The sequence below is a fragment of the Pseudomonas viridiflava genome (genome assembly GCF_900184295.1).
GTDB lineage: Bacteria > Pseudomonadota > Gammaproteobacteria > Pseudomonadales > Pseudomonadaceae > Aquipseudomonas > Aquipseudomonas viridiflava.
The window spans coordinates 5,200,496-5,255,758 of record NZ_LT855380.1 but is presented as its reverse complement, the minus strand read 5'-3'; the positions used below and the strand labels follow the sequence as shown (position 1 = coordinate 5,255,758).

Below are 55,263 nucleotides of genomic sequence, written 5' to 3'. Positions count from 1 at the left end.
TTCGCTGACCAGCACCAGACCCAACTGGTCCATGTCTTCGAAGTGACGATAGAAACCGGTCGGCACAATGCCTGCCGTACGGGCGACTTCCCGCAGGCTGAGGCTGCCGAAACCGCGTCCGCTCTCCATCAACTGGTGGGCGGCGTCCAGCAGGGCTCTTCGGGTCTGTTGTTTCTGTTCGGCGCGGGGCAGCATGGCTCAAACGATTCTGGATAAACACTGCGTCGCACTTTAACAAATGCGCTTTGCCTGCGTCGAAAGGCTTTTTTCAAATGGCCGGCGTGATCAGACTCGCTGATATTGCTGCACCAGACGATCAGGACCGTTTTCAGCCAGACGCTGCTCACGATCCTGCTCCGGGGCGGCGAAGGCATTGGCGGCGAAGATGGACAGAAACAGGCTGAGTAATAGATGGGGTTTCATGGCTGTGCTCCTCGAAAGAGCGGAAGATGGTGTAGGCGTGCACTATGACGCCGGGCCTGTGTGTAAAGAAGTTCATAAAGATGATGGTGGGAATCAACCAAAATGATTGAGTCCTGCCGGTGGTCTTTTAAAGGCTGTTGGCTTATTTGCCCAAGCCGATCAAACCCTCGACGTTTTTGTCAGTCGAACGGGCATGTCGTATTCAGTGCACCAAGGCAGGGGCGCTGTTTTCTGGAGAGTCATGCATGACGCGCAGCCGTAGGATTTTCGCGTGGACAGGTGCCACTTTGCTGGTGGTGCTGGCCGTGTTGGTCATTGTGATTGTCACTTTCGACTGGAACCGCATCAAACCCACCCTCAATGAAAAAGTCAGCGAAGCGCTGCATCGCCCGTTCGCCATCAACGGCAACCTGGACGTGCGCTGGTCACGCGAGCCTGAATTGGGTGGCTGGCGCGCGTGGGTGCCTTCACCGCATTTCGTGGCCGAAGACCTGACGCTGGGCAACCCGGAGTGGTCGAAACAGCCGCAGATGGTCACGCTCAAGCAGGTGGAATTTCGCCTGTCGCTGCTGCCACTGCTGGCGCAGCACGTGGTCATTCCGCGCATTGACCTGACCGGACCTGAAGCGAAGCTGGAGCGTCTGGCCGACGGTCGTGCCAACTGGGTGTTCGACCTGCCCAAATCCGACCCCAATGCCGAGCCGACCAAATGGGAAGTGGACATCGGTGCCATCAAGTTCGACAAGGGCCTGGTGGGCTTCAACGATCAGACCCTGAACACCCAGTTGGACGTGGTGATCGACATGCTCGGCAAGCCGATTCCGTTTGGTGAAATCGTCGGCAGCAAGGAAGCGAAGAAGGCTCAGGACAAGGGCGCCGTGCCTCAGGACTACGCGTTTGGTCTGGCCGTCAAAGGTCAGTACCACGGCCAGCAACTCAACGGCACCGGCAAGATCGGTGGCCTGCTGGCGTTGAAAGACGCCAACCAGCCATTTCCGGTGCAGGCCGATTTGAAGGTGGGCGATACCCATGTGGTGATCGCCGGCACGGTGACCGACCCGCAGAACCTCGGTGCGCTGGACCTGCGCCTGAAACTGTCGGGTGCCAGCCTGAGCAATCTTTACCCGCTCACAGGTGTCACGCTGCCAGACTCGCCCGCCTATTCAACGGATGGTCGCCTGATCGCCAAATTGCATGACCCGGCGGGCGCCAGTTTCAGTTACGAGAAATTCAACGGCAAGATCGGTAAAAGCGATATCCATGGTGATCTGGGCTATGTCGCCAGCCAGCCACGGCCCAAGCTGACGGGTGTTTTGGTGTCCGATCAACTGTTGTTCAGTGATCTGGCGCCGCTCATCGGTGCCGACTCCAACGCGGCGCAGAAAAAGCGTGGCGGTGAGAGCAAGCAGCCTTCGGGCAAGGTGCTGCCGGTCGAGGAGTTCCAGACCGACCGTTGGCGCGCGATGGATGCGGACGTCGAGTTCACTGGCAAGCGCATCGTCCAGAGTCCGGACCTGCCGTTCACCGACCTTTATACGCATCTGATTCTGAACGACGGCCAGCTCAGTCTGGAGCCACTGCGCTTCGGCGTGGCAGGCGGCAAGCTGGACGCGGACATTCGTCTTGATGGACGTGACAAACCGCTGCTGGGCCGGGCGAAGCTGTCGGCACGTAACTTCAAACTCAAGCAATTGTTCCCGACGTTCGAGCCGATGAAGACCAGCTTTGGTGAGCTGAACGGCGATGCGGATATCACCGGGCGCGGCAACTCGATTGCGGCGCTGCTCGGCACGGCCAATGGCGAAATGAAGATGCTGGTCAACGACGGCGCGATCAGCCGTGGCCTGATGGAAATCGCCGGGCTCAACGTGGGCAACTACGTGGTCGGCAAACTGTTCGGCGACAAGGACGTGAAGATCAACTGCGCTGCGTCCGATTTCGGCATCAAGGACGGTCTGGCGACCAGTCGGCTGTTCGTCTTCGATACCGAGAATGCGATCATCTACATCAGCGGCACGGCCAACATGAAGACCGAGCAACTGGACCTGCAGATCAACCCAGAGTCCAAAGGCTTTCGCGTGTTCTCCCTGCGCTCGCCGCTGTACGTCAACGGCCCGTTCGCCCGGCCCAACGCGGGCGTGCAGTCCGGTCCGCTGCTGCTGCGTGGCGCAGGGATGGTCCTGCTGGGCGCAACGATCGGGCCAGCGGCAGGGCTGCTGGCGCTGGTCGCGACGGGCGACAGTGAGCCGAACCAGTGTGGTCCGTTGCTCGAGCAGATGCGCTCAGGTAAAGCGCCGAAGACCGTCAAGTAAGCGTCTGCACCAGGCTTTATCGTTAACCCTGTGCTGATCATTCTCACGCTCTGCGTGATAACGCCTCTCAGGACGCTCGGCGTCCGACCGTGATGTGACGCAGAGCGTCAAGGGCTGCATACCCATGCGGAGCATGGGCACGATCGTCAACCCTGCGATGATCGTTCCCACGCTCCAGCGTGGTAACGCCTCTCAGGACGCTCCGCGTCCGGCCGTGAGGTGACGCAGAGCGTCACGGACTGCATACCCACGCGGCATGGGTACGATCAGTGATCGGTCCTCACGCTCCGCAGCGAACAAACAAACGCCCATAAAAAAGCCAGGATAACTATCCTGGCTTTTGCTTTCAGTCCCGAATCACAGGTCGTTCAGGATGTCCGCCATGTCGTCGGCGTGCTCTTCTTCCTGCGCGAGGATTTCTTCGAAGATGCGACGGGTAGTCGGGTCGGTGTCACCGATGTACTGGATGATTTCACGGTAGCTATCGACCGCAATGCGCTCGGCAACCAGGTCTTCGTAAACCATTTCCTTGAGCGTGTTGCCTGCCACGTACTGTGCGTGGGAGTTCTTCGACAAGGTGTCGGGGTTGAACTCAGGCTCTCCGCCGAGTTGCACGATACGCTCGGCCAGCTTGTCGGCGTGCTCGGCTTCCTGCTGCGCGTGCTCCAGGAACTCGGAAGCCGCAACGCTGGCCTTCAGGCCGGTCGCCATGTAGTAGTGACGCTTGTAGCGCAGTACGCAGACCAGTTCAGTGGCCAGCGACTCATTGAGCAGGCGCAGGACCGTCTCACGGTCAGCGTTGTAGCCTTCAGTGACCGCACCATTCTCAACGTTCTGGCGCGCACGCTGGCGCAAGCTGCTTACATCGGATAGCTGTGGTGCAGAAATCATGGGTTATCTCCAGGTTCATCAGGTTTTGTGTGTCTCGCTCTGTGTGTTGCCCGGCAAGATCATCAAGGGTTGTGAGTGATGAACGGCGAGAAAGTTTTATCGGATTTTTCAGGTTTCACGCTTTGCTGAACGCGTAAAAAATATAAGAAACGAGCGCGCGCCCCTGCGGTCCCAATCTTGAGACCTATTCAATCGTGGAGATTCACATGCTCAAGTTTCTGGGAAGCACCGTCGGCATCATTTTCCTGATCGGCCTGATCGTGGTGATTGCGTTGTTCAAGCTGGTGTTCTGACGTTTGTACAAATAACGTCCATAAAAAAGCCCGATGCATCACGCATCGGGCTTTTTCGTTTCAGATCGGTATTACATCGCGCGTTCGTTCGCTTCGCGCTGTTCGCACGTCATGAAACCTTTGTTGGTTACGCGACCGTCGCTGTTGAAGCTGACGTGGTAGACCTGTTTGTGGCCGTCTTTGGCCATCACGTAGTTGTTGCAAGTGCCGGTATTGACCTTGCGATCAATGGTCGACGACGGCTCACCGCCGATGGTCAGGACCTGCTGGCGGGTCATGCCGTTCTCGACCTGCTTGACCAGTGGTTCGTTGCGGTAGGTGACGTAGTCCACCGGGTTCTGCACGGTTGTGCTGCTGCAGCCAGCCAATGCCGCCAGTGCAAAGGTTGCTGCGAGGATTTTGTTGTACATCTTTATTGCTCCACATGTCAGAGCCGGTCTTGGCCCGTTGCAGCTTGGAGCAAGGGAAGGGCGCAAGAGTTCGAAAAAAAGATGGCGATTAGGCAGTACCTCTGGTGGTCATGTTGTTCTGCCTTCTCAAAAAAACACCGCTAAGGTTGAAAAGGCTTAATCAACTCGTTTCAGCACAAGGAGATCAACATGGCGCAAGAACAGGCGACGCGTTATCCATTGTTGCTGGTACCAGGCTTGTTAGGGTTTGTGCGGTTAGTGGTGTATCCCTACTGGTTCGGCATCGTGAAAGCGCTTGAACGCGGCGGAGCGACAGTCATACCGGTCATGGTGTCCGGGGTCAATTCGACCGAGATACGCGGTGAGCAGTTGCTCAAGGTCATCGAGCAGACGGTTCGGGAGACCGGAGTGGCCAAGGTCAACCTGATCGGCCACAGCCAGGGAGCGCTGACCGTACGTTACGTGGCAGCCAGGCGCCCCGATCTGGTCGCCTCGGTCACCTCCGTGGCCGGTCCCAACTATGGGTCGGAGCTGGCGGATTATCTGGAACGGCACTTTCCGCCTGGGACGTTGGGCGGGCGCGTCGTCAATGCGGTGATCGGCCTGCTGGCCTGGACGATTGTTGCGTTCGAAACCGGCTATCGCGGGCCAAAGCTGCCGATGGACATCACCGCCTCGCATCAGTCCCTCACCACCACCGGCGTTGCGCTGTTCAACAGGCAGTATCCCCAGGGTTTGCCCGAAGTATGGGGCGAGAACGGCGAAGAACTGGTCGATGGCGTGCGCTATTACTCCTGGTCAGGGATCCTCAAGCCGGGCGTGACCAATCGCGGACGCAACCTGATTGATGGCACCAACGTGACCTGTCGAATATTCGCTCGCACGTTCAGGAAAGAGCGAGGTCAATCTGATGGCATGGTCGGGCGTTTCAGTTCGCACCTGGGCACGGTCATCGGGGATGACTTTCCGCTCGACCATTTTGACATCGTCAACCAGACCTTCGGGCTGGTGGGCAAAGGCGCAGATCCTGTACGCCTGTTCATGGAACACGCCGCGCGCCTCAAGGCTGCCGGCCTTTAACTCAATCAGGCAGTAATTCGTAATCAGCCGCTCGAAGATGACGGCCAGGAAGTGATGCGATGGGCGATAAAGAACTGTATGAAATCGAGTACACCCTGCTGGGTGAGCACCATGTGGATGTCATCGAGAACCTGGACGTGCCGATCATTGAAATCGTGCATGAACTGGCGCTGAAACACGACGTAGAGCTGGATGACCTTCCGGAAGGCGGCATGCCCCACGCTGCTGGTATCACGGACGTGTCGATCCACAGTGTGGAGGGCGGTGAGGGCAGCGCGACGGCCTAGCCTTTTCTGAGTTGTAGCGGGGTCTTCCAACGTTCCGCGAGGATCACTCCGCACAGGGTCAGCGCGCCGCCGTACAGGTGATAAAGCGCCAGCTGTTCGTCAAGCGCCACGGCGGCAATCAATGCCGTGGCGATTGGCATCAGGTTGAAGAACAGCGTGGTGCGGCTCGGCCCCAGGCGCATGATCGAGGTCATCCACAACCAGGGTGCCAACATCGAGGTGGGAATGGCGGCGTATAGCACCAGCGCACTATTGCTCGCATTCAGGCCGGTTCTAGGCGACAGGATGAACAGCGGAAACAGCACCACGATCGCCACCAGAATCTGCATGTACAACAAGTGCAGCGGAGGCAGGCGCAACTGCCATTTTTTCAACAGCATGCTGTACAGCGCGTAGGCTGCAGCGGCGAACAGCACGATGGCATCGCCCCGATTCATCCCTTGCTCGATGAGCCCTGTGAGGTTGCCAGCGGCGACCACCACTATCACACCCGCGAAAGAAATGACTGCGCCGAGCAGCGCGCCCCAGGTCAGTCGTGTGCCCAGGCAGGCGATGGACAGCCCCAGCGCCATCACCGGTACAAGTGACTGAATGATCCCCATGTTGGTGGCCGTGGTCATGCCTGCGGCAAAGTACGCGAGGCTTTGATAAACCGCCATGCCCAGCGCACCCAGAACGACGATCTTGCCCAGCAACGGCCTGATCGCCACACGATTTCTCCACACCGGCAGGAGCATGAATGGTGTGAACAGCAGCCCCGCTAGCAGCCAGCGGTAGAACCCGATTTCGGACGGGAAGATGACTTCGGACGCCGCCTTGGTGATGACGGTGTTGACGGACCAGATGAAGATGGTCAGAAGTGGAAACGCGTATTGCATGGGAAAGCCGACAGGTGAACGAGGCGCAACTATCCACCTGTTTCAAATGAATGCCAATCGGTGCGCCTGATGATTGCTCATATTTTGCAACATCTTGGCTACACTGACTTCAGTCTGTGCCGACCGGTACAGCGGATCTGGAGAGTCGAACGATGAAGATACCCGGTATTGCTTTGTTGCTCGTTGGCCTGATGTGTTCCGCCCAGGGTTTTGCCGCGACGGCGCAGCAGAACAAGATGACCACCTGCAACGCCGACGCCAGTGCCAAGTCACTCAAGGGTGATGAGCGCAAGGCGTTCATGAGCACGTGCCTGAAAGCCACGCCTGCTCCGGCGGCCACTCAGCAGGAAAAGATGAAGACCTGCAACGCGACGGCTTCCACTCAGGCGCTCAAGGGCGACGCCCGCAAGACGTTCATGAGCGATTGTCTCAAGAAGAAATAATTTTTCAGCCCCTCGCCTCGCCTGGGGTAGGCAGCGTAAGTGCAGTAAACGCTGCACTTGCGCGTCGTTGTCAGTCCGGTCATCGAATAGATGTTCGCGCCGTCCTGTTTCCCGCTTGCGGATGACTGGTTCTCGGCTGCGAACGCTGGCAGACTGCCCACCTCTTCGTGCTGCCCTTTGAGGGTCTATGCCAACGTTTTCTGCGCGTCAGGTATTAATAGCCAGCTGGATTCTCGTGTTCGGCGGTCTGCTGTTGGTATTGCCCTTCAAACTGCTGCCGAGTCTGCTGGCGGGGCTGCTGGTCTTCGAACTGGTCAACATGCTGACCCCCAAACTGCAAAAGCTCATCTCTGGCGAACGTGCCAGGTGGCTGGCTGTTGCGCTGTTGGGGACCATCATTGTCAGTCTGCTGACCCTGATCTTCGCCGGCGCCATCAGCTTCGTGCTGCATGAGGCCGAGAACCCTGGCGCATCGCTGGACAAGTTCATGATCCTGGTGGATCGCGCCCGTGGTCAGCTTCCGCCGTTCATTGATTCCTACCTGCCCGCCAGTGCGGCCGAGTTTCAGGTTTCGCTGTTCCAGTGGTTGCAGAAACATATCGGCGAGCTGCAACTGATCGGCAAGGGCGCTGCACACATGTTCGTGACCATGCTCATCGGCATGGTGCTAGGCGCGATCATTGCCCTGCAGCGGATTTCCGATGTTCACACCCGCAAGCCGCTGGCCTCGGCACTGTTCGACCGGCTTTATCTGGTCAGCCGCGCGTTTCGCAATATCGTTTTTGCCCAGATCAAGATTTCACTGCTCAACACGGCGTTCACCTCGGTGTTCCTGGCTGTCGTTCTGCCGTTGTGCGGGATTCACCTGCCGCTGACCAAGACCCTGATCATCATGACCTTCCTGCTCGGGCTGTTGCCTGTCGTGGGTAACCTGATGTCCAACACGCTGATCTTCATCGTCGGCATGTCGATCTCGATCTGGGTCGCACTGGCGGCGTTGGGTTACCTGATCGTGATCCACAAGGTGGAATACTTCCTGAACGCGCGGATCGTGGGCGGGCAGATCAACGCCAAATCGTGGGAGCTGCTGCTGGCGATGCTGTTGTTCGAAGCCGCGTTCGGCCTGCCGGGCGTGGTGGCAGGACCTATTTACTACGCGTACCTGAAGAGTGAGTTGCAGAAGGAAGGGCTGGTTTAAGGGCGGTCCAGGATCATCCGCACACTCTGCGTCCGCTCTTGAATGTGACGCAGAGCGTCACGGGCTGCATACGCACGCGGAGCATGGGCACGATCGTCAACCTCACGCTGATCGTTCCCACGCTCCAGCGTGGTAACGCCTCTCAGGACGCTCCGCGTCCGCTTGAAGACGTGACGCGGAGCGTGGGCATGATCATCGGCCCGCTTCAGCCGTAACGCTTCTTCGCTTCAATCGCCAGCCCGCTGCCGATGCTGCCGAAGATGTTGCCTTCCACGTGACGTGCATTCGGCAGCATCGCCGATACGCTGTTACGCAGCGCAGGAATGCCGCTTGAGCCGCCGGTAAAGAACACCGTGTTGACCTGCTCGACGCCCACGCCTGCCTGACTCAGCAGTTGAGTCACGCTGTTGCGGACCCGCTCAAGCTGCGCATCGATTACCGCCTCGAACATCGCCCGACCCAGGTCCACGCTCAATCCCGGTTCGATACGGTCCATCAGCAAGTGACGGGTATCGGTCTGGGTCAGCTGGATCTTGGTCTCTTCCACTTCCATGGCCAGCCAGTGCCCGGCGCGTTGTTCGATCAGCTTGAACAGCCGGTCGATGCCGCCGGTGTCTTCGATGTCGTAACGCATGCTGCCCAGTGCGAGCTGGGACTTCTGCGAGTACACGGCGTTGATGGTGTGCCAGGTCGCCAGGTTGATGTGGTGACTGGTGGGCATGTACGCGCCGCTTTTCATGCGGCTGCCGTAGCCGAACAGCGGCATCACGCCCTGCAGGCTCAACTGCTTGTCGAAGTCGGTACCGCCAATGTGCACGCCGCCGGTGGCCAGGATGTCGTCCTGACGATCTTCATGTTCACGCCGCTCGGGAGACAGGCGTACCAGCGAGAAGTCGGAGGTACCACCACCGATGTCGACGATCAGTACCAGTTCTTCCTGGGTGATGGTGGACTCGTAGTCGAACGCTGCAGCAATGGGTTCGAACTGGAACGACACGTCCTTGAAGCCAATCTTGCGGGCGACTTCGGCCAGTGTGTCTTCGGCTTCCTGATCGGCCATGGCGTCGTCATCAACAAAGTGCACCGGGCGGCCCAGCACCACCTGTTCGAACTCGCGTCCGGCGGTCTTTTCAGCGCGTTTTTTCAGCTCGCCGATAAACAGGGCCAGCAGGTCCTTGAACGGCATCGCCGTGCCGAGCACGCTGGTGTCGTGCTTGATCAGCTTGGAACCCAGCAGGCTCTTGAGCGAGCGCATCAGGCGGCCTTCGTAGCCTTCCAGGTATTCGTGAAGCGCCAGGCGGCCATAGACCGGGCGACGCTCTTCCATGTTGAAGAACACCACCGAGGGCAGGGTGATCTTGTCGTCCTCCAGCGCGATCAACGATTCCACACCTGGCCGTTGCCAGCCGACAGTGGAATTGGACGTGCCGAAATCGATGCCGCAGGCACGGGCCGGGGATTGGTCATTCATGTCTTTTACGTTCCAGTCAAAAAACGGCCGCGCAGTTTATGTCAGTGCGCAGCAATTGCGTAGGGCGATGCGTCGCTTATTCCGGGTTATCGGTATTTGCGCCCGGGGCTTGAACTCGGGACCATCACCCCCAATCTTGATGGGATTCTCGGTAGACCAGGTTGTCGAACACCTGACGGCCAGAAGACAGGGCGTGCTACCGGGCTGTTTTTTCGATGTGAAGTCTTTCAGGTGCCTCGAACACGAGGAGGCTGGGCGTGTTATACCAGCGCATCTGGCTGCGCTGGATAATTGGATGGGTGATTGTTAGATGGATTTCAAAGACTACTACAAGATACTGGATGTCGAACCGACTGCAGACGACAAGGCGATCAAGACGGCCTATCGCAAGTTGGCGCGCAAGTATCACCCCGACGTCAGTAAAGAGGCCGGGGCTGAGGACAAATTCAAGGAAGCGTCCGAGGCTTACGAAGTTCTCAGCAGCCCCGACAAGCGCGCCGAGTATGACGAGCTGCGCAAGTATGGGCGTCAGGGTCGGCCGTTCCAGACCCCGCCGGGCTGGCAGAGCCGAGCCGGTGCGGGCGGATTTGGCGAGGAGACGGCGGATTTTTCCGAGTTCTTCAGTTCCATTTTCGGCGGGCGTGCCCAGCCGGGCGGCCGCAGCCGCAATCCGGGTCGCAAGGGGCAGGATGTGGAAATGGAACTGGCCGTCTTTCTGGAAGAGACGCTGTCGGCCGAATCCAAGCAGGTCAGTTTCAAGGTGCCGCAGCACAGCCCCAACGGGCAGCGCATGAGCGACATCACCAAGACCCTGAACGTGAAGATTCCCGCAGGCGTCGTGGACGGCGAGCGCATTCGTCTCAAGGGCCAGGGTGCGCCGGGAATAGCCGGTGGTGCGAATGGTGACATGTACCTGATCATCCGCCTGGCGCCGCACCCGATGTTCGAGGTGGAAGGTCATGATCTGGTCATTACCGTTCCACTCGCACCCTGGGAAGCTGCGCTGGGCGCCAAGGTCGCCGTTCCCACGCTGACAGGCCGGATCAACCTGACCATCCGCCCCGACAGCCAGAACGGTCAACGCCTGCGTATCAAGGGCAACGGCCTGATGAGCAAGGCGGGCGAGCGCGGCGACCTGTATGCCCAGATCAAGATCGTGATGCCAAAGCACATCGACGATGCCAGTCGGGCGCTGTGGCAGAAGCTGGCGGACAGCTCGTCATTTGACCCAAGGGCTCAGTGGGGTAATTGATCGAGTCATGATCGTGCCTCCGCGTGGGCACGATCATCAGCCAGTCTTCGCAACCCTCAGTTCCTGGGCAGCACCACGGTGAAGGTGGTGCCGTCGCCGATGGTCGAGGTTACGGTAATGCTGCCGCTGTGGGCGTTGACCACTTCCTTGACGATGAACAGACCCAGCCCCAGGCTGGTCGAGGTGGTGCGGCTTTCGCTGTTTTCTTCGGAACTGCGTACCAGCGGGTCGAAAATCGTGCCGATGGCGTCTTCGGCAATCGGCTTGCCCTCGTTGTGAACCACCAGCTCTACCGTATCCGGCCCGCCGATGACCCGCACCGTGATTTCATGGCTGGCGGCGCCGTGCTGCAAGGCGTTGCCGATCAGGTTCTGCAACATCTGACTGATCCGTCCGCTGTCCCAGTGTCCCTGCGTCTCACCTTCAATCGTAAGCACGGGCGCCGAATTCGGGTGTCCGGCGCACGCTTCTTCGATAGCTTCACGACAGGCGCCCGCCAGGTCCATGAACTTGCGCTCTACCGGCAGGCTGGCGCCCAGGCGGCTGCGAACGAACTCGAGGAGGTCGCCGACCATCGTGCCCATATGCCGCGTGCTGGTTTTGATACGCGAGATGTAGCCCTGGGTCTTTTCGTCCATGACCAGTTTGCGGGCCAGCAGCTCGGTGGACATGCTGACTGCCTGAAGCGGTGCGCGCAGGTCATGGCCGAGAATTGCCAGAAAGATGTCCCGCGAGCGCGCCACACGTTCGGCATAAGCCGCAGTGGATTCGGCCAATGCTTCGTCGATGGCTTCGTTGAAGCGGATCACGTCGCGAAAATCAGCCAGTTGCGGCGTGGTCAGGCTGTCCACCCACAGGCGAATGACACTGGCGCGTAGATGCCTGAACTCCGAAGTCATCTGCACCAGATCAAACCCGACTTCATGGCGCAGTTCACCATGACTGGTCGCTGCTTCATCCAGGCTCGGCGTCTTGTTCAACTCCTTACCACGGGCCTTGGCGATCTCTTCGCTCTTGCTCTGGGCGGTCTTCATATCCCGCGCAGCCGCCAGCAGAATCGACTGGGCATGATCACGCAGCTCTGCGGTGTTCATGGTGTCTGCAGCGGGTTTCAGTGTTCTGGCGAAGTTTTCCCATTCATCGACGATGCGATCCACGTGGAGAACGATGAATTCGGAAAGGCGCATGGCCGGTTACCTTGCTGGGGGAGCGTGACGGAGATGGCGCATCTTACCGCCTTTACAGTGCGCAACAAACAGAGCGTTGACTGACATTTCTGTCAGTAGACGCTGTTTTTGTGACGCCCTAAGGTGGTGCGACGGATTACGTGGATGGAGGTCCGGAGCATGAGCGTAGAAATGGTTTCAGATTCAACCTTTCAGAAGAGCGTTATCGACGCTAGTCAGGAGAAGTTGGTGGTGGTCGAGTTTTCGACCGTAGACAAGACAACCAAGCGAGATCCTTCCGTTCTCAATGCCAGTGGCAAGATGGATGCGGTGATTGACGAGCTGGACACGAAGTACGCAGGTAAAGTCGTATTTTGCAGAGTCGAGATCAAACTGAATTCGGATCTGAAGGATACGCAGAACCCCACTACCTCAAACGCCTACGCCATTAATCATGGTCCGACGATGGTGTTTATCAGCAAAGGCCAGAAGAGCAGGGATCTTGTGGGGTTGCAGACCCAAGAGAGAATGATGCAGGTGATTGACGAGCTGTTGACCTGAATTTGCCCTTGAGAACATAGGGAGCATTGTGATGAAAGAAGCAGATTTTCTTGATCTGGTTAACCAACGGATCAATGCCGCCGCACAAAATATCATCGACAAGAAAAATACACAGCTTGACGATATTTCCTATGGAAAGCTTGATGTATTGCTGGCGTTGCGCAGAGCCCTGATGGGCAACGCGACCCCAGAGGATATAGGCATGCTGGACGCTATCAATGACGCGCTACAGGCACTTGGAATACTCCAGGCAAAAGAAACTTTCTTTGGCCGAATAGAGCGCTAGAGCCACTCTTGAGTAGCCGCTGTGCCATGGATTGCAGCGCATGAAAGGAATAATGCCATGAGCGTCATCATCGTCAGCGATAACAGCTTTCAGAATGAACTCTCCAAGAAACCACCCCTGTTGCTGGCTGAATTCAGCAGGCCCGGCAAGGATGAGGGTGGCTACGATAATCAGAGTGCCCGTATGGGGCTGATCATCGACAAGCTTGCTACACCTGAAGAGTTCGGAGGAAGCGTTGTAATGGTTCGTGTCCCGATGGACGACTGCAGTAAAACCGTCAAGGAATATAGCGTTAAGCGGCGCCGACCGTGATCTTCTTCGGGGATGGTAAGGAACTGAGCAGAGAGAGCAAACTTTCATCTGATCACGTGGTGCAGAAACACGCGGAACAATCTGCTTAAGCCTGAACAAGGAGCCTGAGTGGTTCAGGCTTGATAAGAGAGCCTTCCAGCAGGAAGGCTCTCTTGTTTCTCTGGCAGCGTTTCTAGAACAGAAAATACCGCTGCGCCATCGGCAGCACATCCGCAGGCTCACACCACAGCAGCACGCCGTCGGCCTTGACCTGATAGGTCTGCGGGTCGACTTCGATGTCGGGCAAGTAGTCGTTGTGGATCAGGTCTTTCTTCTGCACGGTGCGGCAGCCTTTGACCACGCCTATCTGCTTCTTCAAACCCAGTGATTCCGGCACGCCTGCGTCGAACGCGGCCTGGCTGATGAAGGTCATGCTGGTGGCGTGCAGGGAGCTGCCGTAGCTGGCGAACATCGGGCGGTAGTGGACGGGTTGCGGTGTCGGGATCGAGGCGTTGGCGTCGCCCATCAGGCTGGCGGCAATGGCGCCGCCCTTGAGGATCAGTGTCGGTTTGACGCCGAAGAACGCCGGGCGCCACAGCACCAGATCTGCCCATTTACCCACTTCAATGGAGCCCACTTCATGGCTGATACCGTGGGTGATGGCCGGGTTGATGGTGTATTTGGCGATGTAGCGCTTGGCGCGGAAGTTGTCGTTTCCCGGACCGTCCTGAGGCAGCGGACCGCGCTGCTTCTTCATCTTGTCGGCAGTCTGCCAGGTGCGCATGATCACCTCGCCGACGCGACCCATGGCCTGGCTGTCGGAGCTGAGCATCGAAAATGCGCCCAGGTCGTGGAGGATGTCTTCGGCGGCAATGGTCTCGCGACGGATGCGGCTTTCCGCGAAAGCGACGTCTTCAGCGATGCTCGGGTCCAGGTGATGGCAGACCATGAGCATGTCCAGGTGCTCGTCGATGGTGTTGCGGGTGAACGGCCGGGTCGGGTTGGTCGAACTGGGCAGCACGTTCGGCGAGCCGCAGGCCTTGATGATGTCGGGCGCGTGGCCGCCACCAGCACCTTCGGTGTGATAGGTGTGGATCGTACGGTTCTTGAACGCAGCGAGCGTGGTCTCGACAAAGCCCGACTCGTTCAGCGTGTCAGTGTGAATCGCCACCTGCACGTCGTATTCATCGGCCACGCTCAGGCAGTTGTCGATGGCGGCAGGCGTGGTGCCCCAGTCTTCGTGCAGCTTGAGGCCGATTGCGCCCGCCTTGACCTGCTCGATCAACGGGCCGGGCAGACTGACGTTGCCCTTGCCGGTCAGGCCGATGTTCATCGGGAAGGCGTCAGCGGCCTGCAGCATGCGCGCCATGTGCCAGGGGCCGGGTGTGACGGTCGTGGCGTTGGTGCCGGTTGCCGGGCCGGTGCCGCCGCCGATCATGGTGGTCACGCCGCTCATCAACGCTTCTTCGATCTGCTGCGGGCAGATGAAGTGGATGTGCGTATCGACGCCGCCTGCGGTGAGGATCATGCCTTCGCCTGCAATCACTTCAGTGGCTGCGCCCACCGCGATGGTTACGTCGGGCTGGATGTCCGGGTTGCCTGCCTTGCCGATGGCGGCGATGCGACCGTTCTTGAGGCCGACGTCGGCTTTTACGATGCCCCAGTGATCGATGATCAGCGCATTGGTGATCAACGTGTCGACCACCTCGGCCGCCAGCAACTGGCCTTGGCCCATGCCGTCTCGAATGACTTTGCCGCCGCCGAATTTCACTTCTTCACCGTAGGTGGTGAAGTCTTTCTCGACTTCGATCCACAGCTCAGTGTCGGCCAGGCGAACCTTGTCGCCCACCGTAGGGCCGAACATGTCGGCGTAGGCTTGTCTGGAAATCTTCATGGTGATTCCTTGAGTACTTTATGGACTTCACACTGATCGCTCCCGCGCTCTGAGCAGGAACGATCTGAGCCTGCGCCTTGATTCAATCCAACTCGCCCATCACTCGACCGGCAAACCCGTACACCTTGCGCAAGCCTGCAAGGTCCACGAGTTCAACCTCGCGTGCCTGCCCAGGCTCGAAGCGTACGGCGGTGCCAGCCGGAATATTCAGGCGCATGCCGCGGCTGGCGGCTCGGTCGAAGGTCAGCGCATCGTTGGTTTCGAAAAAGTGAAAGTGCGAGCCCACCTGAATCGGACGATCGCCACTGTTGGCAACGGTCAGGCTCAGGGTACGGCGGCCGGCGTTGAGTTCGATCTCGCCGGGCTGGATCTGGTATTGGCCAGGGATCATGTCGGTTGCCCCAAGGTTTTGAAATAAATGGCGGTCGGTCGGTAGCGACCGTCCGGTGTGGCGCAGTAGTCAGGCAGTTCGCCCACGCGGGTGTAAGCCATCGAGCGATAGAAGGCTTCCGCCGTCGAGCCTGCTTCGGTGTCCAGGTGCAGCAGGCCGCGCTTGAGTTTCACGGCGGCCTGTTCGACCGCCTCCATCAGTTGCCTGCCCAGACCGTGGCCGCGTGCGGCAGGCGACACCATCAGCTTCTGCACCTCGGCACGGTTGAGTCCGTTGGGCTTCTGGCACAGCGCAAGCTGTGCGCTGGCCTGCAGGCGTTCATTGTCCACCACGACCCACAGCAACAGATCGCCTGACGCAACGTCAGCTCTTAAACCATCACACCAGCGGAGCGCCTGCTCCAGCGTCAGGTCAGCCATGAACCCTACCGATGCGCCGTCATGGACGGTGTCGAACAGCAGTTGCGCCAGACCCTGACGGTAATGCGCGAAGCTTTCAGCGGTGACGCGACGCAACTGTGCTGGGTTCATGGAAGGCTCTCGGTTATACGGATTTGGGGGCTTGCGAGGCTGGTGCCTGAGCGCCGGGCGACAAGTCCAATTGCATGAAGGTCAGGTCCAGCCAGCGACCGAACTTGGTGCCCACCTGCGGCATCTGGCCGGTGGTCGTGAAGCCCAGGCGTTCGTGCAGGGCAATCGAGGCCGCGTTACCGCTTTCAATGGCCGCGACCATCATGTGTTTGTCGCAGGTGCGGGCGCGCTCGATCAAGGCCGACATCAGTTTTGGCCCCAGGCCCTTGCCACGCTGATCGGCGCGTACGTACACCGAGTGCTCGACCGTATGACGGAAGCCCTCGAAAGGACGCCAGTCGCCGAACGATGAGTACCCCAGCACTTCGCCTGCCGCATCCAGGGCGACCAGAATCGGGTAGGCCTGGGTCTGGCGGGAGGCATACCACGCCTGACGGTTGGTCAGATCGACCGGCTGTTCGTTCCAGATGGCGGTAGTGTTGAGCACCGCATCGTTGTAGATGGCGAGAATGCCGGGCAAATCTTCCGGCAGTGCATCGCGAATCACGTCTTGCATGCGGGTGTCCTCAGGCAATCGGCTGATGCACGGTGACCAGCTTGGTCCCGTCCGGGAACGTCGCTTCCACCTGAATCTCCGGAATCATTTCCGGGATGCCTTCCATCACTTGCTCGCGGGTCAGCAGCGTCGTGCCGTAATGCATCAGGTCGGCGACCGTCTGACCATCACGTGCGCCTTCGAGCAGCGCTGCGGAGATGTAGGCCATGGCTTCCGGGTAATTGAGCTTCACTCCACGCGCCAGGCGCCGTTCGGCAACCAGTCCGGCGGTGAAAATCAGCAGCTTGTCTTTTTCGCGTGGCGTCAGGTCCATGGGGTTTCCGTGTCGTGGTGTTCGGGTTGCTGTGCAGTCGTTGTTGGTGCTTTTGCGGGAGGCGTCTGCCCAACTTCATGTATTCCAGATTCTCGGCGTCACTGCCTCGCGTCCCAGCAATGCCGGGCGCAGTTTTTTCCAGACTTCGATCAGCCAGGCTCTCGCATGCAAGGCTTCGTTGGCCAGACAGCGCGCCACGACCAGCCCCGGCACCTGGGTCAGATCACCACGTACCGGATTGGGCATCGACAGGCTGCGGCAGGCTTCAAGCAATTCGCTGTCCACCTCGCCGGTGATCAGCAACGTGGCAAACACCGTATGGCCATCCAGCCCGACCGGGGAATCCAGCAGCCCGTCGCCCCCGATAATGCGTTGACGTTCGTGCCAGATCAATGTGCCGTCGCGGCGGATATCCAGCGCGGACTGAAAATGCCCGTGCTCGAAACGCTCGCCACTGGCCGGACGGCCCAGCGCCACGACGTCCCAGTAACAGAGCTTCGCGTCGCCACGCAGCTCGATGCGCGTGGTCAGTTCGGCCTGGGCGTTGCAGAACACGATGGTTTCCTGAGGCAGCCATTCCAGCGTCGCGCCGGGTTCGACCAGCAGCTCCAGTTGCTGAAACGCCGGGCTTGCCGCGCGATACCATTTGGCTGCGCCGGGGCTGGTCAATTGTGCCCAGGCGTCGGTGCCGACGTTGGCCGAGATATCCAGACGGTCGCCGCCCGCGATACCGCCGGGCGGGTGTACGATGATGTGCTGACACACCTCAGGGCCTTCGGCGTACAGATGTTTCTGCACCCGCAGCGGGCCTTTGTGGCGGCGCTGAACCGGCCGCGTGCTGTCGTCAAAACGCCCATAGCCCAGCTCCAGCTCGGCGTGCCAGCTGGGCGTGAACAGGGCGGTATTGGCAGGCAGATTCATGGCGTCTTCAATTCTGTGTCGAGGATTGCACGATAACGGATTGGCGCATCAAATAGTGACCAGTCCGCGAACGCCTTCGGCTTCCATGTTCTCGCCACGGCCCTGCTGGACGATTTCACCCCGGGACATCACCAGATACTGGTCCGCCAGTTCAGCGGCGAAGTCGTAGAACTGCTCCACGAGCAGAATCGCCATGTCGCCGCGCTCGGCCAGCTTCTTGATGACCGCGCCGATCTCCTTGATCACCGACGGCTGAATGCCTTCGGTAGGCTCATCGAGAATCAGCAGACGAGGGCGGCTGGCCAGTGCGCGGCCAATCGCCAATTGCTGCTGCTGGCCGCCCGACAGATCGCCGCCACGGCGGTGCTTCATTTGCAGCAGTACCGGGAACAGCTCGTAGATGAATGCTGGTACCTCTTTGGCCTCCGAGCCCGGAAAGCGCGACAGGCCCATCAGCAGGTTTTCCTCGACGGTCAGCCGTCCGAAGATTTCCCGGCCCTGCGGTACGTAAGCAATACCGGCGTGCACGCGCTGGTGGGGCTTGAAGCCGGTAATGGCCTTGCCTTCCCATTGCACCGAGCCTTCCTTCGACGGCAACAGGCCCATCAGCACCCGCAGCAACGTGGTCTTGCCCACGCCGTTGCGGCCCAGCAGGCAGGTGACTTCACCGACCTTCACGTCAAAGGACAGGCCACGCAGAATGTGGCTGCCGCCGTAATATTGATGAAGCTTTTCGACCTGCAGCATGGTTCATGTTCTCTTCTGTTACAGCGTGGTCGCCGTTATGCTCCGCGTCACAAATGGCACAGACTGCGGACTCAGTGAGCAGAGCGCATGGCTCACGTCACCTTTTCGCCCCTCGGCGACTTACTTTGAGAGGCCAAAGTAAGCAAAGCCTTTTGCTCCGGTTCCGGCCCCGGCTTCGCCGGGGTTCCTTCGTCCTGACACTGATTCGGGGGTCGCTGCAAATGGGCCATCCATGGCCCAGTGCAGCTCAATCGGCATCCATGCCGATTGCCCCCCGAATCAGCGCCAGGACTCAGCCTTCACCCGCGTCGCGATCTGCGGTGTTCATGCCATCGCGCTACAAAAGCGCATCAGTGTCGCTGCCTCACTGGGTAGCCAAATGACTTGTGTATAACGATGAGCGTGGAGTGGGAGCGATCACGTCAGCCTCAACGGCCCAGGTACACCTCGATCACGCGTTCGTCTGCCTGCACATCGTTCAATGAGCCTTCGGCCAGTACGCTGCCCTGGTGCAGTACGGTCACGTGGTCGGCAATCGAGCCGACAAAGCCCATGTCGTGCTCGACCACCATCAGTGAGTGCTTGCCCGCCAGGCTTTTGAACAGTTCGGCGGTGAATTCGGTTTCGGCATCGGTCATGCCTGCGACTGGCTCGTCGAGCAGCAGCAGTTGCGGGTCCTGAACGAGCAGCATGCCGATTTCCAGAAACTGCTTCTGACCGTGGGACAGCAGCCCTGCCGGGCGCTGCATGGAGCCTGTCAGGCGAATGGTTTCCAGCACCTCGTTGATCCGGTCGCGCTGTTCGCCGTTCAGGCGCGCCCGCAGGCTGGCCCACACCGACTTGTCGGTCTTCTGCGCCAGTTCCAGATTCTCAAACACACTCAGTGCTTCGAACACTGTGGGCTTCTGGAACTTGCGGCCGATCCCGGCCTGGGCGATCTGCACTTCGCTCATCTGCGTCAGGTCCAGCGTTTCGCCGAACCAGGCCTTGCCGTGGCTGGGCCGGGTCTTGCCGGTGATCACGTCCATCAGCGTGGTCTTGCCCGCCCCGTTGGGGCCGATGATGCAGCGCAGCTCGCCGACGCTGATGTACAGGTTCAGGTCATTGAGCGCCTTGAAACCGTCGAAGCTGACGCTGATGTCTTCCAGAGTCAGGATCGTGCCGTGGCGTGTGTTCAGTCCCTTGCCGGCGCTTTGGCCCAGCCCCAGCGCGTCGCGGCTGGTGCCTGCATCGGAATTGGGGTCCAGCACCGGCTCCAGCATGAAAGAGGGCGTTGGCGTGGTTTTCATGACTCGTTCCTTTTCTTCAGTACGCCGATGACGCCTTTGGGCAAGTAGAGCGTGACGATGATGAACAGCGCGCCGAGAAAGAACAGCCAGTATTCCGGGAATGCCACGGTGAACCAGCTCTTCATGCCGTTGACCAGACCGGCACCCAGCAGCGGGCCGATCAGCGTGCCGCGTCCGCCCAGAGCTACCCAGACCGCCGCTTCGATGGAGTTGGTCGGCGACATTTCGCTCGGGTTGATGATGCCGACCTGAGGCACATACAACGCACCCGCCAGTCCGCACAGGACCGCGCTCAGGACCCAGACGAACAGCTTGAAGCCGCGTGGGTCGTAGCCGCAGAACATCAGGCGGTTTTCCGCATCGCGCAGGGCGGTGAGCACCCGGCCGAACTTGCTCTGCGCCAGACGCCAGCCGATGTACAGGCTGACCACCAGCAGAATCACGGTCGCCAGAAACAGCGTTGCACGGGTGCCCTGCGAGCTGATGCTGAAACCCAGAATGCTGCGGAAATTGGTGAAGCCGTTGTTGCCGCCGAAACCGGTTTCGTTGCGGAAGAACAACAGCATGCCCGCGAAGGTCAGTGCCTGGGTCATGATCGAGAAATACACGCCCTTGATCCGCGAGCGGAAGGCGAAGAAACCGAACACCAGCGCCAGCAGGCCCGGCGCCAGAACCACCAGACACATGGCCCACAGGAAGTTGTCGGCACCGGCCCAGTACCACGGCAGCTCGGTCCACGACAGGAAGGTCATGAACGCTGGCAGACCGTCACCCGCCGCCTGGCGCATCAGGTACATACCCATGGCATAACCGCCCAGCGCGAAGAACAGGCCGTGGCCCAGCGATAGAAGCCCGGCGTAACCCCAGACCAGATCCAGTGCCAGAGCGACAATGGCGTAGCAGAGAATCTTGCCCACCAGTGTCAGGGTGTAGGCCGACACCTGCAGGCTGTTATCGGCGGGCAGCAACGAGAGCAGCGGCATGGCCAGCAAAACAGCCAGTACCAGAATGCCCACCGTCAGCGTGCCTTTGGGGCCGACCTTTTGTGCAGCAGTTACCATCAATGGCTGGCTCATCAGTCGATCACCCGTCCTTTCAATGCGAAGAGGCCCTGCGGACGTTTCTGGATAAACAGAATGATCAGCGCCAGGATCAGGATCTTGCCCAGCACGGCGCCGATTTGCGGTTCGAGAATCTTGTTGGCGATGCCCAGCCCGAAAGCCGCCATCACGCTGCCTGCCAGCTGCCCGACGCCGCCGAGCACCACCACCAGGAACGAATCGATGATATAGCTCTGGCCCAGGTCCGGGCCGACGTTGCCGATCTGGCTCAGGGCGACACCGCCCAGTCCTGCGATGCCGGAGCCCAGCCCGAAGGCCATCATGTCGATACGCCCGGTCGGCACGCCGCAGCAGGCGGCCATGTTGCGGTTCTGGGTCACGGCGCGCACGTTCAGGCCCAGACGGGTCTTGTTCAGCAACAGCCAGGTCAGCACCACCACGAACAACGCGAAGGCGATGATCACGATACGGTTGTAAGGCAGCACCAGATTGGGCAGTACTTGAATACCGCCGGACAGCCATTCCGGGTTGGCCACTTCAACGTTCTGCGCACCGAAGGCCAGGCGCACGGCCTGAATCAGCATCAGGCTGATGCCCCAGGTGGCGAGCAGGGTTTCCAGCGGACGGCCATACAGATGACGAATTACCGTGCGCTCCAGTGCCATGCCGATCAGCGCCGTGACGAAGAACGCGACGGGCAGCGCCACCAGCGGGTAAACCTCGATGGCGCCTGGTGCGTAGCGCTGAAACATCAACTGCACGACATAGGTCGAGTAGGCACCCAGCATCAGCATTTCGCCGTGGGCCATGTTGATCACGCCCAGCAGGCCGAACGTTATCGCCAGGCCCAGCGCGGCCAGCAGCAGGATCGAGCCCAGCGACATACCGCTGAAGGCCTGACCGAGGATTTCACCGATCATCAGTTTGCGTTTGACCTGGGCCAGGCTGGTTTCGGCGGCAATGCGCACCGATGCGTCGGTTTCAACGCCCGGCGACAGCAACGATTCAAGGCGGGTGCGGGCCAGCGGATCACCGGTTTCGCCCAGCAGGCGCACAGCGGCAAGGCGCACGCTGGGGCTGCTGTCGACCAGTTGCAGGTTGGCCAGTGCCAGGGTCAGTGCGTCTTTGACGCTTGAGTCTGTTTCGGTCGCCACGCGCTGGCTCAGCAGGTCCAGTTGCGCAGGGCGCGCGCTTTTCTGCAGTTGCAGAGCGGCGGCCATGCGCAGCTTTACATCGGCTGCCAGCAGTTGGTGGCTGGCCAGCGCGGTCTCGACCAGACCCCGCAGCCGGTTGTTCAGACGCAGTTTGCGCGGTTCATCAGGTGTGGGGGCATCTGCCGCAGCCGGGACATCGGCGTCCACCGCGACATAGGTGTCATTGTTCTCGATCCAGGCCCGCTTGCTGCTGTCGGCAGCCACTCGGCCGTCGCGCAGTGCTTCAAGCAACTCGACCCGCTCAGGAACAGGCTTGGCCGCCCAGGCTTCAAGCAATTCTGCCTGTTGCGAAGAACTGGCCGCTGCGAAATCACCCGCATTACTGGCCTGCGCCGCGAAAGGCAGCAACAGGGTGATGGCAAGGATCAGGCGGTAAAGGTAAGAGGGCATATCAATGGCCTTGATTCATGTTCGTGCGGGTTGATCGTGCCGATGGTCCGCATTGGCATGCCGCCCGAGACGCTCTGCGTCACGTTCCAGAGCGGACGCGGAGCGTCCTGAGCGGCGTTCCCACGCAGGAGCGTGGGAACGATCACATGAGCGCTGATCAGTTGCTCTTCACCGCATGGTCCGGCTTCTTGTCGTTGCCAGGGATGTACGGGCTCCACGGCTGGGCGCGGATCGGCTCCTTGGTCTGCCAGACCACGTTGAACTGACCGTTTTCCTCGACTTCACCGATCATCACCGGCTTGTGCAGGTGGTGGTTGGTCTTGTCCATGGTCAGGGTGAAGCCGGACGGCGCGGCGAAGGTCTGTCCGGCCATCGCTTCACGAACCTTGTCGACGTCGGTGGACTTGGCTTTCTCGACCGCCTGCGCCCACATGTGGATACCGACGTACGTGGCTTCCATCGGGTCGTTGGTCACGGCCTTGTCAGCGCCCGGCAGGTTTTTCTTCTTGGCGTAGGCTTTCCAGTCAGCGACGAACTTCTTGTTGACCGGGTTCTCGACCGACTGGAAGTAGTTCCAGGCCGCGAGGTGACCGACCAGCGGTTTGGTGTCGATGCCGCGCAGTTCTTCTTCGCCCACCGAGAAGGCCACGACCGGTACGTCGGTGGCTTTCAGGCCCTGGTTGGCCAGTTCCTTGTAGAACGGCACGTTGGAGTCGCCATTGACGGTGGAGATGACCGCCGTCTTGCCGCCAGCGGAGAATTTCTTGATGTTCGCCACGATGGTCTGGTAATCGGCGTGGCCGAACGGGGTGTAGACCTCTTCGATGTCGCTGTCCTTCACACCTTTGGAATGCAGGAATGCGCGCAGAATCTTGTTGGTGGTACGCGGGTAGACGTAGTCGGTGCCCAGCAGGAAGAAGCGCTTGGCTTCGCCGCCGTCTTCGCTCATCACGTACTCGACCGCAGGGATGGCCTGCTGGTTGGGCGCTGCACCGGTGTAGAACACGTTCGGCGACATCTCTTCGCCTTCGTACTGAACCGGGTAGAACAACAGACCGTTGAGTTCTTCGAACACCGGCAGGACCGATTTGCGCGAAACGGAGGTCCAGCAGCCGAACACCACGGCGACCTTGTCCTGAGTCAGCAACTGACGGCCCTTTTCGGCGAACAGCGGCCAGTTGGAGGCCGGGTCTACGACCACCGGCTCCAGCATCTTGCCGTTCACGCCGCCTTTGGCATTGATCTCGTCAATGGTCATCAGCGCCATGTCTTTCAGCGAAGTCTCGGAAATGGCCATGGTGCCGGAAAGCGAATGCAGGATGCCGACCTTGATGGTTTCGGCGGCCTGAACGGTCCATGACAGGCCCATGGCTGCGATGGATGCGGACAGGGTGAAGGCTTTGATCAGGCTGCGACGCTTCATTGGACGGGCTCCGTTGATCTGTTTTTTTTGGATTGGCAGAACGACTCTTTGAAGGCTTCCAAGCAAAGGCTGTGCCCAGCCTGAGAAAACGCTTTGGAACGGGCCTTCGGGAGCGTCGCAGCCATCGGAGTGCACTGAAGTGGAGCTGGCAGGGGAGGCTGGTGCGAAGCGAGGGGCAATATTGGTGCGCAGGGTGCGCATAACGAGAAAAGCCGCCCGAAGGCGGCTTTTTTTGTAACTTGAAAGAACGAGACCTGATCCTGTCAGGTGAGGAATTCATCACAAAACCGCCCGCCGGTTTCAGGCCCCGCCGCGTGCAATTTAAGCTGCTGCCGAGGAATTAGCAAAGCGGGAGAAAACTATTCGGTCAAATAGCCAGACGACCACCAACGAAACCCCCACCAGCGGAAACGCGACCGCGATGCCAAACATGATCACCATGGCGGTTTTCCAGCGGGGCAGGTCGTGGCGCAGTGGCGGTACGCCGAGGCCGCCCTGAGGACGACGTTTCCACCAGATCACCAAGCCGCTGACAGCGCTGAGCAGGATCATCAGGCAGGCGAGGAAGATCAGCAACTGGTTGATCCAGCCGAAAAACTTGCCCTCGTGCAGCATCACGCCCATCTCGGTTGCCCGTGAAACCAGGCTGTAATCCTGCCAGCCCACATCAGCCAGCACCTTGCCGCTGTACTGGTCGATATGCAGGGTGGCGTCGTTGCGTGGGTCATCGGCAAACACCGATACCGTGAACACGCCTTCGGCAGTCTTGGGGGCCGTGATGCTGTAGCCAGGCGCGATGCCCTTGGCGGTTGCGATGTCGACCACCTGTTGCAGGCTGATCTTCGGCGCTGCCGGGCCTGATGACATGCCGTGATGATGCATGTGCTCGGCATGCTCACCGGTCGATTGCGGCATCGGTGTGTTTTCCATTGCCCACGGCACGGTCTGGGCGCTGGCGGTGTTGAGTTCGCCTGCCATTTGCGTGGACTTGGGCACATCGGTCCACATTGCAGCCGGGAAGGTATTCCAGACCGCTGCGTACTGTTTGCCCCACATGCCGGTCCAGGTCATGCCGCTGAGCAGCATGAACAGCAGAATCAGTGATCCCCAGAAGCCAGTCACCGCATGCAGATCCTTCCACAGCACGCGACCTCGCGCGGTCAGCCGGGGCCAAAGCACGCCTGCGACGCGTGAGCCCCGTGGCCACCAGAGGTACAGCCCGGAAATCACCAGCATGATGCCCCAGCCTGCCGCCAGTTCGATCAGCCGGTCACCGACAGTGCCGATCATCAGCTCGCCATGCAGCGCGCGGGCAATGGCCTGCAGGTTCTGCTTCGCATCCTGAGTGCCCAATATCTCGCCGCGATACGGATCGACGAAGACGTTCATCTCACGACCCTCATCACGGATCACGAACTGCGCGCTGCCTTCGGCGCTCACGGGCGGGAAATACTTGCTGATGGCGGCCTGTGGATAAGCGCTCAGTACGCGCTGTTGCAACTCATCGGCACTGATCTGATGGTGAGCAGGCGTCACGCTCAGCAGATCGCTGTACATCAGGTTGTCGAGCTGTGGCTTGAACAGGTAAATCATCCCGGTCAGCGACAAAAGAATCATGAAGGGCGCAACAAACAATCCGGCGTAAAAATGCCATCGCCAGGCCAGGTTATAGAAAGAAACGGTGGATTTTGACACGGTCAACGCTCCCGAAGAGGGATAACACAGCACAACCTGCGCGCAGCCGCTGGCTGCGTACGGTCATGAAATTTTCTGGTTTCAGGCTGTGAACAGCGTTGGGGGTGCCCGACTCCGGGCATTGGGGAAGATCGCTCGCCGCGCATGCCCGAGCAGAGGCTGCGCTGCGAAAAAGTCTGCATGCCCGGGCGGAGCCGCTGCGACCAGTACCGGGACATATGGAAGCGCAGGGCAGCTGAACAGCAGCGTGCAGTAACCGCATTTGGCCCACAGCGCATGGTCGCTCGCGCCCGCGTCAGTCGCAGTGGCGTGTTCGCTGCCATGGTGCGCATGGCTGCCGGCCGAGCTGCTCACGTCCATCGATGTTGCAGGTGGCATCGACATGCCGGCGTGCTGATCCATCGGCATCGACTGAGAAATCAGTGGACCGATGAAGATCATCAACATGGCGAACAGGCTCAGCCACGCGGCCCGGTTTTTACCTGGGATGGCTGATCGTTCGCGGTCTCGGCGCAGGGCGCTCAATCTGGAAGGCTACTCAGTGCTGGTGTTCAGGTCCCTGCTTTTGTACCACGACCTGCACCTCAACATCTCCGGCCTTCTCGAAATGCAGCGTCATTGGAAAGCGTTGTCCGACGAGCAGCTTCGAGCGGTCTTTGATGTCCAGCAGCATCACGTGCCAGGCCATGGGCGCAAAGGTCACGGTAGCGCCAGCGGGTACGTCCACGGTCTGCACCTGCTGCATTTTCATCAGGCCATCTGCCTGAAGGTGTTCATGCAGTTGGGTCTGACCTGCAATCGGGGTGTCGACGCCGAGCAGTCGGTCGCCTGTGTCACCTTTGTTTTCGAGCACGAAATAGGCGGCTACGGTTGGCGCATTGGGCGGCAGCTCCATGGACCATGGGTGGGCGATCATGATCTGGCCAGCGGTGTACTGGTGAGCGTGGGCGAAACAGGCAGGCAGCAGCAGAGCGGCCAGCACGAGGGCTTTCTTGAGCATCGGGGTTCTCCGGTCAATCCATTCAGGTGCATCGAAGCACGGGCAAACGGGGTATCAGACCGGCGGAGAGGCTCGCGGATTGGCGCTCGGCCATTGCAGACGCGGCGAAGCGTGGATCAGAAAAATCGCAGGCGCGAAGCGCTCAGGCTCCAGACGCGCCACCAGCCCATGGCTGAAACCGGGCGCAATGACGACGAACACCGATCCCGAGCAGCACGGACAATGCTGCATCGCGGACTGATGTTGTTGCCCGTCAGGCATGCCTTGCGAGGCTTCACTCAACGGAATGGCGACCAGCCGCGTGCCGCCACCACCACAGAACGCTCCCCACAGCACCTGCTCCCCGGCCACACGTGGCGTGCTGGGTGACAGTGGCATGGCCAGCAGACTGAACAGCACTGCAAAGCAGGCAATCCAGACCGTTGTTGTGCGTCGTTGAGACATCACAGGTTCCGTTCATGTCGGGTGATCAACCCCGCCATTTAGCCTGAATGAGGAGGATAAGTAAAAAGGGCAGGGAGTGACGGGGTGTCGCGGCTCTTGAAGAATCGTTTCTTTCAGGCTGGCTGCGCTTCGGTTGACGGGTGTCTGCCGTTGCTGACAGCACCCACTGCTCAATGCACGAACAGTGCGACGATAGAAAACACCAGAATCACGAATCCGGTGGCGCTGGTCCATCCGGCTTGCCAGTTGTCTTTGAGCCAGGAGCCTTTCTTCGGGTATTTACCCCACGTCACGACCCGCACGATCGGCCAGCCGATGGGATAGCAGATATAGCGAAGCGGGATTTCGAAAAACAGCTGAAAGAATGCGTCTGACACGGGATCACTCCGCTGGTAACGGCAACCGTTGTCCGGCCATCAACAGCGCCAGCCGACTCAGGCTGCTCCATGGTGAGCCCGCTGCCTGACCCTTGATCTGCGCATCGATACGTTGCGCATCCATGAGCAACTGGCTCCAGCGCTTCGCCGAATGACGTTGCAGGGCCTTGCTCATCAGCGGCTTGCGTTTGTCCCAGACCGGCGGACGGGCTGAGCTGAATATCTTGTCCATCGGCACGCCCTGGCTGAATTGCAGGGACATGTTGGCCAGCGCACGCAGCTCGCGGGTGAGCGCCCAGAGAATCACCGGCGTTTCGACCCCTTCGCCGCGAAGCCCTTCCAGCATGCGCAAGGCATGTGCCGCTTCGCCATTGAGTACGGCATCGGTCAGGCCGAACACATCGAAACGGGCACTGTCGGCCACCGCCGCCTGCACGGTTTCGACGGTAATCTGCCCGTCCTCGGCCATCAGCTTGAGCTTTTCGATTTCCTGCGCAGCGGCCAGCAGGTTGCCTTCGACACGTGCGGCAATCAGTTCGACCGCATCCTGAGTCGCCGCAAGCCCTGCCTGTGACAGGCGCTGACGAATCCATTGCGGCAACTGGCCAATGTCCACCGGCCAGATCTGCACAAACTGAGTCTGCGCGCCTTCGACCAGCGCCTTGCCCCATTTGGTTTTCTGCGCGCTGCCGTCGAGCTTGGGCAGGCTGATCAGAAGCAGCGTGTCTTCGGCAGGCCGGGCGCAGTATTCGATCAGAGCAGCGGCACCCTTGTCACCGGGCTTGCCGGAAGGCAGACGCAGTTCCAGAAGGCGACGTTCGGCAAACAGCGACATGCTGGCGCCGGCCTGCAGCAGCGTGCCCCAGTCAAAGCTGGCATCGGCGCTGAACACCTGGCGTTCGTCGAAACCTTGCTGGCGGGCCGCTGTGCGGATGGCGTCGGCAGCTTCCTGGCAAAGTAGCGGGTCATCGCCACTGATCACGTAGACCGGTGCGAGCGTGCCTTGCAGGTGTTTGCCGAGTTGGGCGGGGGCGAGTTTCATCGTCGAAAGGATGCCGGGGCCGGCGAGCCGGCCCCCGGACATTTACCTGTTCGGGATTTCAACAGGCGACTGTTGAGGTGTTGAGTCACGAATACGCTGAGCTTCTTCCAGAGCGTCGGCCTCAGCCTTGGCAACTGCGTCGGCCTTGGCCTGCAGTTCGTCCAGGCGAGACGGCGTCAGTTGCTGCAGACGCGCCATCATTCTCTGAATCAGCTCGTTGCGCATTTCGCCACGTACCTGAGCCGCTTCCTGGTCGGAGCCTGTCAGGTTGTTGCCATCGTGTACGTAGGAACGGTCCACGCTGACCTTGTCGCCGAGCAGGAAGCGGTCTTTCTCGCCACGCACTTCATAGTTGAGCGTCGTGGTCAGCTGATACTCGGCCGAACGGCCCGAGCCGCTGAAGCTGGCGTTACGTTGTGTTTCGGCTTCGTTGACCAGTACCAGCTTGTACGGCGCGCCGGTGTAGACCTTCACGCCGGAGCTGGTCAGTACACGCGTGAGCTGGGTAACGGTTTCGCCGTAGGCATTACGCGCGCTGACATCCAGTTCCTTGATGGCCAGATCGGTCGTGCCGGTGCCACGCAGATGAAAGCCGCAGGCGCTCAGCAGAACGGCAAGGCCCATCACCAGCAAATTGCGTTTGATCATCTTGATGCTCCCCTTGAATCCTTGTGGGCCGACTTCGCGTCCCTTGGAAATATGTTCGGCACCCGGTCTGCCGGGTGCCCGATCTCATCAGCTTGCGACGATATTGACCAGTTTTCCTGGCACAACGATGACCTTGCGGATCGTCAGGCCATCAATGAAGCGCAGTACGTTCTCGTTGATCCGGGCAGCGGCTTCCACTTCTTCGCGGCTGGCGCTGGCAGGCATCTCGATGTGGCCGCGCAGCTTGCCGTTGACCTGAATCACCAGTTGTAGCGTGTCCTGCACCAGAACGCTTTCATCCAGCGCCGGCCAGCCTGCATCAATGACTGGCGTTGTGTGGCCCAGTTCCTTCCACAGCTCGTGGCTGATGTGCGGCGTGATCGGCGCCAGCAGCAGGGTGACGGTTTCCAGTCCTTCCTGAAGCAGGGCGCGATCCTGTGCGGTGGCCTGCGGGACCTTTTCCAGCACGTTCATCAGCGTCATCACCTGAGCGATGGCGGTGTTGAATTTCTGGTTCTGACCAATATCCTGGCTCGCCTGTTTGATCGCCTGATGAATCGAACGGCGGATAGCCTTCTGATCATCGCTCAACGCGGCCGTATCCAGCTTGCCGGACACACCCTGCGCGACATGGGCCTGTGCCAGACGCCAGACGCGACGCAGGAAGCGGCTCGAGCCTTCAACGCCGGAGTCAGACCATTCCAGGCTCATGTCAGGTGGCGAGGCGAACATCATGAACAGGCGGCAGGTATCTGCGCCGTACTGATCGATCATGGTCTGCGGGTCGATGCCGTTTTTCTTCGACTTCGACATCTTTTCGGTGCCGCCGATCTCAACCGGCAGGCCGTCGCTGGTCAGCTTGGCACTGATCACCTTGGCCTTGGCGTCACGCTCCAGCGTCACGTCGGCCGGGTTGATCCAGGTCTTCTTGCCGCTGGTTTCCATGCGGAAGTAGGTTTCGGCGTTGACCATGCCCTGGGTCAGCAGGTTCTTGAACGGCTCGTTGGACGTCACCAGACCTTCGTCGCGCATCAGCTTGTGGAAGAAGCGTGCGTACAGCAGGTGCAGGATGGCGTGCTCGATACCGCCGATGTACTGATCGACCGGCAGCCAGTGGTTGGCGGCGTTTGGCTCGACCAGGCCACCTTCGTAATGCGGGGAAGCGTAGCGGGCGTAATACCAGGAGGACTCGACGAAGGTGTCCATGGTGTCGGTTTCACGCTTGGCCGGTGCGCCGCATTTCGGGCACTTGCACTCGTAGAACTCGGGCATGCGCGCCAGCGGCGAACCTGCGCCGTCCGGCACCACATCTTCCGGCAACACCACGGGCAATTGATCTTCAGGGACCGGCACGTCACCACAGGTGTCGCAGTGCACGATCGGGATCGGGCAGCCCCAGTAGCGCTGGCGGCTGATGCCCCAGTCGCGCAGGCGGAACTGGGTGCGTGACTGGCCCAGGCCTTTCTTGACCAGCGCAGCTTCCATCGCGTCGAACGCAGCGGTGAAGTCCAGGCCGTCGAACTCGCCTGAATTGATCAGCACGCCGTGCTCGCCATAGGCTTCCTGCCACGGCGCCGGGGTTTCGTCGCCTGCGCTGGTGCGCACCACGGCCTTGATCGGCAGGTGGTACTTGGTGGCGAATTCGAAGTCACGCTCGTCGTGCGCAGGCACGGCCATGACCGCGCCGTCGCCGTAATGCATCAGCACGTAGTTGGCGACCCACACCGGCAGCTTCTCGCCGGTCAGCGGGTGCTCGACGAACAGCGATGTCGGCAGACCTTTCTTTTCCTGGGTGGCAACGTCGGCTTCAGCAACGCTGCCGCCCTTGCATTCATCGATGAACGCTTGCAGTTGCGCGTCTTCCTTCGCCGCCAGGGTCGCGAGCGGGTGCTCGGCGGCCACTGCCACGTAGGTTGCGCCCATCAGCGTGTCGGGACGGGTAGTGAAGACTTTCAGCGTGCCGGCTTCGCCGATGCTGGTCTGGTCGTACGGGAACTGCACTTCCATGCCACGGGATTTGCCGATCCAGTTGCGCTGCATGGTCTTGACCTGTTCAGGCCAGCCCGGCAATTCGTCGAGGCTCTCCAGCAGCTCATCCGCGTAGGCGGTGATCTTGAAGTAGTACATCGGAATTTCGCGCTTCTCGATCAGCGCGCCCGAACGCCAGCCTCTACCGTCGATGACCTGCTCGTTGGCCAGAACGGTCTGATCGACCGGGTCCCAGTTCACGGTGCCGTTCTTGCGGTAGATCACGCCTTTTTCGAACAGGCGAGTGAACAGCCATTGTTCCCAGCGATAGTAGTCAGGCTTGCAGGTGGTGATTTCACGCGACCAGTCGATGGCCAGACCCAGACTCTTGAGCTGGGTCTTCATATAATCGATGTTTTCGTAGGTCCACTTCGCTGGCGCGACGTTGTTGTCGATGGCCGCGTTTTCCGCCGGCATGCCGAAAGCGTCCCAGCCCAGTGGCTGCAGGACGTTCTTGCCCAGCATGCGCTGGTAGCGGGAGATCACATCACCGATGGTGTAGTTGCGCACATGACCCATGTGCAGCTTGCCGCTGGGGTAAGGGAACATCGACAGGCAGTAGTAGGTTTCCTTGCCTGGCTGTTCACTGACTTCAAAAGACTTTTGCTCTTCCCAGAAGGTCTGGGCGGCGGCTTCGATTTCGCGGGGCTGATAGAGTTCGTGCATGGCTACTTTTGACTAAAGATTAGTGACCCTTGACCTCTTCATTGCTTCGCCGAGTCAGGTCTGCACCGCTTGCCGGACAATTGCAACTGTCTGTGCGGTGCGTACAGGCTCAAGAGAGCGGAAGTGGAATGGCAGGAAGCGTCGTAGCATACATGAGCGCCGTCTATCGAGGGAGTCCTGATTGCTATGCGCGGCAGCCACGGCCCCGTCCAACCGCCGTCTCTGGCCGTTGGTCGCCCTTATCCGCCTGTTCCGGCAGCAGCGCTAAGCTCATTATCGAGGGTATGTTCTATCTTCAGTGAGGTGAGCGGATGACAGAGTTGCAGCACACTGTAAGCACTTATGAGCTGTATGAACGTTTGATCGATCGTCTCGGGCTTGCTCTTGAAATGGCAAGTACTGCGGTTCGGCTCCGAAACGAGTCGCCTGCCGTACTTGAGCTCAAAGGGTTGAGCAGTGCCGAGTTCGAGTGGATCGAGGCCTACCTTGAAAAAGGCGCGATGGCGGCAAACGGGGCTGTCAAGGGTAAGTCAAAGGGCAGTTTCACGCGATCACCGGAGCAGACCAGTTTGGCCAGAGCGCCTGGACAATCAGCCACTATCATCTGGCTGAAAGATCGAAAGCGTGGCAGGTCATCGATGCGGTCAGGCCGCAACAACTGATACGACGATCAGGCTTTCCCCCGGCAGGCTGCGGGCCTGCCTTTTAAGCATTGTTGCTTAGCTTCAAACCTTTTAGGCTTCGGGCATCTCTGGAGATGTCCGATGCCTTTGCGTTACCTGCTCAAGACCCTTCTTCTGCCTCCCGGCATTCTCTTTCTATTGCTGATTCTGGCCTGGTGGTTGCGACGTTCGCGGCCGCGTATCGCTGCCGTGTGCTTCGTGACCGGCCTTGGCGGGTTGTGGCTGATGAGCCTGCCGGTTGTCGTGGAGTGGGGCGCAGGCAGAATGGAGCAGGTTCCGCCCCTGCCGCAGGCGCAGTGGGCGAGTCTGGCGCAGCAGGCCGACGCGATTGTGGTGCTGGGCAGCGGGCGCGAGCGCAATTCGCCGACCTGGGGAAGCGATGTACCCACGGGCATTGGTCTGGAGCGGCTGCGGCTGGCGGCGCGCCTGTCCAAGGCGTCCGGGCTGCCCGTGCTGACAACGGGCGGCCTGCACTATGACGAGCCTCCCAGTGAAGCGGCGATCATGGCGCAGTCGCTGCAGGATGATTTCGGCGTCGCCGTGCGCTGGCAGGAAGGTCTGAGCCGGACGACCTGGGAAAACGCTACCCTGACCGCCGGTATTCTTCAGCCCCAAGGCATCAAGCGAGTCGTGCTGGTGACACAGGCCTGGCATATGCCGAGGGCGCGCTGGAGTTTCGAGAAGGCCGGTTTTACCGTGGTGGGTGCGCCCGTGGGTTTTCTGGGCGTGGACAATGCCCGGCCGTTCGGCGGCTGGCTGCCCGAGAGCCGGGTGTTCATGCAGAGCGGCGTGTTGCTCAACGAAGCGATGGGCTTGCTGGTCTATCCGCTGATTTACCCTTAGGCAGCCGCCAGGAGCAATCCCGCAGTCCGGGATTGCTCTGAAGCCCGATCAGACCGTCTTGGAAATGCGTGCCGCCAGCAAGGCCCAGCCAAACAGCAGCAGGCAGACAACCGCCAGAGGCCACGAACGCCAGTGCAGGTAAGGCGTCAGGCCTTGCATCGGCACTACGTCGCCATACAACACGCCACGCTCGAACTGCGGAATCTGCACGGTGATCCTGCCGAACGGATCGATGAGTCCTGTCACGCCGTTGTTGGTGGCGCGAATCATCCAGCGTCCGGCTTCAAGCGCGCGCATCTGGGCCATTTGCAAATGCTGCAGCGGGCCGATCGAAGTGCCGAACCAGGTGTCGTTACTGACCGTCAGCAACAGATCGCTCTGGGCCGACAGGCCTGCGGCAAATTCGGGGTAGACCACTTCGTAGCAGATGAAGGGCGCGATGTGATAACCCTTGGCCTGCAGCAGTGCCTGATCGTCCGGGCCTCGGGCGAAGTCCGACATCGGCAGGTCGAAGAACGCGATCAAACCGCGTAATACGTCCTGCAACGGCACGTATTCGCCGAATGGAACGAGTTTCTGCTTGTAATAGGTGCCGTCACCCTGGCCGACCACGGTGATGCCGTTGTAGTAACGGTATTCGCCACGCCCGGTCAGTTCGCGTACGGGCACGCCAGTGATCAGCGCCGCGCCACGCTCGGAGGCGAATTTGCCCATCATCGACAGATAGCCTTCGGCGCTTTCCTTGAGCACCGGTACGGCGGTTTCCGGCCATACGATCAGGTCGGCCTGTTGCGACCTGAAGGTCATGTCGCGGTACAGCGCCAACTGGTCGTTAAGCTTCTGCGGGTCCCACTTCATGCTTTGTTCGATGTTGCCCTGCAGGGTGACCACTTTCAGTGGCTTGCCAGACGGCGATGTCCAGGCATAACCCTTGAGTGCCAGTCCGGCGACCCAGGGCGCCAGCAACAGCAGCACGCCAATAGCCAGAAAGGATTTACGCGCCCGCAAGCGGTGCAGATTGCACAACAATGCAGCGGTCAGGCCCAGTACGAAGGAAATCAGCCAGACGCCGCCCACTGGTGCAAGTCCCGCCAACGGTCCGTCGAGCTGGCTGTAGCCGGAATACAGCCAGGGAAAACCGGTAAGGAACCAGCCACGAAACGCTTCCTGGCCCAGCCACAGTGCAGCGAACGCCAGCGCATCGGCCAGCGGCGCTTCGTTACGCCGCAGCCAGCGCGCCCAGACCCAGGCGGGAAGGGCGAAGAACAGTGCTATGGCGGCGATGAACGCCAGCATCAACAACCCGGCCAGCAGCACCGAAGCGCCGCCGTAGGTGTGAATGCTGACGTAGATCCAGCTGGTACCAGCGCCGAACAGGCCGAAGCCGTAGCACCAGCCGCGTCCCAGCGCCTGGCGCGGACTCAGTTCGCGCAGCCCCATATAAAACACCGCGACTGCCACCAGGATCAGTGGCCAGACATTGAACGGTGCCAATGCCAGGGTCGTGAGTCCGCCAGCGACGACGGCCAGCAGGTTGCCGGGCCAGCCGGGACGCGTAATCCAGCGCATGTAGGTTCCTTAAAGCGGCATCAGGGTGGTTTTACGGGCGATTGATGGGGCTCAGACGCAGCAGGTGGATGCGACGGCTGTCTGCGCTCAGGATGCGGAAACGATAGGCACCGATTTCAGTGATTTCGTTGCGCTTGGGCAGGTGGCCGAAAGCATTCATCACGAGGCCGCCGACGGTGTCGAACTCTTCGTCGGAAAACTCGCTGTCGAAGAACTCGTTGAAGTTTTCGACCGGCGTGAGGGCCTTGACCAGGAAGTCACCGCTGGGCAGCGGCTTGATGAAACTGTCTTCCTCGACGTCATGCTCGTCTTCGATGTCGCCGACGATCTGTTCCAGCACGTCTTCAATCGTCACCAGACCTGCCACACCGCCGTACTCGTCGATGACGATGGCCATGTGGTTGTGGTTGGCGCGGAATTCGCGCAACAGAACGTTGAGACGCTTGGACTCCGGCACGAAGGTCGCCGGGCGCAACAGTTTCTTGACATCGTCACTGTCGCCGTCGGGCTTGAGGATCAGCGGCAGCAGATCCTTGGCCAGCAGCACGCCGAGGACGTCGTCGTGGCTCTCGCCGATCACCGGATAGCGCGAGTGCGCGGCATCGATGACGGCGGGAAGGAATTCGCGAGGTGTCTGGGTCGCCTTGATGCTGATCATCTGCGAGCGCGGCACCATGATGTCGCGTACCTGCAGGTCGGCAACCTGGATGGCTCCCTCGACGATGGCCAGCGCTTCGCTGTCCAGCAATTTGTTCTGGTGGGCTTCGCGCAGCAGCTCAAGCAGCTCCTGGCGGTTTTTCGGCTCATGGACAAAAGCCTGGGTCAGTTTACCCAGCCATGACTTTTGTCCGTTGCTCGATCGGTCTTCGCTCATAGCCCTTACTCGTGGTCCTTGCTTGATGTTTCTGAATGTTGAGGTTCGGTGTCGTCGTCGGCATAAGGGTCGGGATAGCCCAACTCATCAAGCAACGTTCGTTCCAGCGCTTCCATCTCTTCGGCTTCTTCATCGTCGATATGGTCGTAACCGAGCAGATGAAGACAGCCGTGAATCACCATGTGCGCCCAGTGGGCGTCAACGGTCTTGTTCTGTTCGGTCGCTTCGCGATTCACCACCGGTACGCAGATGACCAGATCGCCCAGCAACGGGATATCCAGCATGTCATCCGGTACGTCGGCCGGGAAGGACAGCACGTTGGTGGCGTAGTCCTTGTGCCGCCAGGTGTGATTGAGTTCACGCCCTTCGACTTCATCGACCAGTCTGATGGTCAGTTCGGAGTCGGCACTGCGCTGACGCAGGCCCATTTCACACCAGAGGCGGAACTGGGCTTCGGTCGGCGCAGGGGTTTCGCTTGCGACTTGCAAGTCCAGCTCAAGCATCGCGGTTCTTGTCCCGTGAGTAACTGTTGTTGCTCGACGAGCCGTCGCTGAAACGATCATCGAAGCGCTCATAGGCCTCAACGATGCGTTGCACCAACGGGTGGCGAACCACGTCCTTGGGCTTGAAGTGCGTGAAGCTGATGCCCGGCACGTCCTTGAGCACATCGATGACATGCGTCAGACCCGACTTGGTGCCCTTGGGCAAGTCGACCTGGGTGATGTCGCCGGTGATCACGGCGGTGGAGCCGAAGCCGATACGGGTCAGGAACATCTTCATCTGCTCGACGGTGGTGTTCTGACTTTCGTCGAGAATGATGAAGCTGTTATTAAGGGTGCGTCCGCGCATGTAAGCCAGCGGTGCCACTTCAATGACCTGTTTCTCGATCAGCTTGGCAACGACCTCGAAGCCGAGCATCTCGTAAAGCGCGTCGTAGAGCGGTCGCAGGTACGGGTCGATCTTCTGGGCGAGGTCGCCGGGCAGAAAGCCGAGTTTTTCACCCGCTTCAACCGCAGGGCGCACCAGCAGGATGCGACGGATCTGCTCACGCTCCAGCGCATCGACTGCGCAGGCGACAGCGAGGTAGGTCTTGCCGGTACCGGCAGGGCCGATGCCAAAGTTGATGTCGTTGCCGAGGATCTCTTTGACGTAGCGCTGCTGGTTGATGCCACGCGGGCGGATCATGCCCTTTTTGGTGCGCAACGCAACGCCGACTTCGGCGGCCGGGTGGTTATCCAGCCCGTCGACGCCCGATTCCTGCAGGAACAGGTGAACCATATCCGGCGTCAGGTCGGTACCCTTGGTTTCCCGGTACAGACGGCGCAACAGATTTTCGGCCGAGGTGGTGTGTTTGGAGTCGCCAATAAGCTCGAACTGATTGCCGCGATTGCGGATCTCGATGTCCAGGCGTTGTTCGATCAAGCGCAGATGCTCGTCGAGTTGCCCGCACAGGTTGGCGAAACGATGGGCCTCGAAAGGTTCGAGGGTGAAGCGATGAGGTTCTATGGGTGCGTTCAAGGTCTTTTAATGGCCGTCCGGCGGCAATTGAGATGTATTGAAGAATACTCCCTGGCGGTGGTCAGGCGAAAGCCTTGCCTTCTGCATGGAGGATTCACCGTGCTCAATGGTAGGGACCGCACGGAAACGAATTCATTCGGCCATTCGTTTCCGCGACGGGGCGCAAGGGTTATTGAAGCAGAGATCCGCGCAGGGAATGAGGCTGTGCGTCATCGATATGCACATCGGCGAACTGGCCGATCAGTTTCGGGTTGTCGCAGCGGAAATTGACGATCCGGTTGTTCTCGGTACGGCCCTGCAGCTCGCCGGGGTCCTTCTTGGAGTAGTCGGTCACCAGAATGCGCTGGGTGCTGCCAACCATCTGTCGGCTGATCTCGAATCCCTGCTGGTTGAGCCGGTGTTGCAGCGCGGCCAGACGTTCTTTCTTCAGGGTTTCCGGCGTTTCGTCTTTCAGATCGGCCGCCGGTGTGCCGGGGCGCGGGCTATAAACGAACGAGAAGGAGAAGTCGAAACCGACATCCTCGATCAGCTTCATGGTGTTTTCGAAGTCTTTCTCGGTTTCACCCGGAAAGCCGACGATAAAGTCGGAGCTGATGCAGATGCCCGGCACGGCGGCCTTGAGCTTGCGCAGCTTGGACTTGTATTCCAGTGTGGTGTGGTTGCGCTTCATGGCCGCCAGAATACGATCCGAGCCCGACTGCACCGGCAAATGCAGGTGTTTGACCAGCTCAGGCACTTCGGCGTGGGCCTGGATCAGGCTGTCGGAAAATTCCAGCGGGTGCGACGTGGTGTAGCGAATGCGGTCGATGCCATCGACAGCGGCGACCACGCGGATCAGGTCCGCCAGGTCTGCGACACGCCCGTCGTGCATGGCGCCGCGATAACCGTTGACGTTCTGACCCAGCAACGTGACTTCGCGCACACCGTTTTCCGCCAGATGAATGACTTCGGTCAGTACGTCATCGAACGGTCGGCTGACCTCTTCGCCACGGGTGTAAGGCACCACGCAGAACGTGCAGTACTTGCTGCAGCCTTCCATCACCGACACGTAGGCACTCGGGCCATCGACGCGTGGTTCGGGCAAATGGTCGAATTTTTCGATTTCCGGGAACGAGACGTCGACCTGCGGCAGGCGCGTGATGCGTGCGGCGTCGATCATTTCCGGCAGGCGGTGCAGTGTTTGAGGGCCGAAGACCACGTCCACGTAGGGCGCGCGGTCGCGGATGGCCGCGCCTTCCTGACTGGCTACACAGCCGCCAACGGCGATCACCATTTCCGGCTTGGCCAGTTTCAGTTCGCGCCAGCGGCCCAGTTGGGAGTAAACCCGGTCTTGGGCGCGCTCGCGAATCGAGCAGGTGTTGAGCAGGATCACGTCGGCGTCTTCCGCGCGGGCGGTGACTTCCAGGGCCTGATGTTCGCCCAACAGGTCGACCATGCGCGAGCTGTCGTACTCGTTCATCTGGCAACCGTGGGTTTCGATATAAAGCTTCTTGGCCATTCGTGATCATCAGCTGGTTCAAAGAACCGCACATTATAGGGGCGATACGCTTGGGTTCCTAGGGGCGATCCGACGGGCATGCTATAGTGCGTGCCCCTTTTTCATCCGCGAATCGTTACCCGCCAACCATGATCAAACGCGAAGCTCCAATCTATAAGGTGATTTTCCTCAACCAGGGCCAGGTGTTCGAGATGTACGCCAAGCAGATCTATCAAAGCGATCTGTGGGGTTTTCTGGAAGTGGAAGAGTTCGTCTTCGGCGAGCGCACGACAGTGGTGGTCGACCCGAGCGAAGAAAAGCTCAAGGCCCAGTTCGAAGGCGTGGTGCGCAGTTTCGTGCCGATGCATTCGATCGTGCGTATCGATGAAGTCGAGCGCATGGGCACGCCGAAGATCAGCGAAGCGAAGGGCGTCAGCAATGTGATGCCGTTTCCCATGCCGATGCCGGAAAAATAACCAGAGAGTCGAGACTGTTGCCCTGAAGACAATCGATCAGGGCAATGGAGAGAATGGGCTGCGACCTTCGGCCGTTTGCAGTTCCATGAGGTATTTGCGGAAAATCTGTCCCAGTACCTGAGTGGCGACTTCCAGCTCGTCGCGCTTCATTTTTGCCGACACTTCGTCCGCTGCGTCCAGTGCATCTTCAGATCCGTTGACCGCTGCCATCTTCAGCACGATATAGGCCTGGATGTTATTGGCCTGCACACCTTCGCCACGACTGAACATCAGGCCCAACTGATATTGCGCCTGCGCGTGACCCTGCAACGAAGCCTGCTCGAAATAACCGAGGGCCTGTGGCAGATCGCGAGGTACATTCTTGCCTTCGTAATAGAACTCACCCAACTCGTACTGCGCCTGTGCATCCCCGGACTGAGCGGCCTGCTGACAGGCTGCAAGTGCAGCGGGCAGGTTCTCAGGCTGAGTATTGAGGGTGCAGCGACCCATCGCTGGGATCAACAACGAGTTGCTGCCGGCAGTAGCCAGCAGAGGATAGACAAGCAACAGGCAGCCCAATGCAAGGGTGCGGCCGGTGCGGTTCATGGAAGTCGACTTACCTCTGAAAAAGGTGCGGGCGTGCCCGACCAGCTAAACGTGCTGGCTGCGCATTATGAAATAAGCAGAGCCAACCTTACAAAGTCTTTACGGATTTTCTGCTGCACGGCCAGTAAAAAACTACGAACCCTCAGGCGAAAAACCCTGAAGCAAGACAGTCGTTTCCCATGTTTGCGTCGATTGATCACGTCAATCGCATTGCAGTGTAGAAGCTAATTGCTGCAACAACGTTCAGTTTCATTCATCGATATGATTCGTGCAGGCAAAACTTGCCTGCACGAATCATCCGCAGCGGCTTATTTAAGCGCAGCGAAGGCCTTTTCGGCAGCGTCCAGCGTCAGCTGCAATTCGGCATCGCCATGGGCAATGGAAGTGAAGCCTGCTTCGAACGCGCTTGGCGCCAGATACACACCGCCTTCGAGCATCAGATGGAAGAAGCGCTTGAAGCGGTCGGCGTCACTGGTCATCACGTCCTGGAAGGTGACGATTTCCCTGGCATCGCTGAAGTACAGGCCGAACATGCCGCCCGCCTGGGTGGTCACGAACGCAATGCCAGCGGCATCGGCACGCTGTTGCAGGCCTTCCAGCAGGCGACGGGTGTAATCGCTCAGTTCATCGTGGAAGCCCGGACGGCTGATCAGGCGCAGCGTGGTCAGACCGGCAGCCATTGCCAGCGGGTTGCCGGACAGCGTGCCTGCCTGATAGACCGGGCCGAGCGGGGCGATGTGCGACATGATTTCGCGTTTGCCGCCGAAGCAGCCGACCGGCATGCCACCGCCGATGATCTTGCCGAAGGTGCTCAGGTCTGGCGTCACGCCGTAGTACGCCTGTGCGCCGCCGAGGGCAACGCGGAAACCGGTCATGACTTCGTCGAAAATCAGTACCACGCCGTGCTCGTCGCACAAGTCACGCAGGCCTTGCAGATAACCCGGCGCTGGCGGTACGCAGTTCATGTTGCCGGCCACCGGCTCGACGATGATGCACGCGACTTCCTGGCCCACTTGCGCGAGCATTTCACGCACCGCTTCCAGGTCGTTGAACGGCACGGTCAGGGTGTGTTTGGCAAAGGCTGCAGGTACGCCCGGCGAGCTCGGTACACCCAGGGTCAGTGCGCCGGAACCAGCCTTGACCAGCAGGCTGTCGGAGTGGCCGTGGTAGCAGCCTTCGAATTTGATGATGCTGTCGCGGCCGGTGTAACCACGGGCCAGACGGATGGCGCTCATGGTGGCTTCAGTGCCGGAGCTGACCATGCGCACCATTTCCATCGACGGCACCAGCGAGCAGACCAGATCGGCCATCTCGGTTTCCATGGCGGTCGGTGCGCCATAGGACAGGCCGTGTTCCAGTTGGCTGCGCACTGCGTCGAGCACTTCCGGGTGGCTGTGGCCAAGAATCATCGGGCCCCAGGAACCCACGTAGTCAACGTAGCGTTTATCGTCTTCGTCAGTCACGTAAGCGCCCGCAGCGTGCTTGAAGAACAGCGGCGTGCCACCCACGCTCTTGAACGCACGAACCGGCGAGTTCACGCCACCGGGAATATGTTTTTGAGCATTGGCGAACAGTGTTTCGGAACGGGACATGATCGGGTCTCTGCTTTGAAACGAGGAAGTCGGGTCTACGCTGGCGTCAGCCGAGGTGAGCAGTGACTGCTTTATTGGATGGGCGTGAGCCAGAGAAAGCGCAGGAGGCGCCACTATAACAAATGATGAGCGCCGGTCAGATGCACATGTCCGAATTCAGCCAGACTTTTGCCGGAGCCTGGAATAGAGTCTGCCCATGAACACTCTCGATCCCACTATCTGCTACGCCGCGTTCATCGCCAGGGACCGCCGGTTTGACGGCTGGTTTTTCATGGGCGTGTCGTCCACCGGTATTTATTGCCGGCCGATGTGCCCGGTGCGTGCGCCGCAGGCCAGAAACTGCAGTTTCTACAGAACGGCTGCGGCTGCCGAGCAGGCGGGTTTTCGCCCTTGCCTGCGTTGCCGCCCGGAATTGGCGCCCGGACAAAGCCTGCTGGACATGTCGAGCAGGCTGGCACAGGCCGCGGCCCGGTTGATAGAAGAGGGCTTTCTGAGCGGCAGAACACTGGATGCGCTGGCTGAGCGAGTCGGTGTCACGGCACGGCACCTGCGACGGATTTTCGAAGCCGAGTTTGGCGTCTCGATGATTGATTTCGCGCAGACGCAACGTTTGTTGATCGCCAAGCGCCTGTTGACCGACACCGGATTGTCCATGACCGAGGTGGCGCTGGCGGCAGGTTTTGGCAGCGTGCGACGTTTCAACGATGTCTTTCAGGCGCGCTACGGCCTGAATCCGACGCGGCTGAGGAAGGCCGTGCACAAAGCCGACGACGCAGAGCTGCGCTTTGAACTGTCCTACCGGCCGCCATTTTCCTGGAAAGGCGTGCTGGCGTTTCTCGCGCATCGCTGCATTGCCGGAGTCGAGCATGTAAGTGACGACGTTTATGCGCGGGTCATTGAAGTCGAGCATGCGGGGCGCAAGGTCTCTGGCTGGATCAGCGTGACCGATGCACCCCAGCGGCATGCGTTGGTGGTGACCATGTCGGCCTCGTTGCAATCGGCGGTCGCGGTGGTGCTAGGGCGGGTGCGGAGGGTGTTCGACACTGGCTGCCGACCTGATCTGGTCGATGCGCACCTTGGACCGCTTATTGGCGATCTGCACGGCATGCGTGTTCCCGGCGCGTTCGACGGCTTCGAAATTGCGGTGCGGGCGGTGGTCGGCCAGCAGATCTCGGTGCTCAATGCACGAGCGATTCTGGGCCGGATTGCTGAACGATTCGGCACACCGGTCAGCACTGCACCCTTCGGGCTGCATCATGCGTTTCCGACCGCGCAGGCCATCGCAGCCCTGCATTATGAGGACCTGATCGCCACCGGCCTGATCCGCATTCGCGCCGAGGCGATTATCGCGGTTGCCGAGGAAGTGGCGGCGGGGCGGATCCTGCTTGAGCCGCTGGTGCCGCTGGACGAAACGCTGGCTGCGCTGCGACACATTCGCGGCATCGGCGAGTGGACCGTGCAATACATTGCCATGCGCGCCCTGGGCTGGCCCAATGCGTTTCCCGAAGGCGATGCGGTGCTCAAAAAGCGCCTGGGTTGCACGACGGCCGCGCAACTCAACGAGCATGCGAGCCAGTGGGCGCCGTGGCGAGCCTACGCGACCGTGCATGTCTGGCATCAACGTGAGGAGAGACCATCATGATTCCCGGCTATCTGCTTTCAAGTCCCTTGGGCGACATCGCCCTGCGTGTCGAGGACGATGCGCTGACCGGCGTTTACTTCATCGGCCAGAAGCACTATCCCGGTCTGGTGATGATGCCCGACGACCAGCACGTGCCCAGAGTGGTGCGGATGGCGCAGGAGCAACTGACCGAGTTCTTTCGCGGCGAGCGCCGGGCCTTCGATGTGCCGCTGCGCATGCGCGGCACGCCGTTTCAGGAACAGGTCTGGGCGGAACTGGCGCGCATTCCTTATGGCGAGATGATTTCCTACGGAGCGATGGCAAGAAAGATGGGCCTGAGCCCCGGTCATTCGCGGGCAGTAGGCACGGCCAACGGCAAGAACCCGATCTCCATCATCGTGCCGTGCCACCGGGTCATCGGCGCGGGTGGCGATCTGACCGGTTATGCCGGTGGCGTCGACCGCAAACGCGCACTGCTCGCGCTGGAAAATGCGACCGGCATGCCGGATTTCGAGTTCAAGCTGGTGGGGCAGGCTTAGCCCTGATTGCTCTCGCGCCGGGATGTGACGCAGAGCGTCACGGGCTGCATGCCCACGCGGAGCACTCATCGTTATACACAAGTCATCTGGCTATCCAGTGAGACAGCGGCACTGCCATGCTTTTTTTGCGCGATAGTGCGGACACCGCCGATTGCGACGTGGGTGAAGGCTGAGTCCTGGCGCTGATTCGGGGGGCAATCGGCATGGATGCCGATTGAGCTGCACTGTGGGCCATGGATGGCCCATTTGCAGCGACCCCCGAATCAGTGTCAGGACGAAGGAACCGCGGCGAAGCCGGGGCCGGAACCGGAGCGAAGGACTTTGGCTACTTTGGTCCCTCAAAGTAGCGCGCCGTAAGGGCGCAAAGGTGACCTGAGCCGGGCGCTCGGCTCACTGAATCCACAGTCTGTGCCATTTGTGACGCGGAGCGTCACGGGAGGCATGCCCACGCGGAGCATGGGCACGATCATCAACCTTACGCTGATCGTTCCCACGCTCCAGCGTGGTAACGCCTCTCTGGACGCTCTGCGTCCGCTTTTGATGTGACGCACAGCGTCACGGGCATGCTCAGCGGCCGCTGGCCAGCAGTTCGGTGAATGCCTTGGCCCGGCGGGTGACTTCCTGTGGGGTTTCGGCGCCGAACAGGCCGTGGACGACGGCCAGCAGGTCGGCGCCGTGCTCGACCAGTTGCGGGGCGTTGTCCAGGGTGATGCCGCCGATGACGGCGATAGGCAGGTGTACCTTGGCGCGGACCTGAGCGATCAGGTCCAGAGGCACGGCAGGGGCGTTCGGTTTGGTCTGGGAGTTGAAGAAACGTCCGAACGCCACGTAAGTCGCCCCTTCGGCCTTGGCGCGCTCGGCCAACTCCAGTTTGCCGTGGCAGGTCGCGCCGACAATCGCCTTGTGTCCCAGCAACGCACGTGCGTCGGGCAATGAGCCGTCGGTCTGGCCCAGATGCACGCCTACACCCAGACGAGCCGCCAGTTCTGCATCGTCATTGATGATCAGCCGCGTCTTGTAACGCTCGCACAGCTTGAGCAGTTCGGTCGCCTCGCGCAGGCGGCGCGATTCGTCTTCCGTCTTGTCCCGGTACTGCAGCAGCGTCACGCCGCCATCAAGGGCGGCTTCAACGTAAGACAGGAACTTGCCCGTCAGCAACTGGCTGTCGGTAATGGCATACAGGCCACGTAGTTTCATGGATCGACCCTCATGGCAGTGCGTTACGAACAGAAGTCCAGCGGAAGACGGCGGGGGACGAATTGACCCTTGCCCAACTGCTCGGCGTCGCGCAACGTTCTCCAGGTGTAATCGAGGGCGGATTTCACCGCGCTGACCATTTCCTCGCCCTGTGCCAATCGTCCCGCAAGAGCGCTGGCCAGTGTGCAGCCTGAACCGTGGTAACTGCCTGGCAAGCGTTCACAGACAAAGGTATGGGTCTGGCCGCCACGAACATAGAGACGATTGTGGATCTGTTGTTCGTCGCCATGCCCGCCGGTGATCAACAGATGTTCGCAATAAGGCAACAGTTTTTCTGCGCATTCATCCGCCGTGCCTTCAGGCAGCTCCGCAAGGATGCGGGCTTCCGGCAGGTTGGGCGTGGCGATGGCCGACAGCGGCAGCAGTTGCTCACGCATGGCGTAACCAACTTCATCCTTGCCCAGCCGTCCGCCGCCACCGGCCCGCAACACCGGGTCGCAGACCATGGGCAGATGCGGATTGGCCCGCAGCAGCTCGACAACGGTATCGACCATGTCCAGCGAGCCAAGCATGCCCAGCTTCACGGCGGCGACGCACGAGTCGTTGAGGACGGCATGCGCCTGGGCGAGCACCCAGTCGCGATCCAGCACGCGGAAATCACTGACATTGACGGTGTCTTGAACCGTCAGCGCCGTGATGACCGGAGCGGCATGGCAACCCTGGGCAAGCAAGGCTTCTATATCGGCCTGCATGCCGGCGCCGCCACTAGGGTCGTGGCCGGAGAGGCAGAGGACAACGGGGCGGGAGCTATAGATATTCATGGTGCGCGAGCTTATCACTAAACCTTTCCGGGGCCGTCTGTCGATGAACTATTTTCTTGCGGATCGGTAGAGCGCGCTGAACGCCCGAGCGGCCTGTTCAAATCCGAAGAAAATTCATGTTTGGCCTGGAAGTGCCGAAATAGAGCCATCGCATTGATTATTAAAGCGATGGTGCCTTAAAGCTATTAACGGCTATGCTTCACTATTCCGAGAGTCTGCTGAATGGCGTGCCCGCCGCGGTGTCCACAGGCAGTTGTCGTGTACCGGTCACACCCTTAAGCCTGTTTCAAGGATAGACATTTGCAGGACGTCGCCATCAACGGATGGAGTGGCCGCGACGACCGACCTTGGGGCTTTAATGCGCTATCTGCTAATCATGCTTGCTGTCTGGCTGCCAATGCTGGCTCATGCCGTGGAGTTTGATGAGAACACTCAGTTCCTGCCGCTTGGGCGGGCTATTCAGGTGTTCGAAGACCCGACGGGTGAGGCGACGATCGAAAGCGTGAGCTCCGAGGCGGGCACGCGTGAGTTTCGCCCTCTGCAAACCCGCACCTTCAATGCCGGCTACTCGCATTCGGCTTTCTGGTTGAAAGTCGATCTGTTGTATCGCCCCCGCACGGCCGACCAGCATACGGACTGGCTGCTGGAGCTGGCGTACCCACCGATGGATCACGTCGACTTTTATTCACAGGACGCCGTCGGACGCCCGACACTGATCTGGCAGACCGGTGACATGCTGCCGTTCGCCAGCCGCCAGTTCAAACAGAACAACTACCTCTTCCAGCTGGACGTGCCGCCCGGTCAGCAGCGCACCGTGTACCTGCGCCTCAAGAGTGAGGGCTCGCTCCAGGGACCGCTCAATCTCTGGTCAACCCATGCCTATCTCGAGGCCCAACCGGCTCGGATCTACGTGTTCGGTCTGATCTACGGCGTACTGCTGGGGATGCTGGTCTACAACCTGTTCATCTTCATCAGTGTGCGCGACCCCGATTACCTCTATTACATCCTCTACGTCGCGTCGTTCGGGCTGTATCAGATGTCGATCAACGGGGTCGCGATCGAATACCTGTGGCCGAATAACCCATGGTGGGCGAATGCGTCGACACCGTTCCTGATGGCGATGGCTACGCTGTTCGCCTGCCAGTTTTCACGCAGCTTTCTGATGACCAAACGTCTGGCGCCCTGGCTCGACAAGCTGCTGCTGGTGATGGTCGGCGCGGCTGCCGTGGTCATGGGTATTGCCTTGTTTCTGGGCTACGGCCCTGCGTTGCGTTCGGCGACCTATCTGGTCGAGGCCGGGGCGCTTGTGATCTATCTGGCGGGCATCGTCGCCGTTGCCAAGGGCGAGCGCGTAGGGCGTTACTTCGTGATTGCCTGGTCGGTGTTCATGGTCGGCGGGGTGATTTTCGGCCTGATGCTGCTGGGCAAATTGCCCAATACCTTCCTGACCATGTACGCCTGCCATATCGGCACCGTGTTTGAAATGGCGCTGCTGTCCATGGCGCTCGCCGACCGCATCAACCATGCCCGGCGACAACAGGCCCAGACACTGGTGGCAACCGGCAGGGATCTGGAACGCCTGAACCAGCAACTGGCGACCAGCAACCGCCTCAAGGACGAATTTCTGGCCACGGTCACCCACGAGTTGCGCACGCCCATGAACGGGGTGATCGGTTCTCTGGAATTGATGCAGACCCTGAAGCTGGGCGATGAACTGGAGATGTATCAACAGACAGCTGCCAGCTCCGCTCAGGACATGATGAGCATGATCAACGGCATTCTGACCCTCACCGAGCTGCAGGCTGGTGTGCTGTATGCCGAGTGCGATGCGTTTGAGGTCAGTGAACTGTTCGGCCAGTTGCATGAACGTTTCAACAGCCCGGCGCAGGCCAAGTCGCTGGCGCTGACCTTCGATCTGGACGACAAGCTGCCTGCCACGGTTCGTGGCGATGCCGACAAGCTGTACCAGTGCGTCGAGTGCCTGCTGGACAATGCCATCAAGTTCACCCGCGAAGGCGAGATCAGGGTGCGGGTCAGCGGTCAGCCGCAGGACCTTGACCGTCTGCGCCTGCGGATCGAAGTCATGGACACCGGCATCGGGTTCAACCGTCTGGACGAGGTCAAGCTGTACGAGCACTTCTTCCAGGTTGATGGCTCGATGACCCGTCAGTACGGCGGGCTGGGCATCGGTCTGGCGATCTGCCGCAAACTGGTCGAGTTGCAGGGCGGTGAGTTGAGCCATCATTCCGAGCCGGGACAAGGCAGTTGCTTCACCTTGAGCCTGCCGATGCTGATGGCCATTCCGGGCGCAGTGCGCAAGACGCCTGAATTGAAAGCCCACTGGGGCATTTGGGCCAGTAAGTAGAGGGCAAAAGCGCCGGTCATTCGGCGCATACGGCACTTTTTAAAGGCGAAGCCTTGGGCGCATGATTCACTCCTGCTCATGAAACACGCAGGGAGAACATGACTCATGAACCTGAATCAATTCGCCGAAACCCACGAAGTCACCAATCAGCCACCTCCGCTCGACGGTGCGAATCTCTACAGAATCGATCTGCCGCTGCAGCAGTGGAGCAAGCGCTACGGCGCAGGCTGGGCCGAGTCGCGCATCGATGCGTACGGTGCGCTGGCCGGTGGGCCGCTGATGGAAGCCGGTTTTCTCGCCAACCAGCACAAGCCAGTGTTCGCCAGCCACGACCGCTACGGCCATCGCATCGACCTGATCGAGTTTCATCCGGCCTACCACCAGTTGATGAACACCGCCATCGAGCATGGCATCCCTTCGCTGCCCTGGGCCGACCCGCAGCCCGGCGCGCATGTCGCTCGAGCGGCGATGAGCTATCTGCACACTCAGGCCGATCCCGGCAGCGGTTGCCCGCTGACGATGACTTTTGCCAGCGTTCCGGCCTTGCGCCTGCAACCCGATCTTGCCGAGATCTGGCTGCCCAAGGTGCTTTCCACTCAGTACGATTCGCGCAACCTCGGTATTGCCCACAAGACCGGGGCGACCATCGGTATGGCCATGACCGAGAAGCAGGGCGGCACCGATGTGCGCAGCAATACCACCCGCGCCTGGCCAGTCGGTGCGGGCGGGCCGGGGCAGGCGTACGAACTGGTCGGGCACAAATGGTTCTGCTCGGCACCGATGTGCGATGCCTTCCTGACCCTGGCACAGACCGACAAAGGACTGAGCTGTTTCCTGCTGCCGCGTCACCGGCCGGACGACACGCGTAATGAGTTCTATATCCAGCGTCTCAAGAACAAGCTGGGCAACTGGTCCAACGCCTCCTGCGAAGTCGAGTTTCGAGGGGCGCTGGCGTGGATGATCGGCGAGGAAGGGCGCGGTGTGGCGACCATTATCGAAATGGTCGCCATGACGCGCTTTGACTGCATGATTGGCTCCAGCGCGCTGATGCGTCAGGCGCTGACCCAGGCCACCCATCACTGCGCCCACCGCTCGGTGAGTGGCCGGTTGCTGTTCGAGCAGCCACTGATGCAAAACGTGCTGGCCGATCTGGCGCTGGAAAGCGAGGCGGCGCTGGCGCTGACCCTGCGCATGGGCCGCGCGCTGGATCATCTGGATGAGTCCCATGAATCGCGCTTCGTACGCCTGGTGACGGCGGTTGGCAAGTACTGGATCTGCAAGCGCGCCCCGGCGATGATCAACGAAGCCGCTGAATGCCTCGGCGGCGCGGGTTATGTCGAAGACAGCATTTTGCCGCGTCTGTACCGGGAAGCGCCGGTCAACTCGACCTGGGAAGGCTCCGGCAACGTGCAGTGCCTGGATGTATTAAGGGCGCTGTCGAAGGAACCGGGTGTGCTCGATGCCTTGTTCGACGAACTGGGTGACGGGCATGGCGATCGACGTCTGGCCGCGCGCATCAACGCGCTGAAAGGCGCCTTCACCGATTTGAGCGATATCCAGTACCGCGCCCGGCAACTGACCGAAGACATCGCCGTCGCCCTGCAGGCCAAACTGTTGCTTGAGGCGGGTAACGCGGCCGTCAGCGATGGTTTCATCGCCGGTCGAATAGCCGCTGGCGGGCGGGTGTATGGCGCATTGCCGCGAGGGGTGGATGTCGAAACATTGGTGTCCAGAGCGTCGCCGCAGGTGGCATGAGCACGCGAACCCGTTAGGATGCAGGTCTGCAAGTTCAGACAGGACATGAAACGTGACCCAAGCCTTTGTTGTTGTAGACACTGCCGAGCAAGCTGTAGAGCGTCTCGCTGAACTGCACGAGCGTGCGACCAGCGCGCTGAGCCAGGCGCTCAAGCGTTACCTGAAAGACCGCGTCGAACCCAGCGCCGAAGAACGAGCGCAGTACCGCTACCCTGAATTGCGCCTCAACTACCAGTGCCACGGCGAAGTGCCGTTGACCACTCGCGCTTACGCCAAGGTCCAGCTGCCCGGCACTTACAGCGTTACCGTCACGCAGCCCAAGGCGTTTCGCAAATACCTGCTGGAGCAACTCGGCCCGCTGATGAGCGACTTCACCGTCACGGTCGAAGTCGGCATGAGCGAGCAGAACATTCCTTATCCGTACGTGGTGGAGCAGGGCGATGAGCTGGCTGGCTCCGGCGTGACCGCCGCTGCGCTGGCGCGGGTGTTCCCGAGTACCGACCTGTCGGCCGCGACCGATGGCATTGCCGACGGCCTCTACGACTGGGCGAATGTCGATCCGCTGCCACTGGCGCTGTTCGATGCTGCACGCGTGGACTTCTCGTTGCGTCGTCTGGTGCATTACACCGGCAGCGACTGGCGTCATGTGCAGCCGTGGATTCTGCTGACCAACTATCACCGTTATGTCGACCAGTTCATCCTGCATGGCCTGGAAAAGCTGCGTGAAGATCCGCGTTTCGTACGCATGGTCCTGCCCGGCAACGTCATTGTCGACAAGAGCATGAGTCAGGACGAAGCCCAGGCCATCGTCGCCAGCGTGGTCTGGCACCGCTACCAGATGCCGGCCTATCACCTGATCGCCGAAGACGGTCACGGCGTGACACTGGTCAACATTGGTGTCGGGCCGTCCAACGCCAAGAACATCACCGACCACCTGGCGGTATTGCGTCCGCATTGCTGGCTGATGATCGGCCACTGCGGCGGCCTGCGACAGTCGCAGACCATCGGCGACTACGTGCTGGCCCACGCCTACATGCGTCGCGACGGCATTCTGGACCGAGTACTGCCGCCACACATCCCGATTCCGGCCCTGGCCGAGGTGCAACTGGCCCTGCAGGAATCGGCTGCGCAAATCACCGGCGAGCGTGGCGAAGAACTCAAGAAGCGCCTGCGTACCGGCACTGTGCTGACCTACGACGACCGCAATTGGGAACTGCGCTGGGCGCAGGAGCGTCCGCTGATCAACCTGTCCCGCGCCGTGGCCGTGGACATGGAAAGCGGCACCATCGCCGCGCAGGGTTATCGTCTGCGGGTGCCCTATGGCACGTTGCTGTGCGTATCCGACAAGCCGTTGCACAGCGAAATCAAGCTGCCTGGCTCGGCCAACGCGTTCTATGAACGCGCAGTCAGCCAGCATCTGAAGATCGGCATCGCAGCGCTGGACCTGCTGCGCACCGAGCTGAATTCGCTGCACTCGCGCAAACTGCGCAGCTTCGACGAACCGCCGTTCCGTTGATTGCGGTTGGTATTTGCAGAAAGGGCCACTAAAGTGGCCCTTTCTGTTTTCCGATTGCCGAATTCCCATGTCCCGCATCCAGCGTCCTGCCTCCCGCCGTCCTCAAACCAGTCCATCAGGCGCTCCCCGGCGAGTCGCCAAGGCGCCACCCGCCGAGCCAAAGCTGATCCTGTTCAACAAGCCGTTCGACGTATTGACCCAGTTCAACGACGAGCAGGGTCGGGCGACGCTCAAGGATTTCATCAAAATCCCGGGCATTTACCCGGCAGGCCGACTGGATCGCGACAGCGAAGGCCTGTTGCTGCTGACCAACGACGGGCAATTGCAGGCGCGTATTGCCGATCCGAAGCACAAGCTGGCCAAGACCTACTGGGTGCAGGTCGAGGGCGAACCGAGCGAAGAACAGTTGCAGCAACTGCGTGAGGGTGTGCAGCTCAATGACGGCCCGACCTTGCCCGCCGAAGCCCGGCAGATTGAGGAGCCTGTCCTATGGCCGCGTAATCCGCCGGTCCGCTTTCGCAAAAGCGTGCCAACGCACTGGCTGGAACTGGTCATCAGGGAAGGCCGCAATCGACAGGTACGACGCATGACCGCTGCCGTTGGCCTGCCGACGCTGAGGCTGGTGCGCGTCAGGATCGGCGACTGGACGCTCGACGGGCTCGATCAGGGTGAGTATCGCGAGGTGCCCGCCAGGCTGTAACGCTGTTATCACGGCCCTTTATCAGTTGCGCAGATGAACCAGCGGCATTTCGGTGCTGGCCAGGACCTGATTGAGCACAAAGCTCGACCGCACGCTGGTTACGCCTTCGATACGGGTCAGATGCCCCAGCAGCAGTTTCTGGTAATGGTCCATGTCAGGCACCACGACTTTCAGCTGATAGTCGGCTTCCATCCCGGTCACCAGGCTGCATTCCAGCACCTGAGGCAGGTTGCGAATCTGCTGCTCGAAGTTCTCGAAACGCTCCGGCGTGTGGCGGTCCATGCCGATCAGCACGTAGGCGGTCAGATTCAGGCCCAGCTTCTTACGGTCCAGCAAGGCCACCTGTCGCACGATGTAACCATCATCTTCCAGCTGTTTGACCCGGCGCGAGCACGGCGACGGCGACAGACCAATGCGTTCCGCCAATTCCTGGTTTGAGATGCGCGCGTCCTTTTGCAATTCGGCCAAAATGCTCAAGTCATATCTGTCGAGCTTGCTCACGATCTACCCCTTTATGATTTGGATTGCGCAGGATTATTCATCTGAAGTCAAAAATTGCGCAAGTGATGTTTTATCAAGCAACATTAGCAATCCTCTGCCAACGCCGCAGGCCTATTCTTTTAACCAGAATCACTGCCCGGACACAGCGTCCAGCGCGACCCGCCGAATCAGGCCAGTCGCGGCCTCCCACCCAACCGGGTGTGCCAGGCCCCCGGGCTACAGACTGTCCACAAGACGGTGTGAAGTGAGCCGATGCCACAAGCGTCGCGCCAGGACGAAGTATCCCAAGGGGGCCAATTGGTCCCCTTTTCTTTGCGTCCTGATAAAGTGCACAGAACGGCGCATCGCTATCACCGTCTCAATAACGTCCATCCGCGCTCTAGTGAGGAAAGCATGAAATCTGGCATCTGGCAGTTCGCGGGTCTGAGTCTGTTATGCCTGAGCATCAGTGCCCATGCGTTGGCCGACGAGCGTGATGATTCACGAGGTAATGCCATCGACGGTGGACCTCAGCGACAGCAACAGCAAAATCAACAGCAGCGTTTTCAGCAGCAGGAAAATCAGCAGCGTCAGATGCAGCAGCAACAGAACCAGCAGCGCAACGTCGAGCGCCAGCAACAGCAGCAGATCTATCAGCAGCAGAACATGCAGCAGCGTCAGATCCAGGAGCAGCAGAACCAGCAACGCCAGGTCGAACGTCAGCAGCAACAACAGATTCAGCAGCAGGAACTCCAGCAGCGCAATGTGGAGCGTCAGCAGCAACAGCAGATCAACCAGCAACAACGTGAACAGCAGCGCCAGATTCAGGAACAACAGAATCAACAGCGCCAGCAGCAACAGCAGTTGAGACAGAATCAGGACAATCTGCCGATCCAGAGTGGTCCGCGTGAAGCCTGGCAAACCCAGCAGCCGCGTGAGGGTTACTACCAGGACATTCCGCGTGGCAACAACCGAAACTGGTCGGCTGGCAACGGCAGACCCGATGACCGCTGGAACGGACGTCCTGACGGACACGGCAACGGCTGGGGGCCTGGACCGCGCTATCGTCCGGGTTACGCCATCGACAGCGTGCCGCACGGTTATTCGCGTGTCCCTTATCGCGGGCAGGATTACTACTATTCCGAAGGTTACTGGTATAGGCCGCAAGGCCCGCGCTACGTGGTCGTGAACCCGCCCTACGGCGCACGTGTTCGCAGCCTGCCGTCGTATTCGCAGGAAGTGTGGATTGGCAGCAGTCTGTTGTTTCTGGCGGCAGGCACGTATTACACGTATCAGTCCGACAGTCAGGAATACGTGGTGGTCAATCCGCCGCAGAACGAGACGGTGTATTCACAGCCGGTGCAGCAACAGGGCAACGGCTACGATCCTGTCGCCTATCCCCAAAACGGCCAGAGCCAGCAGCAGGTCGAGCTGGATCGCTACCAATGCTACCGCTGGGCCGTGGAACAAAGCGGCTTCGATCCGGCCAACATCACTTCCCAGCCTCAGGCTGAAGTCGTTGACCTGTACCGGCGTTCGATGGGCGCCTGTCTGGCAGGGCGCGGCTACAGCGTCAATTAAAGCTGATCAGGCGCGAGCCTGCTTCACCACTTCCTGAGGGTCGGCGTGCACCAGCACTTCGGCCTTCGGGTACTGCGCGTGGATGGCGTCGGCGACCTGATCGCACAGCGCATGGGCAACTGACAACGTCAGCGCGCCCGGCAGCTCAAGGTGCAGTTGCACGAACCAGTGATTGCCGGAAATCCGCGTGCGCAGATCATGCGCGCCCAACACCCCCGGCACGCCGCACGCCAGTTCCAGCATGTGCGTGCTGACATCGCTGGGCAGTTCCTCGTCCATCAGCACGGAAACGGTTTCCCTGGCGATCTGAAAAGCGCTCCACAGAATGTACAGCGCGATCCCTAGCCCGAAATAGGCATCCAGTTGCTGCCAGCCGAAGTACGCCAGCGTCAGCGCGAGCAGGATACTGGCGTTGAGCAGCAAGTCCGAACGGTAGTGCAGGGAGTCAGCTCGTATCGCGGCAGACCCGGTCGCCTTGATCACCCGGCTTTGCAGGGTCAGCAGTGCCAGCGTCAGCGCAATGGACACCACCATCACGATCATGCCCAGCAATGGCGCGCCCAGCGGCTCCGGGTTCTGAATACGCTGCACCGCCTGAAAGGCGATCAACACGCCGCTGACACCGATAAACAGCGCCTGCGCCATGCCCGACAGCGCTTCCGCCTTGCCGTGACCATAACGGTGATCGTCATCGGCCGGGCGCAGGGCGTAATGCACGGCCAGCAGATTGAGGAAGGACGCGGCGCCGTCCAGCAGCGAGTCGGTCAGACCTGCAAGCAGACTGACCGACCCACTGATCCACCACGCCACGCTCTTGGCCAGGATCAGCGTAATCGCCACCCCAAGTGAAGCCCGCGTCGCGAGACGCAACAGTCTGCTGTGTTCGGCACTGGTGCTCATGACGCGTCCTTCAAACCTGGAAAAGATTACGCAGCCGGGATCAGGCCCAGCGAAGCCAGTTGCTCGACGCTGCCCTTGTGCTGAATCAGGCGCGGGTCGTTCAGCGGCAATGAACGGCCCAGCTCGGTTTCGATGATGGCCTGCAGCTTGATGTTGTCGACACTGCCATCGGCCTTGATCGCCGGTTGCAGTTTATGGGGATCGATCTGCGCATGCTCGCCCGGCCCGTAGTAAATCGCACCGGTCGCAAAGTCCACCGCAAAGGCGATCACGCCGGGAATGATATAGAACAGCAGCCCG

At 60.2% G+C, this 55,263-nt stretch carries 58 protein-coding genes and 1 pseudogene (2 of these 59 only partly in view); 20 read left to right on the top strand and 39 right to left on the bottom strand.

Annotated elements, in window-relative coordinates:
• Positions 1 to 195, bottom strand: partial view of a TetR family transcriptional regulator gene (locus CFBP1590_RS23670; RefSeq protein ID WP_004883632.1) — the 5' end (the start) only. Its footprint begins 438 nt before the window's first position; the window shows 195 of its 633 coding nt (coding positions 1–195); its start codon is at positions 193 to 195; its stop codon lies beyond the left edge, outside the window.
• 90 nt (positions 196 to 285) lie between these two features.
• A complete protein-coding gene (locus tag CFBP1590_RS27935) occupies positions 286 to 423 on the bottom strand; it encodes a hypothetical protein (protein ID WP_155400979.1) in 138 nt (45 codons plus the stop codon).
• 245 nt (positions 424 to 668) lie between these two features.
• Here CFBP1590_RS27935 and CFBP1590_RS23665 point away from each other — a divergent pair, with 245 nt between their 5' ends.
• The gene (locus tag CFBP1590_RS23665) at positions 669 to 2,735 is read left to right on the top strand and encodes an AsmA family protein (protein ID WP_088236041.1); all 2,067 of its coding nucleotides are present in this window, start codon (positions 669 to 671) and stop codon (positions 2,733 to 2,735) included.
• A 357-nt stretch (positions 2,736 to 3,092) separates the two neighbouring features.
• Here the strand turns inward: CFBP1590_RS23665 and CFBP1590_RS23660 are convergent, their stop codons facing one another.
• Positions 3,093 to 3,626: a ferritin-like domain-containing protein gene (locus tag CFBP1590_RS23660; protein ID WP_004887290.1), complete on the bottom strand. Its 534-nt coding sequence runs from the start codon at positions 3,624 to 3,626 to the stop codon at positions 3,093 to 3,095.
• Between the two features lie 194 nt (positions 3,627 to 3,820).
• Between CFBP1590_RS23660 and CFBP1590_RS28750 the strand changes: the two genes are divergently transcribed.
• A complete protein-coding gene (locus tag CFBP1590_RS28750) occupies positions 3,821 to 3,919 on the top strand; it encodes a small membrane protein YohP (protein WP_442587048.1) in 99 nt (32 codons plus the stop codon).
• 71 nt (positions 3,920 to 3,990) lie between these two features.
• Here CFBP1590_RS28750 and osmE read toward each other — a convergent pair whose 3' ends face one another.
• Positions 3,991 to 4,329: an osmotically-inducible lipoprotein OsmE gene (osmE, locus tag CFBP1590_RS23650; RefSeq protein WP_004887288.1), complete on the bottom strand. Its 339-nt coding sequence runs from the start codon at positions 4,327 to 4,329 to the stop codon at positions 3,991 to 3,993.
• 189 nt (positions 4,330 to 4,518) lie between these two features.
• Between osmE and CFBP1590_RS23645 the strand changes: the two genes are divergently transcribed.
• Complete coding sequence (locus CFBP1590_RS23645) at positions 4,519 to 5,409, top strand: alpha/beta hydrolase (RefSeq protein ID WP_088236040.1); 891 nt, start codon at positions 4,519 to 4,521, stop codon at positions 5,407 to 5,409.
• A gap of 59 nt (positions 5,410 to 5,468) precedes the next feature.
• Complete coding sequence (locus CFBP1590_RS23640) at positions 5,469 to 5,696, top strand: hypothetical protein (protein ID WP_025994117.1); 228 nt, start codon at positions 5,469 to 5,471, stop codon at positions 5,694 to 5,696.
• Here the strand turns inward: CFBP1590_RS23640 and CFBP1590_RS23635 are convergent.
• Positions 5,693 to 6,574, bottom strand: coding sequence for a DMT family transporter (locus CFBP1590_RS23635; protein WP_088236039.1), 882 nt, complete (start codon positions 6,572 to 6,574; stop codon positions 5,693 to 5,695). The two genes, CFBP1590_RS23640 and CFBP1590_RS23635, sit on opposite strands and share 4 nt — an antisense overlap.
• 152 nt (positions 6,575 to 6,726) lie before the next feature.
• Here CFBP1590_RS23635 and CFBP1590_RS23630 point away from each other — a divergent pair, with 152 nt between their 5' ends.
• A complete protein-coding gene (locus tag CFBP1590_RS23630) occupies positions 6,727 to 7,017 on the top strand; it encodes a PsiF family protein (protein ID WP_043305328.1) in 291 nt (96 codons plus the stop codon).
• Positions 7,018 to 7,204: 187 nt separating this feature from the next.
• On the top strand, positions 7,205 to 8,215 hold the full coding sequence (locus CFBP1590_RS23625) for an AI-2E family transporter (protein ID WP_004887280.1): 1,011 nt from the start codon (positions 7,205 to 7,207) through the stop codon (positions 8,213 to 8,215).
• Between the two features lie 205 nt (positions 8,216 to 8,420).
• Here the strand turns inward: CFBP1590_RS23625 and CFBP1590_RS23620 are convergent, their stop codons facing one another.
• Positions 8,421 to 9,686, bottom strand: coding sequence for an Hsp70 family protein (locus tag CFBP1590_RS23620; RefSeq protein WP_088236038.1), 1,266 nt, complete (start codon positions 9,684 to 9,686; stop codon positions 8,421 to 8,423).
• Positions 9,687 to 9,996: 310 nt separating this feature from the next.
• Between CFBP1590_RS23620 and cbpA the strand changes: the two genes are divergently transcribed.
• On the top strand, positions 9,997 to 10,938 hold the full coding sequence (gene cbpA, locus CFBP1590_RS23615; RefSeq protein WP_088236037.1) for a curved DNA-binding protein: 942 nt from the start codon (positions 9,997 to 9,999) through the stop codon (positions 10,936 to 10,938).
• Positions 10,939 to 10,994: 56 nt separating this feature from the next.
• On the opposite strand, the gene CFBP1590_RS23610 is transcribed toward cbpA, so the two are convergent.
• Positions 10,995 to 12,125 carry a sensor histidine kinase gene (locus tag CFBP1590_RS23610; RefSeq protein ID WP_088236036.1) on the bottom strand — a complete coding sequence of 377 codons (1,131 nt, stop codon included), beginning with the start codon at positions 12,123 to 12,125 and terminating at the stop codon, positions 10,995 to 10,997.
• 159 nt (positions 12,126 to 12,284) lie between these two features.
• Here CFBP1590_RS23610 and CFBP1590_RS23605 point away from each other — a divergent pair, with 159 nt between their 5' ends.
• Genes CFBP1590_RS23605 through CFBP1590_RS23595 form a run of 3 tightly spaced genes read left to right on the top strand, consistent with a single transcriptional unit; the run spans position 12,285 to position 13,263 of the window.
• Complete coding sequence (locus CFBP1590_RS23605) at positions 12,285 to 12,665, top strand: thioredoxin family protein (protein WP_058432119.1); 381 nt, start codon at positions 12,285 to 12,287, stop codon at positions 12,663 to 12,665.
• 31 nt (positions 12,666 to 12,696) lie between these two features.
• Positions 12,697 to 12,951, top strand: coding sequence for a hypothetical protein (locus CFBP1590_RS23600; RefSeq protein ID WP_058432120.1), 255 nt, complete (start codon positions 12,697 to 12,699; stop codon positions 12,949 to 12,951).
• Between the two features lie 57 nt (positions 12,952 to 13,008).
• The gene (locus CFBP1590_RS23595; protein ID WP_088236035.1) at positions 13,009 to 13,263 is read left to right on the top strand and encodes a hypothetical protein; all 255 of its coding nucleotides are present in this window, start codon (positions 13,009 to 13,011) and stop codon (positions 13,261 to 13,263) included.
• A gap of 172 nt (positions 13,264 to 13,435) precedes the next feature.
• Here CFBP1590_RS23595 and ureC read toward each other — a convergent pair whose 3' ends face one another.
• The 19 genes from ureC to leuS all read right to left on the bottom strand — a co-directional run bounded on the left by ureC (position 13,436) and on the right by leuS (position 31,871).
• Positions 13,436 to 15,136 carry an urease subunit alpha gene (gene ureC, locus CFBP1590_RS23590; protein WP_004887262.1) on the bottom strand — a complete coding sequence of 567 codons (1,701 nt, stop codon included), beginning with the start codon at positions 15,134 to 15,136 and terminating at the stop codon, positions 13,436 to 13,438.
• Positions 15,137 to 15,218: 82 nt separating this feature from the next.
• Entirely contained in the window at positions 15,219 to 15,527 is a 309-nt protein-coding gene (locus CFBP1590_RS23585; protein ID WP_004887260.1) for an urease subunit beta, read from the bottom strand.
• Positions 15,524 to 16,057 (bottom strand): GNAT family N-acetyltransferase, encoded by a 534-nt coding sequence (locus CFBP1590_RS23580; RefSeq protein ID WP_043305326.1) that lies wholly within the window; start codon positions 16,055 to 16,057, stop codon positions 15,524 to 15,526. The genes CFBP1590_RS23585 and CFBP1590_RS23580 overlap by 4 nt, the downstream gene beginning before the upstream one ends.
• A 13-nt stretch (positions 16,058 to 16,070) precedes the next feature.
• The gene (locus tag CFBP1590_RS23575; protein ID WP_088236034.1) at positions 16,071 to 16,613 is read right to left on the bottom strand and encodes a GNAT family N-acetyltransferase; all 543 of its coding nucleotides are present in this window, start codon (positions 16,611 to 16,613) and stop codon (positions 16,071 to 16,073) included.
• Between the two features lie 10 nt (positions 16,614 to 16,623).
• A complete protein-coding gene (locus tag CFBP1590_RS23570; RefSeq protein WP_004887254.1) occupies positions 16,624 to 16,926 on the bottom strand; it encodes an urease subunit gamma in 303 nt (100 codons plus the stop codon).
• 75 nt (positions 16,927 to 17,001) lie between these two features.
• Positions 17,002 to 17,847 (bottom strand): urease accessory protein UreD, encoded by an 846-nt coding sequence (locus CFBP1590_RS23565; protein ID WP_043305324.1) that lies wholly within the window; start codon positions 17,845 to 17,847, stop codon positions 17,002 to 17,004.
• Between the two features lie 48 nt (positions 17,848 to 17,895).
• Positions 17,896 to 18,594 carry an urea ABC transporter ATP-binding subunit UrtE gene (gene urtE, locus CFBP1590_RS23560; protein ID WP_003376418.1) on the bottom strand — a complete coding sequence of 233 codons (699 nt, stop codon included), beginning with the start codon at positions 18,592 to 18,594 and terminating at the stop codon, positions 17,896 to 17,898.
• 428 nt (positions 18,595 to 19,022) lie between these two features.
• On the bottom strand, positions 19,023 to 19,883 hold the full coding sequence (urtD, locus tag CFBP1590_RS23555; protein ID WP_058432614.1) for an urea ABC transporter ATP-binding protein UrtD: 861 nt from the start codon (positions 19,881 to 19,883) through the stop codon (positions 19,023 to 19,025).
• Complete coding sequence (gene urtC, locus CFBP1590_RS23550) at positions 19,880 to 20,959, bottom strand: urea ABC transporter permease subunit UrtC (protein WP_088236033.1); 1,080 nt, start codon at positions 20,957 to 20,959, stop codon at positions 19,880 to 19,882. Before urtC ends, urtD begins: the two co-directional genes overlap by 4 nt.
• On the bottom strand, positions 20,959 to 22,548 hold the full coding sequence (urtB, locus tag CFBP1590_RS23545; RefSeq protein WP_088236032.1) for an urea ABC transporter permease subunit UrtB: 1,590 nt from the start codon (positions 22,546 to 22,548) through the stop codon (positions 20,959 to 20,961). The genes urtC and urtB overlap by 1 nt, the downstream gene beginning before the upstream one ends.
• 157 nt (positions 22,549 to 22,705) lie before the next feature.
• Complete coding sequence (urtA, locus tag CFBP1590_RS23540) at positions 22,706 to 23,971, bottom strand: urea ABC transporter substrate-binding protein (RefSeq protein WP_025994132.1); 1,266 nt, start codon at positions 23,969 to 23,971, stop codon at positions 22,706 to 22,708.
• 321 nt (positions 23,972 to 24,292) lie between these two features.
• Positions 24,293 to 25,666 carry a PepSY-associated TM helix domain-containing protein gene (locus CFBP1590_RS23535; RefSeq protein ID WP_088236031.1) on the bottom strand — a complete coding sequence of 458 codons (1,374 nt, stop codon included), beginning with the start codon at positions 25,664 to 25,666 and terminating at the stop codon, positions 24,293 to 24,295.
• Between the two features lie 81 nt (positions 25,667 to 25,747).
• Positions 25,748 to 26,155, bottom strand: a complete 408-nt coding sequence (locus CFBP1590_RS23530) for a DUF2946 domain-containing protein (protein WP_257013895.1) — start codon at positions 26,153 to 26,155, stop codon at positions 25,748 to 25,750.
• Positions 26,156 to 26,204: 49 nt separating this feature from the next.
• Positions 26,205 to 26,666: a copper chaperone PCu(A)C gene (locus tag CFBP1590_RS23525; RefSeq protein ID WP_029244264.1), complete on the bottom strand. Its 462-nt coding sequence runs from the start codon at positions 26,664 to 26,666 to the stop codon at positions 26,205 to 26,207.
• A gap of 54 nt (positions 26,667 to 26,720) precedes the next feature.
• A complete protein-coding gene (locus CFBP1590_RS23520; RefSeq protein ID WP_029244265.1) occupies positions 26,721 to 27,110 on the bottom strand; it encodes a DUF2946 domain-containing protein in 390 nt (129 codons plus the stop codon).
• A gap of 170 nt (positions 27,111 to 27,280) precedes the next feature.
• Positions 27,281 to 27,487, bottom strand: a complete 207-nt coding sequence (locus tag CFBP1590_RS23515; protein ID WP_004885076.1) for a hypothetical protein — start codon at positions 27,485 to 27,487, stop codon at positions 27,281 to 27,283.
• Positions 27,488 to 27,491: 4 nt separating this feature from the next.
• A complete protein-coding gene (gene holA / locus CFBP1590_RS23510) occupies positions 27,492 to 28,529 on the bottom strand; it encodes a DNA polymerase III subunit delta (protein ID WP_025994139.1) in 1,038 nt (345 codons plus the stop codon).
• A gap of 42 nt (positions 28,530 to 28,571) precedes the next feature.
• The gene (locus CFBP1590_RS23505; RefSeq protein ID WP_004885073.1) at positions 28,572 to 29,177 is read right to left on the bottom strand and encodes an LPS-assembly lipoprotein LptE; all 606 of its coding nucleotides are present in this window, start codon (positions 29,175 to 29,177) and stop codon (positions 28,572 to 28,574) included.
• Between the two features lie 87 nt (positions 29,178 to 29,264).
• Positions 29,265 to 31,871, bottom strand: a complete 2,607-nt coding sequence (gene leuS, locus CFBP1590_RS23500) for a leucine--tRNA ligase (RefSeq protein WP_088236030.1) — start codon at positions 31,869 to 31,871, stop codon at positions 29,265 to 29,267.
• Between the two features lie 311 nt (positions 31,872 to 32,182).
• On the opposite strand from leuS, the gene CFBP1590_RS23495 reads away from it, so the two are divergent.
• Together CFBP1590_RS23495 and CFBP1590_RS23490 are read left to right on the top strand one after the other, a co-directional pair.
• Positions 32,183 to 32,533 (top strand): hypothetical protein, encoded by a 351-nt coding sequence (locus CFBP1590_RS23495; protein ID WP_029244267.1) that lies wholly within the window; start codon positions 32,183 to 32,185, stop codon positions 32,531 to 32,533.
• Between the two features lie 102 nt (positions 32,534 to 32,635).
• Positions 32,636 to 33,397, top strand: coding sequence for a YdcF family protein (locus CFBP1590_RS23490; protein ID WP_029244268.1), 762 nt, complete (start codon positions 32,636 to 32,638; stop codon positions 33,395 to 33,397).
• A gap of 48 nt (positions 33,398 to 33,445) precedes the next feature.
• Here CFBP1590_RS23490 and lnt read toward each other — a convergent pair whose 3' ends face one another.
• The 5 genes from lnt to miaB form a co-directional block, all read right to left on the bottom strand.
• The gene (gene lnt / locus CFBP1590_RS23485; protein WP_088236029.1) at positions 33,446 to 34,966 is read right to left on the bottom strand and encodes an apolipoprotein N-acyltransferase; all 1,521 of its coding nucleotides are present in this window, start codon (positions 34,964 to 34,966) and stop codon (positions 33,446 to 33,448) included.
• A gap of 31 nt (positions 34,967 to 34,997) precedes the next feature.
• Complete coding sequence (locus tag CFBP1590_RS23480; protein WP_025994144.1) at positions 34,998 to 35,840, bottom strand: CorC family transporter; 843 nt, start codon at positions 35,838 to 35,840, stop codon at positions 34,998 to 35,000.
• A 5-nt stretch (positions 35,841 to 35,845) separates the two neighbouring features.
• Positions 35,846 to 36,343, bottom strand: a complete 498-nt coding sequence (gene ybeY, locus CFBP1590_RS23475; RefSeq protein ID WP_043305312.1) for an rRNA maturation RNase YbeY — start codon at positions 36,341 to 36,343, stop codon at positions 35,846 to 35,848.
• The gene (locus tag CFBP1590_RS23470; protein WP_029244270.1) at positions 36,336 to 37,358 is read right to left on the bottom strand and encodes a PhoH family protein; all 1,023 of its coding nucleotides are present in this window, start codon (positions 37,356 to 37,358) and stop codon (positions 36,336 to 36,338) included. Before CFBP1590_RS23470 ends, ybeY begins: the two co-directional genes overlap by 8 nt.
• A gap of 169 nt (positions 37,359 to 37,527) precedes the next feature.
• Positions 37,528 to 38,856, bottom strand: a complete 1,329-nt coding sequence (gene miaB / locus CFBP1590_RS23465; RefSeq protein WP_029244271.1) for a tRNA (N6-isopentenyl adenosine(37)-C2)-methylthiotransferase MiaB — start codon at positions 38,854 to 38,856, stop codon at positions 37,528 to 37,530.
• A gap of 128 nt (positions 38,857 to 38,984) precedes the next feature.
• Between miaB and CFBP1590_RS23460 the strand changes: the two genes are divergently transcribed.
• Entirely contained in the window at positions 38,985 to 39,311 is a 327-nt protein-coding gene (locus tag CFBP1590_RS23460) for a DUF1820 family protein (protein WP_029244272.1), read from the top strand.
• A gap of 36 nt (positions 39,312 to 39,347) precedes the next feature.
• Here the strand turns inward: CFBP1590_RS23460 and CFBP1590_RS23455 are convergent, their stop codons facing one another.
• Together CFBP1590_RS23455 and hemL are read right to left on the bottom strand one after the other, a co-directional pair.
• Positions 39,348 to 39,896, bottom strand: a complete 549-nt coding sequence (locus CFBP1590_RS23455) for a tetratricopeptide repeat protein (protein WP_025994147.1) — start codon at positions 39,894 to 39,896, stop codon at positions 39,348 to 39,350.
• A 308-nt stretch (positions 39,897 to 40,204) separates the two neighbouring features.
• On the bottom strand, positions 40,205 to 41,488 hold the full coding sequence (gene hemL / locus CFBP1590_RS23450; RefSeq protein ID WP_043305311.1) for a glutamate-1-semialdehyde 2,1-aminomutase: 1,284 nt from the start codon (positions 41,486 to 41,488) through the stop codon (positions 40,205 to 40,207).
• A gap of 196 nt (positions 41,489 to 41,684) precedes the next feature.
• On the opposite strand from hemL, the gene CFBP1590_RS23445 reads away from it, so the two are divergent.
• The gene (locus CFBP1590_RS23445; RefSeq protein WP_088236028.1) at positions 41,685 to 43,130 is read left to right on the top strand and encodes a DNA-3-methyladenine glycosylase 2 family protein; all 1,446 of its coding nucleotides are present in this window, start codon (positions 41,685 to 41,687) and stop codon (positions 43,128 to 43,130) included.
• Positions 43,127 to 43,648, top strand: a complete 522-nt coding sequence (locus CFBP1590_RS23440; protein ID WP_088236027.1) for a methylated-DNA--[protein]-cysteine S-methyltransferase — start codon at positions 43,127 to 43,129, stop codon at positions 43,646 to 43,648. The genes CFBP1590_RS23445 and CFBP1590_RS23440 overlap by 4 nt, the downstream gene beginning before the upstream one ends.
• 567 nt (positions 43,649 to 44,215) lie before the next feature.
• Here CFBP1590_RS23440 and thiE read toward each other — a convergent pair.
• Both thiE and CFBP1590_RS23430 read right to left on the bottom strand, forming a co-directional pair.
• Positions 44,216 to 44,845, bottom strand: coding sequence for a thiamine phosphate synthase (thiE, locus tag CFBP1590_RS23435; protein WP_029244411.1), 630 nt, complete (start codon positions 44,843 to 44,845; stop codon positions 44,216 to 44,218).
• Positions 44,846 to 44,868: 23 nt separating this feature from the next.
• A complete protein-coding gene (locus CFBP1590_RS23430) occupies positions 44,869 to 45,666 on the bottom strand; it encodes a hydroxymethylpyrimidine/phosphomethylpyrimidine kinase (protein WP_057411161.1) in 798 nt (265 codons plus the stop codon).
• A 358-nt stretch (positions 45,667 to 46,024) separates the two neighbouring features.
• On the opposite strand from CFBP1590_RS23430, the gene CFBP1590_RS23425 reads away from it, so the two are divergent.
• From CFBP1590_RS23425 to CFBP1590_RS23410, 4 genes are all read left to right on the top strand, one after another.
• The gene (locus tag CFBP1590_RS23425) at positions 46,025 to 48,031 is read left to right on the top strand and encodes a sensor histidine kinase (RefSeq protein WP_088236026.1); all 2,007 of its coding nucleotides are present in this window, start codon (positions 46,025 to 46,027) and stop codon (positions 48,029 to 48,031) included.
• Positions 48,032 to 48,136: 105 nt separating this feature from the next.
• A complete protein-coding gene (locus tag CFBP1590_RS23420; protein ID WP_088236025.1) occupies positions 48,137 to 49,786 on the top strand; it encodes an acyl-CoA dehydrogenase family protein in 1,650 nt (549 codons plus the stop codon).
• A 52-nt stretch (positions 49,787 to 49,838) separates the two neighbouring features.
• Complete coding sequence (gene amn, locus CFBP1590_RS23415; protein WP_088236024.1) at positions 49,839 to 51,302, top strand: AMP nucleosidase; 1,464 nt, start codon at positions 49,839 to 49,841, stop codon at positions 51,300 to 51,302.
• A 67-nt stretch (positions 51,303 to 51,369) separates the two neighbouring features.
• A complete protein-coding gene (locus tag CFBP1590_RS23410; protein WP_025994155.1) occupies positions 51,370 to 52,002 on the top strand; it encodes a pseudouridine synthase in 633 nt (210 codons plus the stop codon).
• Positions 52,003 to 52,023: 21 nt separating this feature from the next.
• On the opposite strand, the gene CFBP1590_RS23405 is transcribed toward CFBP1590_RS23410, so the two are convergent.
• Together CFBP1590_RS23405 and CFBP1590_RS28360 are read right to left on the bottom strand one after the other, a co-directional pair.
• A complete protein-coding gene (locus CFBP1590_RS23405) occupies positions 52,024 to 52,503 on the bottom strand; it encodes an Lrp/AsnC family transcriptional regulator (RefSeq protein ID WP_004885037.1) in 480 nt (159 codons plus the stop codon).
• Between the two features lie 354 nt (positions 52,504 to 52,857).
• Positions 52,858 to 53,346, bottom strand: a pseudogene (locus tag CFBP1590_RS28360) (hypothetical protein); the annotation flags it as partial.
• Here CFBP1590_RS28360 and CFBP1590_RS27925 point away from each other — a divergent pair.
• Entirely contained in the window at positions 53,347 to 54,063 is a 717-nt protein-coding gene (locus CFBP1590_RS27925; protein WP_029244407.1) for a DUF6515 family protein, read from the top strand. It abuts the pseudogene before it with no gap.
• Positions 54,064 to 54,069: 6 nt separating this feature from the next.
• On the opposite strand, the gene CFBP1590_RS23395 is transcribed toward CFBP1590_RS27925, so the two are convergent.
• On the bottom strand, positions 54,070 to 54,963 hold the full coding sequence (locus tag CFBP1590_RS23395; protein ID WP_004885031.1) for a cation diffusion facilitator family transporter: 894 nt from the start codon (positions 54,961 to 54,963) through the stop codon (positions 54,070 to 54,072).
• Between the two features lie 26 nt (positions 54,964 to 54,989).
• Positions 54,990 to 55,263 carry the 3' portion of a periplasmic Zn2+ metallochaperone PmcY gene (pmcY, locus tag CFBP1590_RS23390; protein WP_088236023.1) on the bottom strand. 146 nt of this gene lie beyond the right edge of the window, so only the last 274 of its 420 coding nucleotides appear in the window; its start codon lies beyond the right edge, outside the window; it ends in the stop codon at positions 54,990 to 54,992.

Coding starts and splice junctions, on each gene's coding strand:
- CFBP1590_RS27935 (WP_155400979.1), bottom strand. CDS start 423: ATGAAACCCCATCTATTACTCAGCCTGTTTCTGTCCATCTTCGCCGCC.
- CFBP1590_RS23665 (WP_088236041.1), top strand. CDS start 669: ATGACGCGCAGCCGTAGGATTTTCGCGTGGACAGGTGCCACTTTGCTG.
- CFBP1590_RS23660 (WP_004887290.1), bottom strand. CDS start 3,626: ATGATTTCTGCACCACAGCTATCCGATGTAAGCAGCTTGCGCCAGCGT.
- osmE (WP_004887288.1), bottom strand. CDS start 4,329: ATGTACAACAAAATCCTCGCAGCAACCTTTGCACTGGCGGCATTGGCT.
- CFBP1590_RS23645 (WP_088236040.1), top strand. CDS start 4,519: ATGGCGCAAGAACAGGCGACGCGTTATCCATTGTTGCTGGTACCAGGC.
- CFBP1590_RS23640 (WP_025994117.1), top strand. CDS start 5,469: ATGGGCGATAAAGAACTGTATGAAATCGAGTACACCCTGCTGGGTGAG.
- CFBP1590_RS23635 (WP_088236039.1), bottom strand. CDS start 6,574: ATGCAATACGCGTTTCCACTTCTGACCATCTTCATCTGGTCCGTCAAC.
- CFBP1590_RS23630 (WP_043305328.1), top strand. CDS start 6,727: ATGAAGATACCCGGTATTGCTTTGTTGCTCGTTGGCCTGATGTGTTCC.
- CFBP1590_RS23625 (WP_004887280.1), top strand. CDS start 7,205: ATGCCAACGTTTTCTGCGCGTCAGGTATTAATAGCCAGCTGGATTCTC.
- CFBP1590_RS23620 (WP_088236038.1), bottom strand. CDS start 9,686: ATGAATGACCAATCCCCGGCCCGTGCCTGCGGCATCGATTTCGGCACG.
- cbpA (WP_088236037.1), top strand. CDS start 9,997: ATGGATTTCAAAGACTACTACAAGATACTGGATGTCGAACCGACTGCA.
- CFBP1590_RS23610 (WP_088236036.1), bottom strand. CDS start 12,125: ATGCGCCTTTCCGAATTCATCGTTCTCCACGTGGATCGCATCGTCGAT.
- CFBP1590_RS23605 (WP_058432119.1), top strand. CDS start 12,285: ATGAGCGTAGAAATGGTTTCAGATTCAACCTTTCAGAAGAGCGTTATC.
- CFBP1590_RS23600 (WP_058432120.1), top strand. CDS start 12,697: ATGAAAGAAGCAGATTTTCTTGATCTGGTTAACCAACGGATCAATGCC.
- CFBP1590_RS23595 (WP_088236035.1), top strand. CDS start 13,009: ATGAGCGTCATCATCGTCAGCGATAACAGCTTTCAGAATGAACTCTCC.
- ureC (WP_004887262.1), bottom strand. CDS start 15,136: ATGAAGATTTCCAGACAAGCCTACGCCGACATGTTCGGCCCTACGGTG.
- CFBP1590_RS23585 (WP_004887260.1), bottom strand. CDS start 15,527: ATGATCCCTGGCCAATACCAGATCCAGCCCGGCGAGATCGAACTCAAC.
- CFBP1590_RS23580 (WP_043305326.1), bottom strand. CDS start 16,057: ATGAACCCAGCACAGTTGCGTCGCGTCACCGCTGAAAGCTTCGCGCAT.
- CFBP1590_RS23575 (WP_088236034.1), bottom strand. CDS start 16,613: ATGCAAGACGTGATTCGCGATGCACTGCCGGAAGATTTGCCCGGCATT.
- CFBP1590_RS23570 (WP_004887254.1), bottom strand. CDS start 16,926: ATGGACCTGACGCCACGCGAAAAAGACAAGCTGCTGATTTTCACCGCC.
- CFBP1590_RS23565 (WP_043305324.1), bottom strand. CDS start 17,847: ATGAATCTGCCTGCCAATACCGCCCTGTTCACGCCCAGCTGGCACGCC.
- urtE (WP_003376418.1), bottom strand. CDS start 18,594: ATGCTGCAGGTCGAAAAGCTTCATCAATATTACGGCGGCAGCCACATT.
- urtD (WP_058432614.1), bottom strand. CDS start 19,883: ATGAAAACCACGCCAACGCCCTCTTTCATGCTGGAGCCGGTGCTGGAC.
- urtC (WP_088236033.1), bottom strand. CDS start 20,959: ATGAGCCAGCCATTGATGGTAACTGCTGCACAAAAGGTCGGCCCCAAA.
- urtB (WP_088236032.1), bottom strand. CDS start 22,548: ATGCCCTCTTACCTTTACCGCCTGATCCTTGCCATCACCCTGTTGCTG.
- urtA (WP_025994132.1), bottom strand. CDS start 23,971: ATGAAGCGTCGCAGCCTGATCAAAGCCTTCACCCTGTCCGCATCCATC.
- CFBP1590_RS23525 (WP_029244264.1), bottom strand. CDS start 26,666: ATGCTCAAGAAAGCCCTCGTGCTGGCCGCTCTGCTGCTGCCTGCCTGT.
- CFBP1590_RS23520 (WP_029244265.1), bottom strand. CDS start 27,110: ATGTCTCAACGACGCACAACAACGGTCTGGATTGCCTGCTTTGCAGTG.
- holA (WP_025994139.1), bottom strand. CDS start 28,529: ATGAAACTCGCCCCCGCCCAACTCGGCAAACACCTGCAAGGCACGCTC.
- CFBP1590_RS23505 (WP_004885073.1), bottom strand. CDS start 29,177: ATGATCAAACGCAATTTGCTGGTGATGGGCCTTGCCGTTCTGCTGAGC.
- leuS (WP_088236030.1), bottom strand. CDS start 31,871: ATGCACGAACTCTATCAGCCCCGCGAAATCGAAGCCGCCGCCCAGACC.
- CFBP1590_RS23495 (WP_029244267.1), top strand. CDS start 32,183: ATGACAGAGTTGCAGCACACTGTAAGCACTTATGAGCTGTATGAACGT.
- CFBP1590_RS23490 (WP_029244268.1), top strand. CDS start 32,636: ATGCCTTTGCGTTACCTGCTCAAGACCCTTCTTCTGCCTCCCGGCATT.
- lnt (WP_088236029.1), bottom strand. CDS start 34,966: ATGCGCTGGATTACGCGTCCCGGCTGGCCCGGCAACCTGCTGGCCGTC.
- CFBP1590_RS23480 (WP_025994144.1), bottom strand. CDS start 35,840: ATGAGCGAAGACCGATCGAGCAACGGACAAAAGTCATGGCTGGGTAAA.
- ybeY (WP_043305312.1), bottom strand. CDS start 36,343: ATGCTTGAGCTGGACTTGCAAGTCGCAAGCGAAACCCCTGCGCCGACC.
- miaB (WP_029244271.1), bottom strand. CDS start 38,856: ATGGCCAAGAAGCTTTATATCGAAACCCACGGTTGCCAGATGAACGAG.
- CFBP1590_RS23460 (WP_029244272.1), top strand. CDS start 38,985: ATGATCAAACGCGAAGCTCCAATCTATAAGGTGATTTTCCTCAACCAG.
- CFBP1590_RS23455 (WP_025994147.1), bottom strand. CDS start 39,896: ATGAACCGCACCGGCCGCACCCTTGCATTGGGCTGCCTGTTGCTTGTC.
- hemL (WP_043305311.1), bottom strand. CDS start 41,488: ATGTCCCGTTCCGAAACACTGTTCGCCAATGCTCAAAAACATATTCCC.
- CFBP1590_RS23445 (WP_088236028.1), top strand. CDS start 41,685: ATGAACACTCTCGATCCCACTATCTGCTACGCCGCGTTCATCGCCAGG.
- CFBP1590_RS23440 (WP_088236027.1), top strand. CDS start 43,127: ATGATTCCCGGCTATCTGCTTTCAAGTCCCTTGGGCGACATCGCCCTG.
- thiE (WP_029244411.1), bottom strand. CDS start 44,845: ATGAAACTACGTGGCCTGTATGCCATTACCGACAGCCAGTTGCTGACG.
- CFBP1590_RS23430 (WP_057411161.1), bottom strand. CDS start 45,666: ATGAATATCTATAGCTCCCGCCCCGTTGTCCTCTGCCTCTCCGGCCAC.
- CFBP1590_RS23425 (WP_088236026.1), top strand. CDS start 46,025: ATGCGCTATCTGCTAATCATGCTTGCTGTCTGGCTGCCAATGCTGGCT.
- CFBP1590_RS23420 (WP_088236025.1), top strand. CDS start 48,137: ATGAACCTGAATCAATTCGCCGAAACCCACGAAGTCACCAATCAGCCA.
- CFBP1590_RS23410 (WP_025994155.1), top strand. CDS start 51,370: ATGTCCCGCATCCAGCGTCCTGCCTCCCGCCGTCCTCAAACCAGTCCA.
- CFBP1590_RS23395 (WP_004885031.1), bottom strand. CDS start 54,963: ATGAGCACCAGTGCCGAACACAGCAGACTGTTGCGTCTCGCGACGCGG.